We start from the raw sequence: 57671 nt of genomic DNA, 5'->3' as shown, positions 1-57671 counted from the left end.
CGTGTCATCGACCACGATGGCGCCGGCTCAATGGAAGATAAAAAACGTCAAGGCTATTTCTAAGGGGCTGTCATGTCGCATCAATCTGATTTGATCAGCGAGGACATCCTCGCCTACCTGGGCCAGCACGAGCGCAAGGAAATGTTGCGCTTCCTGACCTGCGGCAACGTCGACGACGGCAAGAGCACCCTGATCGGGCGCCTGCTGCACGACTCCAAGATGATCTACGAAGATCACCTGGAAGCCATCACCCGCGATTCGAAAAAATCCGGTACCACCGGTGACGATATCGACCTGGCCTTGCTGGTCGACGGGCTTCAGGCCGAGCGTGAGCAAGGCATCACCATCGATGTCGCCTACCGCTACTTCTCCACCGCCAAGCGCAAATTCATCATCGCCGACACCCCCGGCCATGAGCAGTACACCCGCAACATGGCCACCGGTGCGTCCACCTGTGACCTGGCGATCATCCTGATCGACGCGCGCTACGGCGTGCAGACCCAGACCCGTCGCCACAGCTTTATCGCCTCGTTGCTGGGCATCAAACACATCGTGGTGGCCGTCAACAAGATGGACATCAATGGCTTCGACCAAAGCGTATTCGAGCAGATCAAGGCCGATTACCTGAAGTTCGCCGACGGCATCGCCTTCAAGCCGAGCACCCTGGCGTTCGTGCCGATGTCGGCGCTCAAGGGCGACAACGTGGTGAACAAGAGCGAGCGTTCGCCTTGGTACACCGGGCAGTCGCTGATGGAAATTCTTGAAACCGTCGAGATCGCCAACGACCGCAATTACACCGACCTGCGTTTCCCGGTGCAGTACGTCAACCGTCCGAACCTGAACTTCCGTGGTTTTGCCGGCACCCTGGCCAGCGGCATCGTGCACAAGGGCGACGAAGTCGTGGTGCTGCCGTCGGGCAAGAGCAGCCGCGTCAAATCCATCGTCACCTTTGAAGGTGAGTTGGAGCACGCAGGCCCAGGCCAGGCCGTGACCCTGACCATGGAAGACGAGATCGACATCTCCCGTGGCGACCTGCTGGTGCATGCCGACAATGTGCCGCAAGTGACCGACGCCTTCGACGCCATGCTGGTGTGGATGGCCGAAGAACCGATGCTGCCGGGCAAGAAATACGACATCAAACGCGCCACCAGCTACGTGCCGGGTTCCATCACCAGCATCGTGCACCGTGTGGATGTGAACACCCTGGCCGAAGGTCCGGCGAGTTCGCTGCAGTTGAACGAGATCGGCCGGGTCAAGGTCAGCCTCGACGCGGCCATCGCCCTCGACGGTTATGACAGTAACCGCACCACGGGCGCGTTCATTGTCATCGACCGTCTGACCAATGGCACTGTGGCTGCGGGCATGATCATCGCGCCGCCGGTCACTCACGGCAGCTCGGCGCAGCACGGCAAGTTGGCCCACGTGGCCACCGAAGAGCGCGCCCTGCGCTTCGGTCAGCAACCGGCCACCGTGTTGTTCAGCGGCCTGTCCGGCGCGGGCAAGAGCACCTTGGCCTACGCGGTCGAGCGTAAGCTGTTCGACATGGGCCGCGCGGTGTTCGTGCTGGATGGCCAGAACCTGCGTCATGACCTGAACAAGGGCTTGCCGCAGGACCGTGCCGGGCGTACCGAGAACTGGCGTCGTGCCGCTCACGTGGCGCGTCAGTTCAACGAAGCGGGCCTGCTGACCCTGGCTGCGTTTGTGGCACCGGATGCCGAAGGCCGTGAACAGGCCAAGGCGCTGATCGGCGGCGACCGTCTGCTGACGGTCTACGTGCAAGCATCGCCGCTGGTGTGCGCCGAGCGTGACCCGCAAGGCTTGTACGCCGCTGGTGGGGATAACATCCCTGGCGAATCCTTCCCGTACGACGTGCCGTTGAATGCCGACCTGGTGATCGACACCCAGGCCCTGTCGTTGGAAGAGAGTGTCAAGCAAGTGCTGGAGCTGTTGCGTCAGCGCGGCGCGATCTAAACCTCGCGGCCACAAAAAAGCCCGCCACCGAGTGATCGGTGGCGGGCTTTTTACATGCTGGAGATCGGGCTCGGTCAAGTGTGGGAGGGGGCTTGCTCCCGATAGCGGTGTATCAGTAACAGCTGTACTGGCTGACACGCCGCCATCGGGAGCAAGCCCCCTCCCACAGGGTGATCATCGTTTGCCTGGGAATTCTGTGTGCAGTTTCTCCAGCAACTGATCCTTGTCTTCCCACAACCGATTGATCCAGCCTTGGAACGCCAACCGATACTCCCCATCCTGCTCATAATTCTTGCCGATAAACTCGGCCGGAATCTGCACCTCTTCGAACTGCACCACCACGTCCTTCACATTGCCACACAGCAAATCCCAATACCCTGGACGCCCGGCCGGGTAGTGGATGGTCACGTTCACCAGTGACTTCAATTGCTCACCCATGGCATCCAGCACAAACGCGATACCGCCAGCCTTAGGCTTGAGCAGGTAGCGAAACGGCGAACTCTGCTGGGCGTGTTTGCCCGGTGTAAACCGGGTGCCTTCAGCAAAGTTGAAGATACCCACAGGGTTGTCGCGAAACTTCGCACAGGTCTTGCGGGTAGTTTCCAGGTCTTTGCCTTTCTTCTCCGGGTGCTTTTCCAGGTAAGCCTTGGTGTAGCGCTTCATGAAAGGGAAACCCAACGCCCACCACGCCAGGCCAATCACCGGCACCCAGATCAGCTCCTGCTTGAGGAAAAACTTCAACGGGCGAATCCGGCGGTTCAGCACGTATTGCAGCACCATGATGTCGACCCAGCTCTGGTGGTTGCTGGTCACCAGGTACGAGTGCTGATAGTCCAGTCCTTCAAGCCCGGTCAGGTGCCAGCGGGTGCGGCGTACCAGGTTCATCCAGCCCTTGTTGTTGGTCACCCACGCCTCATGGGTGTGGTTCATCAGCCATTCGCTGAAGCGCTTGGCGAACGGCAGCGCCTTGAACAGCGCCACGATAAACAGGAACGAACAGAGCAGGATCGTATTCAGCGCCAGCAACAGCGAAGCAATCACCCCGCGCACGGCGGCAGGTAGAAAATCCAGCATTTAGATATCCATAGGTCGGTTGGCGGCTTGGATCGCAGTCAGTGCGATGGTGTACACGATGTCATCCACCTGGGCGCCACGCGGCAGGTCGTTGACCGGTTTGCGTAGGCCCTGGAGCATTGGCCCCAGGCTCACGCAATCGGCGCTGCGCTGCACGGCCTTGTGGGTGGTGTTGCCAGTGTTCAGGTCGGGGAACACAAACACCGTGGCCTTGCCCGCCACCAGGCTGTTGGGCGCCAGTTGCCGGGCGACCGTCTCGTTGGCGGCGGCGTCGTATTGCAGCGGGCCGTCGATCAGCAGCGAGCTTTGTTGTTCGTGGGCGAGCAGGGTGGCTTCGCGGACTTTTTCCACTTCCTCGCCGCTGGCCGAATCGCCGCTGGAGTAGCTGATCATCGCCACGCGCGGAGTGATGCCGAACGCGGCTGCCGAATCAGCGCTTTGCAGGGCGATTTCCGCCAGTTCGGCAGCGCTCGGGTGTGGGTTCATCACGCAATCGCCGTACACCAGTACCTGCTCGGGGAACAGCATGAAGAACACCGACGATACCAGCGTGCAGCCGGGAGCGGTCTTGATCAACTGCAGGGCAGGGCGGATGGTGTTGGCAGTGGAGTGAATGACGCCGGAGACCAGGCCATCCACTTCATCCAGTGCGAGCATCATGGTGGCAATCACCACGGTGTCTTCCAATTGCTGCTCGGCCATCGGCGCGTTGAGGCTCTTGCTCTTGCGCAAGGCGACCATCGGCTCGACGTAACGCTGGCGAATCAGGTCCGGGTCGAGGATCTCCAGGCCTTCGGGCAGTTCGATACCCTGGGCGCGGGCGACCGCTTCCACGTCCGCAGGCTTGGCCAGCAGCACGCAACGGGCAATGCCCCGCGCCTGGCAGATGGCGGCGGCTTGCACGGTCAGCGGCTCGCTGCCTTCGGGCAATACGATGCGCTTGTTGGCCGCCTGGGCGCGTTGGATCAGCTGGTAACGGAACACCGCCGGTGACAGGCGCATTTCCCGTGGCGTGCCGCAGCGTTGGTGCAGCCAGCGGGCATCGAGGTGGCTGGCGACGAAGTCAGTGATGATCTCCGCGCGCTCGCGGTCATCAATCGGGATTTCTTTGTTGAGGCTGTTGAGCTGGTTGGCGGTGTCGTAGGAGCCGGTGCTCACCGACAGCACCGGCAGCCCGGCCTGGAACGCGCCGCGGCACAGGTCCATGATGCGCGGGTCGGGCAGGGTGTCGCTGGTCAGTAGCAAGCCGGCCAGGGGCACGCCGTTGATCGCGGCCAGGCTGACGGCGAGGATGATGTCGTCGCGGTCGCCGGGCGTCACCACCAGCACGCCAGGCTTTAGCAGCTCCACGGTATTGCGCATGGTGCGGGCGCAGATGATGATTTTGGTCATGCGCCGGGTTTCGTAGTCGCCGGCGTTGAGAATCTGGGCGCCCATCAGGTCGGCCACATCGCGGGTGCGCGGTGCATTGAGTTCCGGCTGGTAGGGAATGCAGCCGAGCAAGCGGAAGTCGCCGCTGCGCAACAGCGGCGAATGCTCTTTGAGGCGTGCCGAGAAGGCTTCCATGCTTTCTTCGGTGCGCACCTTGTTAAGAATCACACCGAGTACTTTCGGGTCCTTTGGGCCGCCGAACAGTTGCGCCTGCAATTCCACGCGGCCGGACAGTTCGGTGAGCACTTCGTTTTCCGGGGCGGACACCAGGATCACTTCCGCATCCAGGCTCTTGGCCAAGTGCAGGTTGACCCGCGCCGCATAGCTGGCGTTGCGCGTGGGCACCATGCCTTCGACGATCAGCACGTCCTTGCCCACCGCGGCTTGCTGGTACAGCGTGATGATTTCTTCGAGCAGTTCGTCGAGTTGGCCGTCGCCGAGCATGCGCTCTACGTGAGCCAGGCCCAGGGGCTGAGGCGGCTTGAGGCCGTGGGTGCGCGCCACCAGTTCGGTGGAACGCTCAGGGCCGGTATCGCCGGGATGCGGCTGGGCAATCGGCTTGAAGAAACCGACTTTCAGCCCGGCCCGTTCAAGGGTGCGCACCAGCCCAAGGCTGATGGAGGTCAGACCCACACCAAAATCGGTGGGCGCGATAAAAAAAGTTTGCATGCGAATTCTCTGAAGGTGCATGGCTTCGGTGAGGTTCTATGTTTGAACATCTACCGGGAATCAGGCGCCAAGGTTATCGTTATTCGCGCGCTTGCGCACACCAGCCGCAGGCAAAGGGCTGGCCTATTTTTTCAAGGCGTTGCACGGGGTCGAGCACCCAGGCGCGTGCCTGCCAGGGTGGCTGGTGGCGTAGATGCTGGGTGTGGCCGCAGGACAGCTCGGCGACCCAGTGCTGGTCGGCGTCCTGGCGGAATCCGAGGATGAAGGAGGCCGTTGATCTGTCCCGTCCGTCCGGGTTCTGTTCGCTTTCGGGCAAATCCTTGTTTAGACTTGTCCGTTCTTCATTCTTATGCAAAAGGTCTCGCCCCATGACGATCGCCGCTAACAAGGCTGTCTCCATCGACTATACCCTGACCAACGACGCTGGTGAGGTCATCGACAGCTCCGCCGGCGGCGCGCCGCTGGTCTACCTGCAAGGCGCAGGTAACATCATTCCAGGCCTGGAGAAGGCGCTGGAAGGCAAACAAGTGGGTGATGAGCTGACTGTGGCCGTAGAACCTGAAGATGCCTATGGCGAGTACTCGGCCGAACTGGTCAGCACCCTGAGCCGCAGCATGTTTGAAGGCGTTGACGAGCTGGAAGTCGGCATGCAGTTCCACGCCTCCGCGCCGGACGGCCAAATGCAGATCGTCACCATCCGCGACCTGGACGGCGATGACGTGACCGTTGACGGCAACCACCCGCTGGCTGGCCAGCGCCTGAACTTCCAAGTGAAGATCGTTGCCATCCGCGACGCTTCCCAGGAAGAAGTGGCTCACGGCCACGTGCACGGCGAAGGCGGTCATCACCATTGATCGCGGTTTGATCAATAGGTAACAAAAACGCCCCGACTGGTTCGGGGCGTTTTTTTTTTGCCTGTGTTTTTTGGTTGACTGGTTTCCAGTGGTGAGCGGGCTTTTTGTGGTGAGCGGGCTTGCCCCGCGCTGGGGCGCGAAGCGGCCCTAAAACCTGAGATTGGGTTCTGTCTGGAGGAACGCGTTGAATGTATTGGGACTGCTGCGCAGCCCAGCGCGGGGCAAGCCCGCTCACCACAAAAAAGCCGCCGATCCAGGAAGGGGGGTATTTTCAGGCACAAACAAAAATGCCCCGGACCTTTCGGTACGGGGCATTTCTTAACTGTTGCACAACCTGGGCTGCGCGGCAGTTGTTACCACTTAGGCTGCAGCAGGAACGCTCAGAGCCTTGATGTGGCCATTCAGGCGGCTCTTATGGCGAGCGGCCTTGTTCTTGTGGATGATGCCTTTATCGGCCATACGGTCGATAACCGGCACTGCCAGAACGTAAGCAGCTTGGGCTTTTTCAGCGTCTTTGGTGTCGATGGCTTTAACTACATTCTTGATGTAGGTACGAACCATGGAACGCAGGCTGGCGTTGTGGCTGCGACGCTTCTCAGCCTGTTTTGCACGTTTTTTGGCGGAAGGTGTGTTGGCCACCGTCGAGCTCCTCGAAAGACTTTTTAGGAAATAGCAAACAAAATAGGCCGCGAATCATGCCGATGACTTGATGGGTTGTCAAGAGCGGCTGATGCGAACTGCTGAGTGGTCGATCTGAAGAGGCGGGTGATTTATTTCCGGCGCTTGACCTGTAAACTCGCGAGCTTTGGCTCTGTGCTGTTGCAGGCGCGCAGTATCGCATAAGTAGGCGCTTAGTTCGCCTGCTCTTTATCTATAGGCGCAAACTCTTTCAATGAATCTGCTCAAATCGTTGGCTGCCGTCAGCTCTATCACGATGATCTCCCGGGTTTTGGGGTTTGTGCGTGACACCCTGCTGGCGCGCATTTTTGGCGCCAGCATGGCCACGGATGCCTTCTTTATTGCATTTAAATTGCCCAACCTGCTGCGGCGGATCTTCGCCGAAGGCGCGTTTTCCCAGGCATTCGTGCCGATCCTGGCCGAATACAAGACCCAGCAGGGCGAGGAGGCGACCCGCACGTTTATTGCCTACGTCTCGGGCCTGCTGACCCTGGTGCTGATGCTGGTGACCGTCCTCGGCATGCTCGCCGCGCCCTGGGTGATCTGGGCCACGGCCCCCGGTTTTGCCAATACGCCGGAAAAATTCGCACTGACCACTGATCTGTTGCGCGTGACCTTTCCTTATATATTGCTGATCTCCCTGTCATCCCTGGCCGGGGCGATCCTCAATACCTGGAACCGTTTCTCGGTGCCGGCGTTTGTGCCGACGCTGCTTAACGTCAGCATGATCATCTTCGCGCTGTTCCTTACGCCGTATTTCGATCCGCCGGTAATGGCGCTGGGCTGGGCCGTGCTGGCTGGCGGCCTGGCGCAATTGCTCTACCAACTGCCACATCTAAAAAAGATCGGCATGCTTGTACTGCCGCGCCTGAATCTCAAGGACACCGGCGTGTGGCGTGTCATGCGCAATATGCTGCCGGCGATCCTCGGCGTGTCGGTCAGCCAGATTTCGCTGATCATTAACACGGCGTTCGCTTCGCTGCTGGTGTCAGGCTCGGTGTCATGGATGTACTACGCCGACCGCCTGATGGAGTTGCCGTCCGGCGTGCTTGGCGTGGCACTGGGCACGATCCTGCTGCCGACCCTGGCGCGCACCTATGCCAGCAAAGACCGTCAGGAATACTCACGCATCCTCGATTGGGGCCTGCGCCTATGTTTTGTACTGGTGCTGCCGTGTGCGCTGGCGCTTGGGATCCTAGCCGAGCCGTTGACCGTGTCGCTGTTCCAATACGGCCAATTCGATGCCCATGACGCCTTGATGACGCAGCACGCGCTGGTCGCTTATTCCGTCGGTCTGCTCGGCATTATCGTGATCAAAGTGCTGGCCCCCGGCTTCTATGCCCAGCAAAACATCCGTACGCCGGTCAAAATCGCGATTTTCACGCTGATCGTCACGCAACTGCTCAACTTGGTGTTTATCGGGCCTTTGGCCCACGCCGGCCTGGCCCTGGCCATCAGTGCCGGTGCGTGCATCAACGCCGGGCTGTTGTTCTACCAACTGCGCAAACAGCAAATGTTCCAGCCTCAGCCAGGCTGGGGGATGTTCGCCCTCAAGCTGTTGGTGGCGGTGGGCGCGATGTCGGCAGTGTTGCTTGGCCTGATGCATTTCATGCCCGCCTGGGACGAAGGCCATATGCTGGAGCGCTTCCTGCGCCTTGGCGTGCTGGTAGTCGCCGGTGTGGTGGTGTACTTCGGGATGTTGCTGCTGCAAGGCTTCCGCCTGCGCGATTTCAATCGCAAGTCACTGAGCTAGAGAGTTTGCCGCGATAAAACCGTTGTTTTATCGATTCGATCCATTTGGCCTGTGCTGTTGCCTGTCGTCCGAGGCCGGGTGTGGTTATAATCGACCACTTTATGAGCAAGAAGCGCGTTATGCAGCTGGTTCGAGGTCTCCACAACCTGCGCCCCGAGCATCGGGGCTGCGTCGCCACTATTGGCAACTTTGACGGTGTTCACCGTGGCCACCAGGCTATCCTGGCCAGGCTGCGCGAGCGTGCGGTCGAGTTGGGCGTGCCCAGCTGCGTGGTGATTTTCGAACCGCAGCCGCGGGAATACTTCACGCCCGAGACAGCGCCGGCCCGGCTCGCACGTCTCAGAGACAAGCTGCAACTGCTGGCTGAAGAGGGTGTAGACCGCGTTCTCTGCCTGGCTTTTAACCAGCGTTTGCAAAGCCTGAGCGCTGCCGAGTTCGTCGACCGCATCCTCGTCGATGGCCTGGGTGTACAGCATTTGGAGGTCGGTGACGACTTCCGCTTTGGTTGCGACCGCGTCGGGGATTTCGATTTCCTGCAGCATGCCGGCGTCAACCAGGGGTTTACCGTCGAAGCCGCGCAAACCGTCGAACTGGACGGCCTGCGCGTGAGCAGTACCCAGGTGCGTAACGCCCTGGCCGCTGCCGACTTCGCCTTGGCCGAGCGGTTGCTCGGCCGCCCGTTCCGCATTGCCGGACGGGTCCTGCACGGCCAGAAGCTGGCGCGCCAATTGGGCACGCCAACCGCCAACGTGCAACTCAAGCGCCGCCGTGTGCCGCTGACCGGGGTTTACCTGGTGAGCGTCGACATCGACGGCCAATCGTGGCCGGGAGTCGCCAATATAGGCGTCAGGCCCACGGTTGCAGGTGATGGCAAGGCCCACCTGGAAGTGCATCTGTTGGATTTTGCCGGTGATCTGTATGACCGGCGTTTGACGGTGGTTTTCCACCAGAAGCTGCGTGAAGAGCAGCGTTTCGCCTCCCTTGAGGCGTTGAAAACGGCGATCAATGCGGATGTCGCCGCCGCCCGTGCACTAGCCGCACCTAGCGCCCATCGCTAACCGAAGAGCCTTAAATGACCGACTATAAAGCCACGCTAAACCTTCCGGACACCGCCTTCCCAATGAAGGCCGGCCTGCCACAGCGCGAACCGCAGATCCTGCAGCGCTGGGACAGTATTGGCCTGTACGGAAAGTTGCGCGAGATTGGCAAGGATCGTCCGAAATTCGTCCTGCACGACGGCCCTCCTTATGCCAACGGCACGATTCACATCGGTCATGCGCTGAACAAGATTCTCAAGGACATGATCCTGCGCTCGAAGACCCTGTCGGGCTTCGACGCGCCGTATGTTCCGGGTTGGGACTGCCACGGCCTGCCGATCGAACACAAAGTCGAAGTGACCTACGGCAAGAACCTGGGCGCGGATAAAACCCGCGAGCTGTGCCGCGCCTACGCCACCGAGCAGATCGAAGGGCAGAAGTCTGAATTCATCCGCCTCGGCGTGCTGGGCGAGTGGGATAACCCCTACAAGACCATGAACTTCAAGAACGAGGCCGGTGAAATCCGTGCCTTGGCCGAAATCGTCAAAGGCGGTTTTGTGTTCAAGGGCCTAAAGCCCGTGAACTGGTGCTTTGACTGCGGTTCGGCCCTGGCCGAAGCGGAAGTCGAGTACGAAGACAAGAAGTCCTCGACCATTGACGTGGCCTTCCCGGTTGCCGACGACGCCAAGCTGGCCGAGGCCTTTGGCCTGGCAAGCCTGAGCAAGCCGGCGGCCATCGTGATCTGGACCACCACCCCGTGGACCATCCCGGCCAACCAAGCGCTGAACGTGCACCCGGAATTCACCTACGCCCTGGTGGACGTCGGTGATCGCCTGCTGGTGCTGGCCGAGGAAATGGTCGAGGCCTGCCTGGCTCGCTATGAATTGCAAGGTTCGGTGATTGCGACCACCACCGGCTCCGCGCTGGAACTGATCAACTTCCGTCACCCGTTCTATGACCGTCTGTCGCCGGTGTACCTGGCGGACTACGTTGAACTGGGCGCCGGCACCGGTATCGTTCACTCCGCGCCAGCTTATGGCGTGGACGACTTCGTGACCTGCAAAGCCTACGGCATGGTCAACGATGACATCCTGAACCCGGTGCAGAGCAATGGTGTGTACGCACCGTCGCTGGAGTTCTTCGGTGGCCAATTCATCTTCAAGGCCAATGATTCGATCATCGACAAGTTGTCGGAAGTCGGTTCGCTGTTGCACACCGAAACCATCAAGCACAGCTACATGCACTGCTGGCGTCACAAGACCCCGCTGATCTATCGCGCCACCGCGCAGTGGTTTATCGGCATGGACAAAGAACCGACCAGTGGCGACACCCTGCGTGTACGCTCGCTCAAGGCCATCGAAGACACCCAGTTCGTCCCGGCCTGGGGCCAGGCGCGCCTGCACTCGATGATCGCCAACCGTCCGGACTGGTGCATCTCCCGCCAGCGTAACTGGGGCGTGCCGATCCCGTTCTTCCTGAACAAGGAAAGCGGCGAGTTGCATCCACGTACCGTTGAGCTGATGGAAGAAGTGGCCCAGCGCGTTGAACTGGAAGGTATCGAAGCCTGGTTCAAAATGGACGCTGCCGAGCTGCTGGGCGATGAAGCGCCGCAGTACGACAAGATCAGCGACACCCTCGACGTATGGTTCGACTCGGGTACCACTCATTGGCACGTGCTGCGCGGCTCGCACCCGATGGGTCACGAAACCGGCCCGCGTGCCGACCTGTACCTGGAAGGCTCCGACCAACACCGTGGCTGGTTCCACTCGTCGCTGCTGACCGGTTGCGCCATCGACAACCACGCGCCGTACCGCGAACTGCTGACCCACGGCTTCACCGTCGACGAGACGGGCCGCAAGATGTCCAAGTCGCTGAAGAACGTGATCGAGCCGAAAAAGATCAACGACACCCTGGGCGCCGACATCATGCGTCTGTGGGTCGCCTCGACCGATTACTCGGGCGAAATCGCCGTGTCCGACCAGATCCTGGCTCGTAGCGCCGATGCCTACCGTCGTATCCGTAATACCGCACGCTTCCTGCTGTCGAACCTGACCGGTTTCAACCCGGCCACCGACATCCTGCCGGCCGAGGACATGCTCGCCCTGGACCGTTGGGCCGTGGACCGTACCCTGTTGCTGCAGCGTGAGTTGCAGGAAAACTACGGCGAATACCGTTTCTGGAACGTGTACTCGAAGATCCACAACTTCTGCGTGCAGGAGCTGGGTGGCTTCTACCTCGACATCATCAAGGACCGCCAGTACACCACCGGCGCCAACAGCAAGGCGCGCCGTTCGGCGCAGACCGCGCTGTACCACATCTCCGAAGCGCTGGTGCGCTGGATCGCGCCGATCCTGGCCTTCACCGCCGACGAACTGTGGGAATACCTGCCGGGCGAGCGTAACGAGTCGGTGATGCTCAACACCTGGTACGAAGGCCTGACCGAACTGCCGGCCGACTTCGAGCTGGGCCGCGAGTACTGGGAAGGCGTGATGGCTGTCAAAGTCGCGGTGAACAAGGAGCTGGAAGTACAGCGTGCGGCCAAGGCCGTCGGTGGCAACCTGCAAGCCGAAGTCACCCTGTTCGCCGAGGCAGGCCTGACCGCCGACCTGGCCAAGCTGAGCAACGAGCTGCGCTTCGTGCTGATCACCTCCACCGCGAGCCTGGCACCCTTTGCCCAGGCCCCGGCGGATGCGGTGGCGACCGAAGTGCCGGGCCTCAAGCTCAAAGTGGTCAAGTCGGCCTTCCCTAAGTGCGCCCGTTGCTGGCACTGCCGCGAAGATGTCGGCGTGAACCCTGAGCATCCGGAAATCTGTGGTCGTTGTGTCGACAACATCTCGGGTGCTGGTGAGGTTCGTCACTATGCCTAACGCTTCCAGCCGTTTCGGACGTTTGGGCCTGCTCGTACTGAGCGTGCTGGTCCTGGTCATCGACCAGGTCAGCAAGGCTCATTTCGAGGGTTCCCTGGAGATGTTCCAGCAAATCGTGGTGATCCCGGATTACTTCAGCTGGACCCTGGCCTACAACACCGGCGCCGCTTTCAGCTTTTTGGCTGACGGCGGTGGCTGGCAGCGCTGGTTGTTCGCTGTGATTGCCTTGGTGGTCAGTGCGGTGCTGGTGGTATGGCTCAAGCGCCTTGGTCGCGATGACACTTGGCTGGCCGTTGCCCTGGCACTGGTGCTCGGCGGCGCGCTGGGCAACCTGTACGACCGCATTGCCTTGGGCCATGTGATCGACTTCATTCTGGTGCATTGGCAGAACCGCCATTACTTCCCGGCGTTCAACTTTGCCGACAGCGCCATCACCGTCGGTGCAATCATGCTGGCGTTGGATATGTTCAAAAGCAAGAAAACCGGAGAGACCGTCAATGACTGATCAGGTATTGGCTGAGCAACGTATCGGCCAGAACACGGAAGTCACTTTGCATTTTGCATTGCGCCTTGAGAATGGCGACACGGTCGACAGCACGTTCGACAAAGCCCCGGCGACCTTCAAGGTCGGTGATGGCAACCTGCTGCCGGGTTTCGAAGCGGCCCTGTTCGGCTTCAAGGCGGGCGACAAGCGCACCTTGCAGATCCTGCCGGAAAACGCCTTTGGCCAGCCCAACCCGCAAAACGTGCAGATCATCCCGCGTTCGCAGTTCCAGGACATGGACTTGTCGGAAGGCCTGCTGGTGATCTTCAACGATGCGGCGAATACCGAGCTGCCCGGTGTGGTGAAAACCTTCGATGACGCGCAAGTGACCATCGACTTCAACCACCCGTTGGCCGGTAAAACCTTGACGTTCGACGTTGAAATCATCGACGTTAAAGCGATCTGATCAACGACGCAGTTCAGAAAATGTGGGAGGGGGCTTGCCCCCCGATAGCTGGGTGTCAGTCAGTGCATCTGTGACTGACCCACCGCCATCGGGGGTAAGCCCCCTCCCACCTTTGATCTTCATTGTCAGTTGGGTTAGCGTCACGCCTGACCCAAAACGGCTGCAAGACACGAGGCACAGCATGCAAATCAAACTCGCCAACCCCCGTGGCTTCTGCGCTGGCGTGGACCGGGCGATTGAAATCGTCAACCGCGCCCTGGAAGTCTTCGGGCCGCCGATTTATGTGCGCCATGAAGTCGTCCACAATAAATTCGTGGTCGAAGACCTGCGCGCCCGCGGCGCCATCTTTGTCGAAGAGCTGGACCAGGTGCCGGATGACGTTATCGTCATTTTCAGCGCCCACGGTGTGTCCCAGGCAGTGCGTACCGAAGCGGCAGGCCGTGGCCTGAAAGTCTTCGATGCCACCTGCCCACTGGTCACCAAGGTCCATATCGAGGTCGCACGCTACAGCCGTGACGGTCGCGAGTGCATCCTGATCGGCCACGCCGGCCACCCGGAAGTCGAAGGCACCATGGGCCAGTACGACGCCAGCAATGGCGGCGCCATTTACTTGGTGGAAGACGAAAAAGACGTCGCCAACCTGCAGGTGCAGAACCCCGAGCGCCTGGCATTCGTGACCCAGACCACCCTGTCCATGGACGACACCAGCCGCGTGATCGACGCGCTGCGCAGTCGCTTCCCGGCCATCGGCGGGCCGCGCAAGGACGATATTTGCTACGCCACCCAGAACCGACAGGACGCGGTCAAGCAACTGGCCGATGAATGCGATGTGGTCCTGGTTGTCGGCAGCCCCAACAGCTCCAACTCCAACCGCCTGCGTGAGTTGGCTGAGCGCATGGCAACGCCTGCGTACCTGATCGACGGCGCTGAAGACATGCAACGCAGCTGGTTCGATGGGGTCGAGCGTATCGGCATCACGGCAGGCGCTTCGGCCCCCGAAGTGCTGGTGCGCGGTGTTATCCAGCAATTGCACGCCTGGGGGGCGACCGGTGCTGATGAACTGGCCGGCCGCGAGGAGAACATCACGTTCTCCATGCCCAAGGAACTGCGGGTTCGCTCATTGCTCTGAGTGCCCGGCTGCCGGATTGATTCCGGCACAGCGCCTGCTCGGCACTGTCGCTGCGCAGGCTGATCCGTCCGCTGGGCGCCAGCACGATCTGATGCAGGCTCTGCGCCTGCTCCTTGGCGCACACATGCACAGTGCCGGCACGGAATCCGCCGCCTGAAAATATCGGCTCGCCCAGGCCGCTGAAGCGAACCTGGCTCTTGAGCGGTCCATTGCCCACGATCGGACCCCGCCCACTGTCTTGGCGCTCCAGCAGCACCGGGTTGTCATCGTCCAAGTGGCCGCGTCCGCTGACATCCACGATTACCCGCCAACCCAGGCTCCAATCATCTTCCAATGCGTGAATGACCACCGGGCGGTTGCGTGCGACGGCCTCGGCGCGTGCGTAGCGTAGCCCGCCGGCCAAGGATTGCGCCGCACTGTATCGCTGCTGTGATTCCAACAGGCTCTTGAAGCTCGGCACTGCCAGGTTGGCCAGGATGCCACTCACGATCAGTCCGAGCAGCAGTTCGATCAGGGTGAAGCCTCGTTGCTGCATGTGTCATCCCTCCGTGGATGTGGGTGCAGCCCTAGGTATAGCGCTCAAGCGATAGCGTTGAATGATGGCCTTTACGTCCAAAGTATTTCCCTTTGTTCCTGGAGCAGCGCAGGCGAAAAACCGGCGCTAGTCTTGGGCCGCACAGCAGGTTTCACCTGCTCTTTTTCGGACCTCGACACGGATGACGACGGTAATGCTTGTCTGCACGAACACCTGTTTGCCCCACGCCTTAACCCGGCAACAAACCGGCATGACGCTGATCGAGGTGCTGGTCTCGGTACTGATTCTGGCCATCGGCCTGCTGGGCGCGGCGGTGATCCAGCTCAATGCGCTCAAATACACGGACAGTTCCAGAATGACCAGCCAGGCCAGTTTCATTGCCTACGACATGCTCGACCGAATCCGCGCCAATGCCGCCGCCGATTACACGTGGGGTCGAGCTGAGCGTGCGCTGGCCAATACCGCTACCGCCAACGTGCGCGACCTGGACCTGCACGATTTCGAGGCCAATATTCTCGGATTTGCCGGGGAGAGCGCCAAAGGCTCGGTGTCGGTCAGTGGGCGTGAGGTGGTCGTCAGTATCAGCTGGGACGACAGTCGAGGCACAAACAGGCCGGGTGCCCGGGAAACCTTCACCCTGACCAGCCGCATAGGCGATGAGCCGGCGGTGGCGCAGTGAGGCGGCGAGCTCGAGGTTTCAGCCTGGTGGAGTTGCTGCTGGCTCTGGCCTTGGGGTTGGTGCTGGTCCTCGGTGTCAGCCAGGTGGCGATCAACTCCAGCACCACCCAAGCCAGCCAGCAGGCCGCTCTGTTGCTGCAGGATGATGCGCGGTTTGTGCTGGGTAAGTTGCTCCAGGATATCCGTCAGGCGGGCATGTTTGGCTGTTTGGCCACCGGGTTTATCGAGAATGCTCCACCGGCTTTTGATCGGCCGGTCAGCTGGAGTGTCGGGGGGGATTCACAATCGCTGACGCTGGTGACCACGGATGTCGGCGATGGCAATGGTAAGCCGGACTGGACGGTGTTGTCCGATTGCACCGGGACCGCCCAGGCCTATACCGGAAACGCCCCCGCGCCTGCCCCCGGACAGATCCGTTTTGCACTGCGTCAGCTGACCTACACCTTCGAAGCGGGCCAATTGAAGGTCAGCACGCCTGCCTCGCCCGCCAAGGCGGTACTGGTGGATAACGTGCAGGCGTTCGATCTCAGTTTTGGCGTGGCCGCCAAGCCCACCTCGATGGAGGTGGAGCGCTACGACGCCAGGCCGGCCGACGCGTCGCTGATACGCAGTGTCCGCATCCTGATGACCCTGCAAGACCCGGGCGGCCGGGTCAAAGATCAAACCTACAGCGTCGTGGCGGCGCTGCGTAACCGTGTGAAGTAGGGCGGCCATGGTGCTCACAAAGGCGATTCGTTTCCGCCAGGCCGGCATGGTGCTGCTGATCAGCCTGGTGTTCCTGTTGCTGTTGTCGATGATCGGTTTGTCATCGATGCAGGGCGCGGTCATTCAGCAAAAGATCACGGGCAGCCTCTGGCACCGTAATCAGTCGCTGCAAAGTGCCGAGACTGGCTTGAGGCGCGGAGAGTCAGCGATACAACAGTCATTTTCGACACTGCCCTTGTGCCGGTCGATTGTCACCTGTGCGCCACCGCAGGCGGCCTTTTCGGTGCTTGCGCCCGGAGTGGACTCTGGTTCGGGCGTCACCTGGGTTGCGCTGACAGGCGGTCTGTACGGCATTCAATTCCTGGGGCCGGCTGTAGGGCTGGCGCACCTGCCACCGCAAACGCCGGCGGCGGTGTATCGAGTGACGGCAGTCGGGCTAAGCGGCCAATTGCGCACAGTATTGGAGAGCGTCTACGCGCGGACAGAACAGGAGGGCAATTCGCGTTTTCGGCGAGTGGCATGGCGACAACTTCAATAGACGCACATAAGGAGCAATTGGAATGGGCATGGACAGCCAAGGCTTTACCCTGATCGAGCTACTCATCGCCGTGGCGATCACCGCGGTCGTGGCCGGGATTGCTTACCCTGGGTATACCGGCCATCTCAAAAAGGTGTATCGCGCTGAGATCGTCGCTCTATTGACCGAGCAGGCTCACTACCTGGAGCGATTTTATGCGAGGAACGGCACTTTTATTGACGCAAGCAGCGTCAGTGGGGGCAATGATCGCTATAGAATCACCGCTGCATTGAACCCCCAGGATTTTCAGCTGCTGGCCACGCCGGTCGTCGATTCGGTGATGGCCGGTGACCCTTGCGGCGACTACGGTCTGACCGGCACGGGCGCGCGGACGAATCCGGGCGCGGCACCTGACATGTCCCGCAAGCTGTGCTGGGGGCAATGATGAGGGTTCTGGATGATTGGGCGCCGGGCGCGCTTGTTCCTATTTATCGGCTGGATCAAATGATGGCTAAGCAACAGCAAGTGGTGATTGTCGGTGGCGGAGTCATCGGCTTGTTGACGGCGTTCAACCTGGCCACCCAAGGGCAGGCGGTTGTGCTGCTGGAGCGCGCGGGATTGGGGCAGGAGTCATCCTGGGCCGGTGGTGGCATCGTCTCGCCCTTGTATCCGTGGCGCTATAGCCCGGCGGTCACGGCGCTGGCCCATTGGTCACAGGATTTTTATCCACAGCTGGCGGAGCACTTGTTTGCTGCGACGGGTGTCGACCCAGAGGTGCACACCACAGGGCTGTACTGGCTGGACCTGGACGACGAAGCCGAAGCCCTGGCCTGGGCGGCACGGGAAGGCCGTCCACTGAGTAAAGTGGACATCTCGGCCGCCCATGACGCCGTTCCGGTGCTGGGTGGCGGGTATTCCCAGGCGATCTATATGGCCAACGTCGCCAATGTGCGCAACCCGCGCTTGGTCAAATCCCTCAAGGCAGCGCTGCTGGCGTTACCCGGCGTGACCCTTCATGAGCAGTGCGAAGTGACCGGGTTTGTCGTGGACGCCGGTAGCGTGGTGGGTGTGAACACGGCGCAGGGCCCGGTTCTTGGCGACCAGGTGGTACTGGCGGCGGGAGCCTGGAGCGGTGAGTTGCTTGGCACCCTGGGTTTGTCGCTTCCGGTGGAGCCAGTTAAAGGCCAGATGATTCTGTACAAATGCGCCTCGGATTTCTTGTCGAGCATGGTGCTGGCCAAGGGGCGTTATGCAATCCCTCGGCGTGACGGGCATATCCTGATCGGCAGTACTCTGGAGCACGAAGGTTTCGATAAGACGCCCACCGACAAGGCGCTTGAAAGCCTCAAGGCGTCAGCGGTGGAGTTGATTCCCGCGCTGGCGGACGCCGAAGTCGTCGGGCATTGGGCCGGATTGCGCCCCGGTTCGCCGGAGGGCATTCCTTACATCGGCCCGGTGCCGGGCTTCAAGGGGTTGTGGCTCAACTGCGGGCATTACCGCAACGGCCTGGTGCTCGCGCCGGCGTCCTGCCAGTTGTTTGCCGATTTGCTGCTGATGCGTGCGCCGATCATCGACCCGGCGCCTTATGCACCCGAAGGTCGGATCAACGCTGGATAGACTTCGGCCCTTGCTCCAGGTGCGCCTGGGTGCAATACCACTCCTGGCGTGAGCTCAAGGCGCGATCCTGCGGCAAGTGCACGCCGCAGTGGGCGCAGCGCACCATCAGGGCAGCGCCGGGTTCACTGGCGCGTTGCTGTCTAGCGGCCGGGCTTTTGAATTTGCGCCAGAACCATACTGCGGCGGCAATGACGGCAATCCAGAACAATAAACGAAGCATGATGGGCAGTTTCTCGACGAGGAATGCGCCAGTTTAGCCAAGGACGTGTCAGGCGCACAGCGCAATAATACCGCCCACAAAAAAGGAGCCTCGAAAGGCTCCTTTTGATGACGCAGGGTGCAATCAGTCGAACACACCGAAGGTCATGTAGCTGAACCACGAGCGATCCTGGTTGTTGCCCTGGGCTTGTGGCTCTTCCTCTTCGATTACGTCGCCGTTCTCGTCGTGGGGCTTGAGCTCCGAAGGAATGGCTTCCTTGGCGTCCTGGAACTGCTTGATCACGTCCTGGTTGGCGCGGGTTTCGCCCGGCGGCAGCGGTGGACGGGACTCGATCAGGCCCAGGGTGTACTTGCTCAGCCACGAACGGTTGTCGGCTTCAGCAACCTGAGGCACGAACTGGCCGTCTTTCAGGCTTGGGTGGTCCGGGTAGTTGAGCTTGAGGGTTTCCAGGCTGGTGCTGGCCAGCTCGTCCAGGTGCAGACGCTGGTAAGCCTCGGTCATCACGGCCAGGCCATCACCCACGGAAGGGGTTTCCTGGAAGTTTTCGACAACATAACGGCCACGGTTGGCGGCTGCTACGTAGGCCTGACGCGTCAGGTAGTAGTGGGCCACGTGGATCTCGTAGGACGCCAGCAGGTTGCGCAGGTAGATCATGCGCTGCTTGGCGTCCGGCGCGTAGCGGCTGTTGGGGTAGCGGCTGGTCAGCTGGGCGAACTCGTTGTAGGAGTCGCGGGCAGCGCCCGGGTCACGCTTGGTCATGTCCAGCGGCAGGAAGCGCGCCAGCAGGCCGACGTCCTGGTCGAACGAAGTCAGGCCCTTCATGTAGTAGGCGTAGTCGACGTTCGGGTGCTGCGGATGCAGGCGGATGAAACGCTCGGCGGCGGACTTGGCGGCTTCCGGCTCGGCGTTCTTGTAGTTGGCGTAGATCAGTTCGAGCTGGGCCTGGTCGGCATAACGCCCGAACGGATAGCGCGACTCCAGTGCCTTCAGCTTCGCTGTGGCGCTGGTGTAGCTATTGTTGTCCAGGTCTTTCTGAGCCAGTTGGTACAACTCGACTTCGCTCAGGTTTTCGTCGACGACGTCCTTTGTTGACGAGCAAGCAGCAGTCATGGCGAGGATGGCGATCAGCAGCAGGTGTTTCACTTGCATGGCGGCTTGCGTCCCTATGACGGCCGCTGTCTTGGGCGGGGCCGTCCTGTTATGATGAGCGCCCCGTTGAAAGCCTCGGGGCAAAAGACGCCGTATTTAACCACAAGCGCGCAGCCGAAACCAAAGGCTACGCCACGCCTAGTCTGAGCATGTCCGATAAAATTGAACTTCGCGCAGAGGTGCCGTCCGAATTGGGCGGCCAACGCCTCGATCAAGTCGCCGCACAATTATTCGCTGAGCACTCGCGCTCGCGCCTTTCCGCCTGGATCAAAGACGGCCGCCTGACTGTGGATGGAGCGGTTATCCGCCCGCGAGACATAGTCCATGGCGGTGCGATTCTTGAGCTGACTGCCGAGCAGGAAGCCCAGGGAGAATGGGTCGCCCAAGACATCGAGCTGGATATCGTCTATGAAGACGACGACATCCTGGTCATCAACAAACCCGCAGGCCTGGTGGTTCACCCGGCGGCCGGGCACGCTGATGGCACCTTGCTCAATGCCCTGTTGCACCATGTGCCGGACATCATCAACGTCCCGCGCTGCGGCATCGTGCACCGTCTGGACAAGGACACCACCGGCTTGATGGTGGTGGCCAAGACCATTCAGGCTCAGACGCAGTTGGTCACACAATTGCAGAGCCGCAGCGTCAGCCGGATCTATGAATGCATCGTGATCGGCGTGGTGGTGGCGGGTGGCAAGATCAACGCGCCAATCGGTCGTCACGGCCAGCAGCGCCAGCGTATGGCGGTGATGGAGGGCGGCAAGCAGGCCGTGAGCCACTACCGTGTGCTCGAGCGTTTCCGCTCCCACACCCATGTGCGGGTCAAGCTGGAGACCGGGCGTACCCACCAGATTCGCGTCCATATGGCGCATATCAACTTCCCGTTGGTCGGTGATCCGGCCTATGGCGGGCGCTTCCGTATTCCACCGGCGGCCAGCGCAACTATGGTCGAGTCGTTGAAAACCTTCCCGCGCCAGGCACTGCACGCACGCTTCCTGGAGCTGGACCATCCGACGAGCGGTAAGCGGATGAGCTGGGAATCGCCTCTGCCGGACGATCTGGTCTGGTTGTTGTCGTTGCTCAAGCAGGATCGCGAGGCGTTTGTCGGGTGAGTGACTGGCTGATACCTGACTGGCCCGCGCCGGCCCAGGTCAAAGCCTGCGTCACTACGCGTGCGGGCGGCGTCAGCCTGGCGCCGTTCGACAGCCTCAACCTGGGCGATCATGTCGAGGACAGCCTGGAGGCCGTCCTTGAAAATCGCCGTCGTCTGACCGATGTATTCGACATACAGCCTGCCTGGTTGCGCCAAGTCCACGGAATCACCGTGGTTGAGGCCGATCCGTCGCGCACCCCCGAAGCGGATGGCAGTTGGACCAGCACCCCCGGCATCGCCTGCACCTCCATGACCGCCGATTGCCTGCCTGCGTTGTTCTGCAACCGTGCTGGTACCCGTGTGGCTGCTGCTCATGCCGGTTGGCGTGGGCTGGCGGCGGGCGTCCTGGAAGCGGCGTTCGAAAGCCTCGATGCCCAGCCTGATGACGTATTGGTCTGGCTCGGCCCGGCGATTGGTCCGCAAGCTTTTGAAGTCGGCCCGGAAGTGCGTGAAGCCTTCATGCAGCAACTGCCGGCCACTGCCGAAGCCTTTGTGCCCAGCCGCAACCCCGGCAAGTTCATGGCCGACATCTATAAGCTCGCCCGTTTGCGCCTCGCCGCGCGCGGTGTCACAGCTGTTTATGGTGGTGGGTTCTGCACGGTGACCGACCCGCGCTTCTTTTCCTACCGGCGCAGCCCCCGCACCGGACGTTTTGCCTCGCTTATCTGGCTTGAACGCTAGACTCTCTTGACCTGGGTCAAGCCCGGTCCATATCGACCATCGCTCGCTTGAATCTTGCAGAATCCTCCCCATCTATAGGGGTATCTGGCAGGTTTCTTCATTCAGGATGTTTTATAGCTCCGGCCTGCTCAAAAGGAAGGTGACTAATGCGTATTGATCGTTTAACCAGCAAATTGCAGTTGGCACTGTCTGACTCTCAATCCTTGGCGGTGGGCCTCGACCACCCGGCCATTGAGCCTGCGCACTTGATGCAGGCGCTTCTGGAGCAGCAAGGTGGTTCTATCAAACCCTTGCTGATGCAGGTGGGCTTTGACGTCAACAGCCTGCGCAAGGAGTTGAGCAAAGAGCTCGACCAACTGCCGAAAATCCAAAATCCTACTGGCGACGTGAATATGTCGCAGGATCTGGCGCGCCTGCTTAACCAGGCAGACCGCCTGGCCCAGCAGAAAGGTGACCAGTTCATTTCCAGTGAACTGGTGCTGCTCGCCGCCATGGACGAGAACAGCAAGCTCGGCAAGTTGTTGCTGGGTCAGGGCGTGAGCAAGAAAGCCCTGGAAAACGCCATCAACAACCTGCGTGGCGGCGATGCGGTGAACGACCCCAACCACGAGGAGTCGCGCCAGGCCCTGGATAAATACACCGTTGACCTGACCAAGCGCGCCGAAGAGGGCAAGCTTGACCCGGTGATCGGCCGTGACGATGAAATCCGTCGCACCATCCAAGTGCTGCAACGTCGTACCAAGAACAACCCGGTATTGATCGGTGAGCCTGGCGTGGGTAAAACCGCGATTGCCGAAGGTCTGGCCCAGCGCATCATCAACGGTGAAGTGCCGGACGGCCTCAAAGGCAAGCGCCTGCTGTCCCTGGACATGGGGTCGTTGATCGCCGGTGCCAAGTTCCGTGGCGAGTTCGAAGAACGCCTGAAATCCCTGCTCAATGAGCTGTCGAAGCAGGAAGGGCAGATCATTCTGTTTATCGACGAACTGCACACCATGGTCGGTGCCGGTAAAGGCGAAGGCTCGATGGACGCCGGCAACATGCTCAAACCCGCTTTGGCGCGCGGTGAGTTGCACTGCGTCGGTGCGACCACGCTCAACGAATACCGCCAGTACATTGAAAAGGACGCGGCCCTTGAGCGTCGCTTCCAGAAAGTGCTTGTGGAAGAGCCGAGCGAAGAAGACACCATTGCCATCCTGCGTGGCCTGAAAGAGCGTTATGAGGTCCACCACAAGGTGGCGATCACCGATGGCGCGATCATTGCGGCGGCCAAATTGAGCCATCGCTATATCACTGACCGTCAGTTGCCAGACAAGGCCATCGACTTGATCGACGAAGCGGCCAGCCGTATCCGCATGGAAATCGACTCCAAGCCGGAAGTGCTCGACCGTCTGGACCGGCGCCTGATTCAACTTAAAGTTGAGTCCCAGGCCCTGAAGAAAGAAGAAGACGACGCGGCGAAGAAACGCCTGGAAAAACTCCAGGAAGAAATCGTCCGCCTGGAACGTGAGTATTCGGACCTGGAAGAAATCTGGACCTCGGAAAAAGCCGAAGTACAGGGCTCTGCCCAGATCCAGCAAAAGATCGAGCAGTCGCGGCAGGAACTCGAAGCTGCCCGCCGTAAAGGCGACCTGAACCGCATGGCCGAATTGCAGTACGGGGTGATCCCGGACCTGGAGCGCAGCCTGCAGATGGTCGACCAGCACGGCAAAAGCGAGAACCAATTGCTGCGCAGCAAGGTGACCGAGGAAGAAATTGCCGAAGTCGTCTCCAAGTGGACCGGTATCCCGGTGTCGAAGATGCTCGAAGGCGAGCGCGACAAGCTGCTGAAAATGGAAAGCCTGTTGCACCAGCGTGTCATCGGTCAGGAAGAGGCCGTGGTGGCGGTGTCCAATGCGGTGCGGCGCTCCCGGGCCGGCTTGTCCGACCCGAATCGTCCGAGCGGCTCGTTCATGTTCCTCGGCCCGACCGGTGTGGGTAAGACCGAGCTGTGCAAGGCCTTGGCCGAGTTCCTCTTTGATACTGAAGAGGCCATGGTGCGAATCGACATGTCTGAGTTCATGGAGAAGCACTCGGTGGCTCGCCTGATTGGCGCTCCACCAGGCTATGTGGGCTACGAGGAGGGCGGTTACCTGACCGAAGCCGTGCGGCGTAAGCCTTACTCGGTGATCCTGCTGGATGAGGTCGAGAAGGCGCACCCGGATGTGTTCAACATCCTCTTGCAAGTGCTGGAGGATGGCCGCCTGACCGACAGCCACGGGCGTACGGTGGACTTCCGCAACACGGTGATCGTGATGACCTCCAACCTGGGCTCGGCGCAGATCCAGGAACTGGTGGGCGACCGTGAAGCCCAGCGTGCGGCGGTGATGGATGCGTTGACCACGCACTTCCGCCCGGAATTCATTAACCGGGTCGATGAAGTGGTGATCTTTGAGCCTTTGGCACGGGATCAGATTGCGGGCATCACCGAGATCCAACTGGGTCGTCTGCGTGGGCGTCTGACCGAGCGCGAGTTGTCGCTGGACCTGAGCCAGGAGGCGTTGGACAAGCTGATCGCGGTGGGTTACGACCCGGTGTATGGCGCACGGCCGTTGAAACGTGCGATCCAGCGCTGGATCGAGAACCCGTTGGCCCAGCTGATCCTGTCGGGCAGCTTTATGCCAGGGACCAGCGTTACGGCAACGGTGGAAAACGACGAAATCGTCTTCCACTGAGCCCCAACTGCTGGGTAATAAGAGAAGGCCTCGCTTTGCGAGGCCTTTTTTTTCGATAGGGCGTTGAACTGTAAGGCAAAGGCTTGTAAAGTGCGCCCCGCAGCAACGTCAGCCCACGGGTTTCTTCTCCCCAAGAAGAAATCAGAAACAAGCGCAAATCATTGTCTTAAAAGCAATTTAAAGGGTTGACAGGGTTTTTTAAGATTGTAGAATAGCGCGCCTCAGAGACACGAACGTAGCGATACGGAAAGGTCGAAGAGAAGGTTACACCGCAGTAAAAATGCTTTGAAATAAGTAACACTTTGAAATATGTAGTTCCGTGATAGCTCAGTCGGTAGAGCAAATGACTGTTAATCATTGGGTCCCAGGTTCGAGTCCTGGTCACGGAGCCAATTTCAAACCGGGGTATAGCGCAGTCCGGTAGCGCGCCTGCTTTGGGAGCAGGATGTCAGGAGTTCGAATCCCCTTACCCCGACCATATTTGGGTCGTTAGCTCAGTTGGTAGAGCAGTTGGCTTTTAACCAATTGGTCGTAGGTTCGAATCCCACACGACCCACCATTTTTGAGACCAGTTAACGCTGGAATCGAATCTTAAGATCAGAGGCCAAAAGCGCTGATCGAAGAAGGCGACTGAGAGGTCGCCTTTTTTTTACCGGGGTATAGCGCAGTCCGGTAGCGCGCCTGCTTTGGGAGCAGGATGTCAGGAGTTCGAATCCCCTTACCCCGACCATATTAAAAATCCTCGTATCGAAAGATACGGGGATTTTTTTTGTGCGCGTAAATCCTGAACTCACCGCAAAGCAAATGTGGGAGGGGGCAAACCCCCTCCCACCTTTACAAGGTCCCATCCGAGACCGAGTTATCAGTGCAATTTAAGACGTGGTTCAGTCCCGCGCCCAATCTTGCTGCCCAGCATCAGCATCGCTGTGCGGAAGACCCCATACAGCGCCATCTGGTGCATGCGGTACAGCGACACGTAGAACATCCGCGCCAACCAGCCCTCCAGCATTACGCTGCCGGTGAGGTTGCCCATCAAGTTGCCCACCGCCGAGAACCGCGACAGCGAGATCAGCGACCCATAGTCGGTGTACTTGTACGACGGCAGGTCCTTGCCCTCGATGCGCAATTTCAGCGACTTGGCCAACAGTGAAGCTTGCTGGTGAGCTGCTTGGGCCCGTGGTGGCACGTTACGGTCGGTGCCCGCTTGCGGGCAGGCGGCGCAATCACCGAAGGCGAAGATGTTTTCGTCGCGGGTAGTTTGCAGCGTCGGCAGCACTTGCAATTGGTTGATGCGGTTGGTTTCCAAGCCATCGATGTCCTTGAGGAAACCTGGCGCGCGAATACCGGCCGCCCATACCTTGAGGCTCGCAGGGATGACCTGGCCGCTGCTGGTGATCAGCGCATCGGCAGTCACTTCGCTGACCGCGGAGTTGGTCAGCACCGTCACCCCAAGCTTCTCCAGGGTTTTATGCACCGGCACGCCGATCCGCTCCGGCAGCGCAGGCAGTACCCGCGGGCCGGCTTCGATCAGGGTGATGTGCATGTTTTCCGGTTTGATGCGGTCCAGGCCGTAGGCGGCCAGCTCATGGGCGGCGTTATGCAGTTCGGCGGCCAGTTCGACCCCCGTAGCCCCTGCGCCGACGATGGCGACGCTGATCTTTTCCACCACATCCGTCTGCCCGGCATGGGCGCGCAGGTAGTGGTTGAGCAATTGCTGGTGGAAGCGCTCGGCCTGTTTGCGGGTGTCGAGGAACAGGCAATGTTGCGCTGCGCCTTCGGTACCGAAATCGTTGGTAGTGCTGCCGACTGCGATCACCAGGCTGTCATAGCCCAGTACCCGCGCGGGCACCAGCTCACGGCCTTCTTCGTCGAGGGTGGCGGCCAGCTGGATCTTCTTCTGTTCGCGGTCGAGCCCGCTCATGCGCCCCAGTTGGAACTCGAAGTGGTTCCATTTGGCCTGGGCGACATAATTGAGTTCGTCTTCCGAAGAGTTCAGCGAACCGGCTGCCACTTCGTGCAGCAAGGGCTTCCAGATATGGGTCAGGTTGGCGTCCACCAGCGTGATACTGGCGGTGCCGCGCTTGCCCAGAGTCTTACCCAGGCGGGTAGCCAACTCCAGGCCGCCGGCGCCGCCGCCGACGATAATAATACGATGGGTCATGGGGATATCTCGCAAGGCTAAAAGAAATCGGAGCAGTTACCCCCGCGAGCGCCAGGCAGCTCATAGCGTCAGGTAACTCAAAAGGCGACTCAGCAAGCCGAGGCCGATCACCACTGCCAACACCACACCAAGGAGCAGCCACGGCCGGAAAGGCTTACGCTCGACTTGGTTCTGGGAGAGTTGCAGGTACTCTTCGACATGCTGTTGGTCATCGGGGTTCAGGCGGCTGGTCATAAAGGCCTCGTCAGGTAGACGTTGCAAAAGGGCGCCACGTTACAGTCCGGGGGCTCAGAGGCTGATACCCACGTCGAACACTATGCTGCGGCCCAGGTTGTTGCGCAAGAAATCCGGCGCATCCGGATGGGCGAACAACACCCGTGCGAAAGTCGGCCCCACCAGCGACAGTGAGCGCCAGCCCTGGCGCAGGTATTCCGTCGGTGGCGGGAAGTGGCTATTGAGGTCGAGCACTTCGCGCTTGAGGCTGGTGAAGGCGACGATATCCAGCTCCCCCAGGTCCATGCCGCGCTCTTTGTAGTTATGAGCCTTCTTGCGCAGCGTTGGCGCCAGGCGCAGTAAGAACTCATGGGCCGGGATGCGTCGCGGCTTGGCTTCGCGCCGCACCAACTGGCTCAGGGAGAACGCGCTGCGTCGGCGCAGCAACTCGTCGCGCCATTCGTCATTCAAGCGTCGGCCCTCGTCCAGCACGAAAAACACCTCGAAGCTGGCATCGCGAAACAGCACATCCGGGGGCTCTTGCCCGGCGGCGTGGAATTCTTCGGCCCGGTAGGGCACGTTCAAGCCTTGCAGCAGGCGCTGGCAGACCCAACGCTCACGCTCCCATTTGCGGGCATTGGACAAGAACGCATTGGCTTGTTCGGCCGCTACGGTGAGCAGGCGCAAGTAATCAGAGTCATCCATAGCTAGCAGCTTAGCGCCCAAATGATGACCGCAGGAAGTACCCTTGTGAAACGTCGGTGTAGACTGATCATCCGACTAATGTCCGACGCAGGGGGAGTACTGCCGTGATCAGTGCCGCCATGTTGGCGCCGACAACAATGGGCATCGGCTGGCTGTTGTACGCACCTGTGGTGGCGTGGGCCATCTTGCGTTCACCTTGGGTCGAACTGTTTGCCGACCGACGGCGCCAGCATCTGCTGTTCGGCACCGTGTTCGCGTTGTTCATGCTGTGGCTGGTACGGCGGGATTTTGATACGGGGGTGTCCTACCACTTTATCGGCATGACTGCCGTGACGCTGCTGCTGGATTGGCCCCTGGCCATCGTCGGCGGCTTTGCCGCCCAGTTGGGTCTGATGGCGCTGGGGCGCCAGGACCTTGCAGCACTTGGCGTCAACGGCCTGCTGCTGATCGTGCTGCCGGTGCTGGTCACCGAAGCCTGCGCGCTGCTGGTCGAGCGTGCGCAGCCACGCAATCCCTTTGTGTATATCTTCTGTTCCGGTTTTTTCGCGGCCGCGCTGTCGGCGCTGCTGTGCCTGCTACTAGGGTTGGGGCTTTTGTGGCTCGACGGCCGTTTTGCCATGCCGGAATGGCTGGAGGATTTCGTCGGTTATCTGTGGCTGATCATCTTTCCCGAAGCCTTCATCAACGGCATGGTCATCAGCGCCTTGGTGGTGTTTTGCCCGGAATGGCTGGAGACTTTCAACCGCACGCGCTACCTCTCGGCACCCTGGAAGGACGGCGATTCAGAGCGTTGACCCAGATCAAATCCCGCCCGGCCGAGCAGGCCCATGCTCTGCGAAATTTTCCTAGGCAAGGCGGGAGCACAGATCATGAGTGTGTATGAGTGGGCACGGCAGGAGTTGCGCAGAAGCCAGGATGCGGCGCTGGAAATCGGTTTTGACCCAGGCTTGACCCTGCGCGCCATGCTCAGCGCGGTGGTGCAGCAGAGCAAGGGCGTGCGCAGCTTTGAAGACCTGGCCGACGAGCTGCAATACCTTGCAGAAAACCTCGACGACCAGCAGGAATATGCCTTTATGCGCCCTTAGTGACGCGGCGGAAGGTCTTCGGAAAACAGCTCGTCTTCGGCATCCGGGGCCACCGGAATCTTATGTTCCTCAGCGGCCCAGGCGCCCAGGTCGATGAGTTTGCAGCGGTCCGAGCAGAACGGCCGGTTGAGGTTGGCCGCTGTCCATTCCACGGGGGCGCCGCAGGTTGGGCAGTCGACGGTCAAGGGTTGGCTCATGATCGGCCTCCACGCAAAGTAAGGTAAAAGTGGTGCAGTCGCTCGACCTCGCTGTGCAGCCAGGCAAGGTCCTGGTCGTTGACCAGCACGTCATCGGCATGGTTCAAGCGGTCTTCGCGGCTGGATTGCGCCTTGAGGATCGCCTGCACCTGTTGTTCGCTGATGCCGTCGCGCTGCAGGGTACGCTGAATCTGCAGCGATTGCGGCACGTCGATCACCAGGATGCGCTGGGTCATGCTGTACTGGCCGGACTCGATCAGCAGCGGCGACACCAGTATCGCGTAAGGCGACTTCGCGCGCGCCAGATGGCTACGAATCTCATCGCCAATCAGCGGGTGCAGCAAGGCTTCGAGCCAGCGGCGCTCTTCGGGTACTTCAAAGATCAGCTTGCGCAATGCCCCTCGGTCCAACTGGCCGTCCGGCTGCAGCACGCCGGCACCAAAATGCTCGGCGATGCGCGCCAGTGCCGGCCGGCCAGGTTCGACCACCCAGCGCGCCGCGTGGTCGGCGTCCACCAGGTCGATCCCCAGGTCGATAAAGTGCTGGGCCGCTGCGCTTTTACCGCTGCCGATGCCGCCGGTGAGGCCTAGAATCCAGGGTGTTGCAACAGAAGTGGTCATCTGAAACCGACAGACTGCAAATAGAAGTCGGTTATTTGACCACCCCAGAGCAATGCAATCCAGCCGGCAATTGCCAGATACGGACCAAACGGCATCGGTGTCGACGCCCGGGCCTTGCGCAGGCGCATCAGGATCAAGCCCACGAACACCCCGACCAGCGACGATATCAGCAGTGTCATCGGCAGGATCTGCCAGCCACCCCAGGCACCGAGCAGTGCCAGCAGCTTGAAGTCGCCGTGGCCCATGCCGTCCTTGCCGGTGGCCAGCTTGAACAGCCAGAATACGCTCCACAGGCTCATGTACCCGATAACCGCGCCCCAGAGGGCATCGGGTAGCGTCGTCAGCAGGCCAAGCGCGTTGACGATCAGTCCCAGCCAGAGCAGCGGCATCACCAGCGCATCCGGCAACAGTTGATGGTCGGCATCGATCAGGCTCATCGCCAACAAGCCCCAACTCAGCACCAGCATCGCGCCCGCCTGCCAGCCAAAGCCGAAATGCCAGGCCACCCAGGCCGAGATCAACCCGCACGCCAGTTCAGTGAGTGGATAGCGGGCGCTGATCGGGCCTTGGCAATGGGCGCAGCGGCCGCGCAGAAACAGGTAACTGAGCAACGGGATATTTTCCCATGGGCGTATCGGATGGTTGCAGTGCGGGCAGCAGGAGTTGGGGTGCATCAGGTTGTAGGTCGGCCCGGCAGGCTCAGCGGGCAAGCCGAGCACTTCGTGGGCCTGGGCGCGCCATTCCCGTTCGAGCATTTTCGGCAGGCGCCACACCAGCACGTTGAGAAAACTGCCGACGATCAGCCCCAGCACCCCGGCCATCGCCACAAAAGCCCAGGGCTGCTCAACCAATAGCAGGTTCAAAACGCGCTCCCCAACTGAAAGACCGGCAGGTACATGGCGATCACCAGCGCGCCGACGATGCCCCCCAATACCACCATGATCAGCGGTTCCATCAGGCTGGTGAGGTTATCGACCAGGTTGTCCACATCAGCCTCGTAATGGTTGGCGACTTTTTCCAGCATGCGGTCCAACGTGCCCGACTCTTCGCCGATGGCCGTCATCTGGATCGCCATGCCGGGAAACAGGCCGCTGGCGGCCATGGATTGATTCAATTGCATACCGGTGGATACATCATGTCGCATGTGCTCGATTGCCTGTCTGAATGGCCCCGACCCTGCGGCGCCGGCCACTGAATCCAGCGCCTGCACCAATGGAACACCGGCGGCGAAGGTGGTGGAAAGCGTACGGGCGTAGCGGGCCACTGCGGATTTTTTCAGCAGTTTGCCTGCCAGGGGCGCTTTCAACAAACCGGCGTCTACCCGCAGACGAAAATCAGGGAAGGTGCGATACGCTTGGCGCCACCCCAAGCCTCCGGCAAGCATGCCCAGGGCCACGACCCACCAGGCTTTTTGCGTGAACTCGGAGAGGGCGATGACCTGCAAGGTAAACTCGGGCAGCTTGCCGTCGACCCCGGCGAACAAACTCTGGAACTGTGGCACTACCTGTATCAGCAGCACGCCGGTGACCAGGCTGGCGACCACCAGGACTGCGATCGGATAGGTCATGGCCTTTTTGATCCTGGCCCGTAGCTGCTCGCTCTTTTCGCGGTGGATCGCCACGCGCTCCAGCAGCGTTTCAAGTGCGCCAGCCTGTTCGCCGGCGGCCACCAGGTTGCAGTACAGCTCATCGAAATAGCGCGGTTGTTTGCGCAGCGCCTCGGCCAGGCTGGTGCCGGCGGCGATTGCCTGTTTCAACCCCTGCACCAGCTCGCGCACAGGGCGGCTTTCGAAGCCTTCACCGATAATGTCGAAGGCTTGTAGAAGTGGGATTCCAGCCTTCAGCAGCGTGGCCAGCTGTCGAGTTAGCAGGGTGATGTCCGCCGATTTGATCGACGGCGCGAGGCTCGGTAGCAAGGCGGATTTCTTGTGCACAGCCCCTGGGCTGATGCCTTGCCGGCGCAACTGAGCCTTGACCAGGGCAAGGTTGTGCCCCGTGGTTTGCCCGGACACCCTGCGTCCTTTGCGGTTGATGCCTTCCCAGGCGTAGATCGTTGCAGCGTTGTCCATGTCACGGTTCCGCACAGAGGTCGTCGAAGATTTATAGCGTAGTCAGGTGACGACTTCGGACACGCTGGCAGTGCAGGATAAAATGTCAGAATGTGCGTCTTGCAGGCGCTTGACCGCCTGCGGATGAGTACACTGGCGCCGCTGCAAAATACGGGGCGCAGGACGCGCCTTGTCATGAGTTCTATCCTGGAGAGTGAATGTGATACGTCAAAAAGGTTTTACCCTGATCGAGCTGTTGATCGTCGTGGCAATCATTGGCATTTTGGCCACCATTGGCCTGCCCATGTACACCACCCACCAGGCCAAGGCCAAGTTCACCGCAGGCCTGGCTGAAATCACTGCGTTGAAACCCGGGTACGAAGACACCCTCAACCAGGGCACCGTACCGACCCTCGCATTGATCGGCGGCACCAGCCCGACAGCCAACTGCAAGATCGACGTGGCAGGCGATGTAGGCACGGGTGCGGGCTCTATCAGCTGCGAAATACTCGACGCTCCAGCGCCGGTGCTGGGCAAGACCATCAGCCTGACGCGCAATGCCACCACCGGTTGGAAATGCACCACCACCGCCGACGCAAAATATGTCGCCAAGGGCTGCGGCGCCGACGGGGCATAAGTGCTGAACCGACAACATGGACGTAAGAGGTGGCCGATGTCGTTATCCGTACAGCAGCGCGGCAGTATTTTTCTGGTCACAGTGGTGTGTCTGCTGGTTGTCGGGATTTGTGCACCGTTCAGTGGGCATGATTTGCAACGGGCGATGCAGATCGCCGTCGGGTTCTGCGCGGTGCTGTACGGGCTGTCGGTCGTCCGGGTTGAACGGTTGACGGACCGGCCCACCGCACTGGGCCTGACGCTCATTATCGTGCTGGGCCTGGTGTCATCAGCGCTGGCCCATCAGTCCCTCTGGGCGTTTGCCGAAGTGGCGTTGTTTGTCAGTTGCGGGGCGATTGCCGTGGCGTTTGCCTTGCTGCGTCGTCACGGGGGCGAGTCTTTGGATCGCGTCTTGATCATGGTGGTGGTGCTGCTGTGCCTGATCAAGTCGGTTCAATACGTGTATGCGGGCGTGCTTGCGTTCGCCGGTGCCGAGCGGACGCTGGATCCTGACCTGTTGCTGTCGGGCTTTTCCAACAAACGCTTCTACGGCCAATTCCAGACGTTCACTCTGCCGCTGCTGGCGCTGCCCTTGTTGATCCCCACGCTCTCCCGCTCGCTCAAAGCTGCAGTGTTTGCGTTGCTGTGCGTGTGGTGGATGATCGCGATCGGCGGCGGCACGCGTGGCACCTGGCTCGGCATGGGCGCGGCGGGTGGGGTGTTGGCAGTGCTGGGGCCATGGGGCCGACGCTGGTTGGGTTGGCAACTCGCCGCAGTGCTTGGCGGGTTGTTGCTGTATTGGCTGGTGTTTGCGGTGTTGGCGGATTACCTCGGGATCGAGATTGCCAATGCTGCCGGCGATCGCCTCACCACCTCGCTGTCGGGGCGCGGCCCGATCTGGTGGCAGGCCTGGCACATGCTCGTCGAGAGGCCATGGCTGGGGTTCGGGCCGATGCATTTTGCCGATGTTGCCAACAAGATTGCCGCTCACCCCCACCAGGCCATCCTGCAGTGGGCCAGTGAATGGGGGGCGCCATCGGCGCTGTGCGTTACGGTTTTGGCGTGGCGAGGCGGGTGGGCCACGCTCGGGGTACTGCGTGAGCGTGCGCAGTGCGCCGAACGTGCAGACCTGCTGCGGCTGTGTCTGTTTGCCGCGCTGATCGGTGCGTTGGTGCAATCGATGGTCGACGGTGTGATGGTGATGCCCAACTCTCAAGTCTGGTTGGCGCTGGTGGTGGGCTGGTTGATGGCGCTGCATGTGTGGCGAACCGCTGTCGGTGTCGAGCGGTCATTCGCCTGGGGTATATGGAAAACACTGAGCGTGTTGGCCGTTGGTCTGTTGATCGTGATCGCTGTGCGTGACGTACCTCACATCAAGCAAGCCCAGCAGCAGTACCTGGACGCCCATGGCACTTACCTTCAGCCACGCTTCTGGGCCCAAGGGGTGATTGCTCGCTGACGGCGGCAAGTTGCCGGACTTCCGATGCGGTGCTAGCTTTAGCCCACCGCCCGTGTAGCTCAGTCGGTAGAGCAGCGCACTCGTAACGCGAAGGTCGCAGGTTCGATTCCTGTCTCGGGCAAAAAGGCAACAAAGGTTCCACCGTTTCAAAGGCAATGTTTTCAGATGATCCCAGAATGGTTCTGAAGGCCAGACGAGCCGGCATTTGCGCCCGCTCTTTTGTATCTGCGCAACCTTGATGACCCAGATGCATCCCCATTCCTCGATCTAAGAGAACGACATGACCACGACTGAAATGACCCAGGAAGTTCGGCATCAAGCAGCCCTCGAGAAATACCTTGAGGAATCGCCGCAGCTTAAAGAAGAGATCAAGGACCTGAGCGCCGATGACCAGCGCGACCAGATTCAGTGGGCATTCGAGGACGAGGCCGAAAGCCAGGGCTACCAGCCCTGGGAGCTGACCCTCAAGTACACATCGACACCGGAAGAGTTCGAATCGGCACGGCTGGCCTTGCATAGAGAGGCGGCCGAGGTGCTGGGTGTCGAGTGGGAAGAGTATTGCGAGATGAATGACCTAGTCGTTTAAACGCCGTTGTAGTGAGCGGGCTTGCCCCGCGCTGGGCTGCGAAGCGGCCCCAACACCTACCACCCCGTTCTACCTGACAAAACGCGGCGGCCTTCTTGGGGCTGCTACGCACCCCAGCGCGGGGCAAGCCCGCTCACCACGCACGCATTTCGAGCGCCCTGGATACTAAGGTGCATAGTATTGCGAGATGAATGACCTGGTCATTCAAACGCCGTTGTAGTGAGCGGGCTTGCCCCGCGCTGGGCTGCGAAGCAGCCCCAACACCTGCCACCCCGTTCTGCCTGACAAAACGCGGCGGCCTTATTGGGGCTGCTACGCAGCCCAGCGCGGGGCAAGCCCGCTCACCACACATGCACTTCGAACGCGCTGGATACTAAGGTGCATAGCATTGCAAGATGAATGACCTGGTCACTCAAACGCCGTTGTAGTGAGCGGGCTTGCCCCGCGCTGGGGTGCGAAGCGGCCCCAACACCTGCCACCCCGTTCTACCTGACAAAACGCGGCGGCCTCGTTAGGGCTGCTACGCACCCCAGCGCGGGGCAAGCCCGCTCACCACACTCGCATTTCGAAGGTGCTAGATACTGAGGCGCATCGACAAGTCCACTGCCTTCACATCCTTGGTCATCGCGCCGATCGAGATGTAGTCCACCCCGGTCTCTGCAATCGGCAGCAGGGTGCTTTCATTGATCCCGCCGCTGGCCTCCAGCTTGGCCTTGCCGCCGTTCAGGCGCACGGCTTCACGCATATCGTCCAGGCTCAACTCATCGAGCATGATGATGTCGGCGCCTGCCGCCAGGGCTTCGCGCAGTTCCTCCAGGCTTTCCACTTCGATTTCCACCGGCTTGCCGGGTGCGATCTTGTGGGCGGCCGTGATCGCCTGGGCAATGCCGCCGCAGGCTGCGATATGGTTTTCCTTGATCAGGAACGCGTCATATAAACCGATACGGTGGTTGTGGCAGCCCCCGCAGGTGACTGCGTACTTCTGCGCCAGACGCAGGCCCGGCAAAGTCTTGCGGGTATCCAGCAGCTTGACCTGGGTGCTGGCGACAAAATCCGCCAGGAATTGGGCGCGTGTGGCGACGCCGGACAGCAGTTGCAGGAAATTCAGTGCACAACGTTCGCCGCTCAGCAGCGAGCGCGCCGGGCCTTCAAGGTGGAACAGCGCCTGGTTGGGGCTGACGCGTTCACCGTCGGCCACCTGCCAATGCACGGCGACCCGCGGGTCCAGTTGGCGGAAGACCGCATCCACCCAGGCTGTACCGGCGATAACCGCCGCGTCACGGGTAATGATGGTGGCCGTGGCCAGCCGTTCGGCCGGGATCAACTGCGCAGTGATGTCGCCGCTGCCGATGTCTTCCAGCAGTGCGCGGCGCACGTTGGCTTCGATTTCGGCGGTGAGGTCGGCAAGACGGAGATTCGGCATAACAGGCTCCACAGACAAAGTGCCCCGATTATAGGGGCAGTGTGCGTTCGAACCCAGGCTCACCACTCATTTACCGCGTAATGGCAGAGTTTGCTGGCGCAACCCCCCTCATTTGCAAGATAATCTCGCGCCTTGCAATTGGCGTCATAGCTTTGACGTCTTGAGGATAAGCGGTTATTTCTGGTTCCCGACGGGGCCCGTACCCGATGTTTCCCCACCCCAATACCGCCGTTTCAGGAGGCCAGGATGCACAATGACGGAAAGGTGGTGCCAATCAACAAGGCACACGCTACGCCATCGCCGCTCGCCCGCCTGCCGGTGGTGTTGCAGCAGCTGCGCGACAAGGCCGCGCAACAGCTTCAACAAGGTCTGCAGGACCTGTTCGATAACGCTGACGACACGTTGTTCGAAATGGCCGACAAGGCACGCAACAACCTCGATCACCATATTTTCTTTGAAGCCATGCGCGACCTGCGCCTCAAGCGCAAGAATTTCGAACGCGTGTTCATGGAGCAACTGTTCGGAGCTTTTGCCAGCCTGGGCCAGGCGGGGCGAGGGGAATTGCAACTGGTGCCCGTGGTTTCCTATGACGCGGTGCCGGGGTCTTCCAAGGATGACCTGGAGAAAGCCGTAGCGCTTGAAGCCATGCTGGGGCGGGTGCGGCACCGTGACGGCCTGGCCCTCGGGCAACTCACGGCGCGCTTGAGCGCTTTGCTGGGCAACCGCCTGGATGAGCGTGAGAACCCTTTGGGTCCGGCACTGCTGTGTGAGTTTTTCCTGCGCGCGGGGCGCAGCCTGGGCGTGGAGATCCGCGTCAAACTGATCATGCTCAAGTTGTTTGAAAAATACGTGCTCAGCGATGCCGACCAGCTCTACGGCGAAGCCAACCAATTGCTGGTCGCGACGGGTGTATTGCCTGAACTCAAGGCCGTACCTTGCCGCCGCATCGAGGGGCGTGCGGGGCGTGAACTCCCGCCTGAAGAAACCTCGTCGGCCGCCGACCCGCTCGTCGACGAAAATGGCCAGCAAGCCTTCGCCGCGCTCCAGCCATTGCTGACAGTGGTACGCGGCAGTGTGGCGCCGACGCTTGAAGCCAGCGCCGAACCGCTGCCCATTGCCACCCGTGACCTGTTGCGCCTGCTCTCCCACTTGCAGCAGTACGTGCCGGAGCCTGAGGCCGAGGACGATTTCGACCTGCGTAACCAGCTTGAGCAGTTGCTCACCCGAGTCAGCGTCAAGAGTGGTAAGTCGCGGGTGGTGGAGGCGGCTGACGAAGACGTGATCAACCTGATTGCGCTGCTGTTCGAATTCATCCTCAACGACCGCGCCATACCCCATGCCTTCAAGGCCCTGATCGGCCGCCTGCAGATCCCGATGCTGAAAGTAGCGGTGGTGGACAAAAGCTTTTTCAGCCACCCCAGCCACCCGGCGCGGCGCCTGCTCAATGAAATCGCGGCGGCCGCCATGGGCAGCAGCCCGCGTGATGACTACCAGCGTGACCACCTCTACCTGCGCATTGAGCAGGTGGTGCAGCGCTTGCTCAATGAGTTCGTCGAAGATCCGGCGATTTTTTCCCAATTGCTCGCGGAGTTCAGCGCGTTTACCGCCGATGAACGGCGGCGCAGCGACTTGCTTGAACAGCACACCCGCGATGCCGAAGCCGGGCGCGTGCGCACCGAAGCCGCCCGCCAGCGCGTGGCCGATGTGCTGAATAAACGGCTGTTAGGCAAGGTCCTGCCGCGTCCGGTCGTGCAGTTCCTGCAGCAGGCCTGGAGCCAGGTGCTGTTGCTGGCCAGCCTCAAACACGGCGAGCAGTCAGTGCAATGGCAAGCGGGCCTGCGCACCATGGACGAGCTGATCTGGAGCGTCAGCTTGCAACAAGACACCGAAGCCGGGCGCCATTTACTCGAGCAACTGCCCGGTTTGCTCAAGGCGTTGCGCGACGGTCTGACCAGCGCGGCGTTCGACCCCTTCAGCACGCGAGAGTTTTTTGTGCGCTTGCAGGCCCTGCATGTCCAGGCGCCTGAAGGCGTTGATGAGTTGATCGAAGTGCGCGAGCCGTTTGTACTCAGCGCAACGTCCTCCGATCAGGTCATCGACTTGCCGGACAACGACCCCGACCTGCTCAGGGCCCATCAACTCAAGGTGGGAGGCTGGGTGGTGTTCCAGGAAGACGGCGCCAACGCGCTGCGGTGCAAGTTGACGGCGATTATGGCGCCAGCCCATACGTATATTTTTACCAGTCGCACGGGGCTCAAGGTCTTGGAGAAAAGCGCCGGCCAGTTGGCCTTGGCGTTCAAGCGTGGCGTGCTGCATACCCTGGATGACGGACCGCTGTTCGAGCGCGCGTTGGCCGCGGTAGTGGGCAAGTTGCGGCAACTCAATCACGGCAAGTGATCGCAACCGGAGGGGCGAACGCGGCATACTGGTCAGACTTTGTCTCATTCAAGGAACCTGTATGCAGTTGGACCCCACCAGCGGTTGGTGCGAGGGCATCCGTCATTGCCCTTCACCCAACTTCAACGAGCGCCCCACAGGCGAAATCTCACTGTTGGTGGTGCATAACATCAGCCTGCCACCGGCGCAGTTCGCCACTGGCAAAGTGCAGGAATTTTTCCAGAATCGCCTGGATGTCACGGAACATCCCTACTTTGAAGGGATTGCCGCCCTACGGGTGTCCGCGCATTTTCTGATTGAGCGCGACGGTACGGTGACGCAGTTTGTATCCTGCCTCGATCGGGCCTGGCATGCCGGGGTCTCGCAGTTCGAGGGGCGAGAAACCTGCAATGACTTTTCTTTGGGGATTGAGCTGGAAGGTACGGATGATCTGCCGTTCACCGATGCCCAATACGCATCGCTGATCGATCTGAGCCGCCAGTTGCTGGCGGCTTACCCCGACATTACTCCCCAGCGCGTGTGTGGTCACAGCGATATCGCCCCGGGGCGCAAGACCGATCCCGGCCCCGCTTTTGATTGGACGCGCTTTCGCAGCGCCCTGCAGGATGGAGGACACGCACGATGAGTTTCCTGGTGTTGGTACTGGCCGTATGGATCGAGAAGTTCTCGGCGCTGCGCCAGCGATTGCAACGTGATGGCGGTTGGTTGCGCGAACTGGCCAAGCTGGAATCGAGCCCCCGCATGGGCAAGCAACCCTGGCTGATTCTGGCGTTACTGGTGTTGTTCCCCGTCGCGCTACTGGCCTTGTTGCTGCTGGTACTGGAACCGGTGGCCTACGGACTGCTGGCACTGCCGGTGCACCTGCTGGTTGTGATCTACAGCCTGGGCCGCGGTGATCTGCTCGCCGGGCTCGGACCCTTCCGCGATGCCTGGCGACGTGGCGACCTGCAAGCGGCCGAGCATGTCGCTGAGCGTGACCTGAACCTGAGCGCCGACAGTGGCGAGCAATTGCTCGAACGCGTCCAGGGCCATCTGTTGTGGCAGGCCTACCAGAGCTTTTTCGCGGTGATTTTCTGGTATTTCCTGCTGGGCCCGGTTGCCGCGTTGGCGTACCGCCTGCTCGCATTGGCCAGTGAACACAGCAAGAACCCCCTGGTGGCTGAGCGTGCCGGGCAACTGCGTCATGCATTTGACTGGTTGCCGGTACGCCTGCTGGCGGCCAGTTTTGCCCTGGTGGGCAACTTCGTCGCAGTCGGTCGCGTGATGCTGCACGAACTGCTGAGTTGGGACATCAGCGCCGCTGAACTGGTGGAAAAAGTCGGCTTGGTCGCTGCCGAAATCCCGCCGCCGGCGGTAGGTCCCGATGGCATCAACAGCCTGGACCGGATATGGGAGCTGCTGCTGCGTGCGGCGGTGCTGTGGTATGCCGGGTTTGCGATCTGGACCGTGTTGCCCTGACTGCGAACGCACTCAAAAAATGTGGGGCCGGGCTTGCTGTAGTGAGCAGGCTTGCCCTGCGCTGGGTTGCGAAGCAGCCCCACCGGATCCTGAGTGAACCCGCATTGTTTCCGTGGTGCCCCTCCTTTCGTTAACCTTAAGTTACAAAACTCCCTTTCAAATTGAGCTATACAGATGCTGGCTAACTGCCGCCCTGCGCCTCAATAAAAATAAAAGAAGGGGAGTTCACAGTGAAGAGCTTGCTCTATCCCGCCGTCGCGTTGATGAACCGCCTGAGCTTCGGCATGAAGTTCAGTTTGATCAGTGTGTTGTTCCTGCTGCCGATGCTGGCGACCAACTACTACCTGGTGCGTGATTCGTGGCGTGAATTCCAGGGGACCCGTGTGGAACTGCAAAGCCTCGACTTGCTCGGCAGCAGCCTGGCCCTGCGCCGCGACCTGGAAACCCTCAACAACCAAGTACAGATCAACGCGACCCTTGGTCAATCCGGCAAGGCCGGTGACCTTGAGGGCAAGATCAGCGCCTTGGAACACAGCGTGCTGACCCGCCTGCAAGGCCTCAATGCCATGACCACCGAGCCTGAGCAAATCACCGCGTTTGACGCCAAGCGCGACGAGTTGATTGCGGCCTTCAAGGCCCAGCAACAGGAAACGTCGCTGCTGAGCAAAAGTGCACTGATCGGCAAGTTGCTCAACAAGGCCCAGATGCTCAGCCAGATCATCGCCAGTCAATCCGGCTTGAGCCGCGATTCCCAGAGTGATCTGCGCCAGCTCAGCGCACTGATCACCAGCGTCACCCCGCAGGTCACCCAGACCCTCGGCGAAGGTCGGGCGATGGGCGCTTACTCCCTGGGCCAGGGGTTTCTCAATTCGGCGTCCAGTACGCGCTTTGACGAACTGCTGCAGCAATTGGAAAAACTCCAAGCCGAATATGGCCTGAAGTTGCAGGATGCCCTGGGCTCCAGCAACGCCGCCCACGCGACGCTAGACAGCCTGGCCCAGGCCAGCAGTGCCAGCCTCAAGCAAGGCAGCGAGTTGTTTGAGGAACAGGTGGTGATGGCCGAAACCCTCGACGCGCCCTGGCAGGGATTCTACGACAGCGTCAGCCAACTGATGGCCCGGACCTACCAGCTTGACGACGCCACGTTGACGTTCCTGGAGCAGCAGTTGGAGCAGCGCCTGGCGCAGAATCGCACGCATATGGTGGTGCTGGTCTCTGCCCTGACGGCGGTGTTCTTGCTGATCTTCTATCTGTACGCAGGCTTCTATGCCTCCACCCGCACCACGCTGCGCCGGCTGGGCGCGATGATGGACAAGGTGGCGGCCGGCGACATGACCGTCACGTTTGTCGCCCAGAGCCGCGATGAACTGGGCGACCTGGGTCAGCTGTTCAACGGCACTGTGGCGAAGATCCATGACTTGATCGAGCGCGTCGGGCACACCGTCAGCCAGGTTGAACGCCAGGCCGGCCAGGTGGAAACGGTCTCGGCCCGGAGCAATCAGGCGGTTGCCGGGCAGCGTACCCGGATCGAGCAGGTGGCGACGGCCATGAACCAGATGTCGTCCACTGCCCAGGAGGTCGCGCGCAGCGCGGCGACGGCGGTCAGCAGCGCTCACAGCGTCAACGACGAAACCGTCAGCGGCCGTGGCTTGGTGCAATCCCAGCAGGGCAGCATTGCGCGGCTGGCCTCGGAGATCGATCAGTCGGTGCGGGTGATCAACCAATTGGCCACCGACAGCCAGTCCATCAGTAGCGTATTGGAAGTGATCAAAAGCATCGCCGAGCAAACCAACCTTCTGGCACTCAATGCCGCCATCGAGGCGGCGCGGGCCGGTGAGCAGGGGCGTGGTTTTGCGGTGGTGGCCGACGAGGTGCGCACCCTGGCCCGGCGCACCCAGCACTCCACTGAGGAAATCGAACAGATGATCAGCCGCTTGCAAGACGGTGTGGCGGCGGCAGTAAGGGCCATGGGCAGCAGCCATGAGATGGCCAACGGCACCGTGGGTCAGTCGGAAAAAGTCCAGCAGGCTTTGGAAAATATCCTCGGCGCCGTAGGGATGATCGTTGATCAGAATCAGCAGATCGCCGCCGCCGTGGAACAACAGACCGCCGTTGCCCACGACATTGACCAGAACATCGTGGCCATCAATCGGGCTGGCGAATACGCCGCCGAAGGAGCGCACCAGACCGAGGCGGCGAGCCGGCAACTGTCGATGCAGGTGATTGAGTTGAAGCACTTGATCGGTGCGTTTCGCGTGTAAGGCCGTGGTGTGGGAATTAGCTCTTGTTGGTGTAGTGCCTGTCCTGATTTCACGGAGTCCCTTTTCTGGCCGCGTGAAGGGGGGAGAATTTGTTTCAATCAAATTCAGGTTCAACGGAGCGCGACGACGATGACCACTGCGATCGGCATCAAAGGGCATTGTGCCCATTGTGATATCAGGTTTGAACTCAAGCCGTGGCAACTGAATGCCATCGCGATCCAAGAGCCTTTCGACTGCCCGTACTGCCAACGGATCGTGCAGTTGAACTGCCCCCGCCAATTGCGCCAGTTCAAGGCGCTGGACCATTGGGCGCTGGTGCAACCGAGCATGGTGGTGTTCACCTGCATGGTGCTGATTGTGGCGCTGGTGGCGGAGTGGGTGGGGCTGATCAGCGTGATCGGTCAGTTCAACGTCTCGCTGGTGATGCTGCTGATGCATTTCCTGGTGCTGCGCTACGCCCGCTACCGGCAGCGAATGACGCTGGACCTGCAAGTGGTCACGCCGGTGCTACCAATTGAACAGCTCGCACGCATTGCGTGTGCTCGCCTCAGCCAGTAACAACGGGCTGATGCCCATGCGCTCGGCCAGGGCGGTGCAGATGTCCGGCAGGTGCTCGGGGCTGTTGCGTTGACCGGGAAACATGGCGGGCGCCATATCAGGGGAGTCGGTTTCCAGCACCACCGCGTCCAGCGGCAGTTGCGCCAACACCTTGTGCATACGCAGGGCCTGGGGCCAGGTGGCGGCACCGCCCAAACCCAGCTTGAAGCCGAGCTTGATGTACTCGCGGGCTTCTTCGCGGCTCCCGGCGAACGCATGGATGATGCCGCCGCGGTGCAGGCGGATGCGCTTGAGGGTAGCGATCACCGCGGCATGGCTGCGACGTACATGCAGCAACGCCGGTAATCGGAAGTCCGCCGCCAGCTTGAGCTGGGCTTCAAACAGGCGTTGCTGGCGTTCGCGGTCCAGCTGTTCGAGGAAGTAATCCAGGCCGATCTCGCCCACCGCGCACAGCTGCCGGTGGCCGTGCAGGCGCGTCAACCAGTCGCCCAATTGCACAAGGTCGGCGGGTTGATGCTCATCGAGGTACACCGGGTGTAAACCAAAGGCAGCGAATATTCCTTCATCCGCTTGCGCCAAGTCCCACAGGCGCTGCCAATTCTGCTGATACACCCCCAACACCACCATGCGCCGCACGCCCAACGTCCGGCTGTGGGCGAGGACGTCCCGGCGGTCGCTGTCGAACGCCGGGAAATCCAGGTGGGTGTGGGTGTCGATCAGCTCCACGCTCAAGCCTCGTGAATACGCTGCTTGAACGTCCGGCCGATGGCGTGTACGCCTGGTTGGTAGTGCTCTTCTTCGATAGCGGCCAGCGCCAGGCGCAGGGCGGTGTCGGCGATCAGTTGATGTTGCTGGGCCATGGCGTTGACCGGCAACGGCAGGAAGTCCAGCAACTGCGTATCACCAAAGGTGCCCAGGCGCAGCGGGCGCGACTTGAGCGGGAAGTCATGCAGGGCGTCGAACACACCTTGCAGCAGCACATAGGAGGTGGTCACCAGCGCGTCAGGCAAATGCCCCAGTTGCTGTAGAAGTTGCTCCATCAGCTGTCGGCCGCAGTCGCGACTGAAGGCTTCACCGTGTTCGACAATCACCTCGCCGGTGAACCCTTCGAGGGCCTCACGGAAACCCGCGGCACGTTCCTGGCTGATGCTCAGTTCGGGCCGTGCGCCGATCAACGCAATCTGTTTGGGCAACGGTTGCAGCAGGCTGCTGGTCAATTGTTTGCAAGCCTGGCGGTCGTCGCTGACCACCGAGCAGAATTGATCCGCGCCCATCACCCGGTCGATGGCAATCACCGGCAGCCCCTTGGCTTGCAACTCGCGGTAACTGTCATCGCTGGCCGGCAGGCAACTGGCGACGAACAACGCATCACAGCGCCGGGCGCGGAACAGTTGCAGCAATTGGCGCTCGCTGTCGGCCTCATCGTCGGAGCTGGCGATCAGCAACTGATAGCCACGCGCCCGAGCGCCTTGCTCCAGGAGTTTGGCGATGCGTGCGTAGCTGGGGTTTTCCAGGTCGGGCAGGATAAAACCCAAGGTGCGCGTGTGCCGACTGCGCAGCCCGGCGGCCTGGGGGTTGGGCGTAAAGCCATGGGCTTCGACCACGGCGCGCACCCGCTCGACGGTTGCGTTGCTGATGCGTTGCTGTTCAGCCTTGCCATTGATGACGTAGCTGGCGGTGGTCACGGACACACCGGCGAGACGTGCGATATCACTGAGTTTCAAACCGGGATTTCCTTGTTTTTTGGAGCTTGCCCCGACATTTTGTCCAATCGTAACCGATTCCAGCACTGGACCTATGTCTCAGCTCAAGTGCCGAGTGGTTGTTCAAGGATGCGCAATTAACGCGTAGTCTTCCATAAACTCTAGATTAAACGTTTCAGCCAGCGTATTTTTACGACGTTCGCGACTGAGTAGCCACTGCCAATTGACTGCTCAGTCAGTTATTTATGAGCACCCCTTACACTGTTTGTTTAAAACAATACCTAGTGCGCCACTGCACTAACTAGGAGAACGGCATGCTTGAGCTCACTGTAGAGCAGATTTCCATGGGCCAGGTGGCTGTGGATAAGTCTGCTGCCTTGCACCTGCTCGCTGAAAAACTGGTGGCCGATGGCCTGGTCGCCGAGGGTTACCTCAGCGGTTTGCAAGCCCGTGAAGCTCAGGGCTCGACGTTCCTGGGCCAAGGTATTGCCATCCCCCACGGCACCCCTGAAACCCGCGACCAGGTGTTCTCTACCGGCGTGCGCCTGCTGCAGTTCCCCGAAGGGGTGGACTGGGGCGACGGCCAGATCGTATACCTGGCCATCGGCATTGCCGCCAAATCCGACGAACACCTGCGCCTGTTGCAACTGCTCACCCGTGCCCTCGGCGAAACCGACCTGGGCCAGGCGTTGCGCCGTGCCGGCACCGCCGAAGCGTTGCTGAAACTGTTGCAAGGCGCGCCGCAGGAACTGGCGCTGGATGCACAGATGATCAGCCTGGGCGTGTCCGCCGATGACTTCGAAGAGCTGGTTTGGCGCGGTGCACGCCTGCTGCGTCAGGCCGATTGTGTGAGCAATGGTTTCGCCGCGGTGTTGCAGCAGGTGGATGCGCTGCCCCTGGGCGATGGCCTGTGGTGGTTGCACAGCGAGCAGACGGTCAAGCGCCCGGGCCTGGCGTTTGTCACCCCGGACAAACCCATGCGCTACCTCGGTCAGCCGCTCAATGGCCTGTTCTGCCTGGCCAGCCTCGGTGAAGCCCACCAGGCCTTGCTTGAACGCTTGTGCGCCTTGCTGATCGAAGGGCGTGGCCAAGAGCTTGGCCGCGCCACCAGCAGCCGCGCGGTCCTCGAAGTGCTCGGCGGTGAACTGCCTCCGGACTGGCCCAGCGCACGCATCACCCTGGCCAACGCCCACGGTTTGCACGCGCGGCCGGCGAAGATCCTCGCCCAGTTGGCGAAAAATTTTGACGGTGATGTGCGTGTGCGCATCGTCGATGGCCCAGTGGGCGCCGTGTCGGTGAAAAGCCTGAGCAAACTGTTGAGCCTCGGCGCTCGACGTGGCCAGGTGCTGGAGTTTGTCGCCGAGCCGACCATTGCCGGCGACGCACTGCCCGCGCTGCTGGCGGCGGTGGAGGAGGGCTTGGGCGAAGACGTCGAGCCACTGCCGACCCTGAGCGCCCAGCCCGAAGCCCTCGATATCGAACCGGTGATCAGCGCGCCATTGGCCGGGAGCCAGATCCAGGCCATCGCCGCCGCGCCGGGCATCGCCATCGGCCCTGCGCATATCCAGGTTCAGCAAACGTTCGACTACCCACTGCGCGGAGAATCCTGCGCCATCGAGCGCCAGCGCCTGCACAGCGCCTTGAGTGAGGTGCGCACCGATATCCAGGGCCTGATCGAACGCAACCCCTCCAAGGCGATCCGCGAGATTTTCATCACCCACCAGGAAATGCTCGACGACCCGGAACTCACCGACGAAGTCGACACCCGCCTCAAGCAAGGCGAAAGCGCTGAAGCGGCGTGGATGAGTGTGATTGAAGCCGCCGCCAAGCAGCAGGAGTCGTTGCAGGACGCCCTGCTCGCCGAGCGCGCGGCCGACCTGCGGGATGTCGGCCGTCGTGTGCTGGCGCAACTGTGCGGTGTTGAAACCGCCCAGGAGCCGAGCGAGCCCTACATCCTGGTGATGGACGAAGTCGGTCCGTCCGACGTTGCACGGCTTGATCCGGCGCGCGTCGCCGGCATTCTCACCGCCCGTGGCGGCGCGACGGCGCACAGCGCTATCGTCGCCCGTGCCCTCGGTATTCCAGCCTTGGTCGGCGCCGGCCCGGCGGTGTTGCTGCTGGCTTCCGGCACGCCGCTGTTGCTCGACGGCCAGCGCGGTCGCCTGCATGTGGACGCCGACAGCGCCACCCTGCAACGCGCCACGGTCGAACGCGACACCCGCGAACAGCGCCTGCAAGCCGCTTCGGCGCAACGCCATGAACCGGCGCTGACCCGTGACGGCCACGCCGTGGAAGTGTTCGCCAACATCGGCGAAAGCGCCGGTGTTGCCAGCGCGGTGGAGCAGGGCGCCGAAGGCATCGGCTTGCTGCGCACCGAACTGATTTTCATGGCCCACCCGCAAGCGCCGGACGAAGCCACCCAGGAAGCCGAATACCGTCGTGTGCTAGAAGGCCTCGGCGGTCGCCCGCTGGTGGTGCGCACCCTTGATGTGGGAGGCGACAAACCGCTGCCGTATTGGCCGATTGCCCAGGAAGAAAACCCCTTCCTCGGCGTGCGCGGCATTCGTCTCACCTTGCAACGCCCGCAGATCATGGAAGCGCAATTGCGTGCGCTGCTGCGTTCTGCGGATAACCGTCCGCTGCGCATCATGTTCCCCATGGTCGGCAGCGTCGATGAATGGCGTGCGGCCCGTGACATGACCGAACGCCTGCGCCTGGAAATCCCGGTGGCGGACCTGCAACTGGGCATCATGATCGAAGTGCCGTCGGCGGCATTGCTCGCCCCGGTGCTGGCCAAGGAAGTCGACTTTTTCAGCGTCGGCACCAACGACCTGACCCAGTACACCCTGGCCATCGACCGTGGTCACCCGACGCTGTCCGCCCAGGCCGACGGCCTGCACCCGGCGGTGCTGCAGCTGATCGACATCACCGTGCGCGCCGCCCATGCCCATGGCAAATGGGTCGGCGTGTGTGGTGAGTTGGCGGCAGACCCGCTGGCGGTGCCGGTGTTGATCGGCCTGGGGGTGGATGAGTTGAGCGTGTCGGCCCGCAGCATTCCCGAAGTGAAGGCGCGCGTGCGCGAATTCAGTCTGAGCGAGGCCCAGGGCCTGGCGCAAAAAGCACTGGCGGTGGGCTCGCCCGCCGAAGTGCGTGCCCTAGTGGAGGCCGTGTAGATGGCAAGGATTCTGACCCTGACGCTGAACCCGGCGTTGGACCTGACGGTGCGTTTGGCGCGCCTGGAGCCGGGTGAAGTCAACCGCAGCGACACCCTGCTGACCCATGCCGCCGGCAAGGGCGTGAACGTGGCGCAGGTGTTGGCCGATCTGGGCCATGACGTGAGCGTGGGCGGTTTTCTCGGCGCCGCAAACCCCGAGGCGTTCGATGCACTGATCGCCAGCCGTGGGTTTGGCGATGCGTTCGTCCGTGTGCCGGGAGAGACGCGCAGCAATATCAAGATTGCCGAGCAGGATGGCCGGGTCACTGACATCAATGCGCCGGGGCCGCAGGTGACGGAGCAGGCGCAGAACGCCTTGCTGGAGAAACTGGCGCAGATTGCTCCCGGTTTTGATGCGGTGGTGGTGGCCGGCAGCTTGCCACGCGGCGTCAGTGCGCAGTGGTTTCAACGCCTGGTGACGGAACTGAAAAGCCTCGGTTTGAAAGTCGCCCTGGACACCAGCGGCGAAGCGCTGCGCGCCGGTCTGAAAGCTGGCCCGTGGCTGGTCAAACCCAATACCGAAGAGCTGGCCGATGCCCTGGGTCATGCCCCGGATGCAATCAGCCAGCTTCACCTGCAGGGCGTGGAACATGTGGTGGTCTCCGACGGCGCCGCGGGCGTGAGCTGGTACAGCTCGAATGCGACGCTGCACGCCACACCGCCTAAGGTGACGGTGGCCAGTACCGTCGGCGCCGGCGACTCGCTGCTGGCCGGGATGCTGCACGGCTTGCTCAGCGGCGATACGCCGGAGCAGACCCTGCGCCGCGCCACGGCGATTGCCGCAATGGCGGTGACGCAAATCGGTTTTGGCATCAGCGATGACGCGCAGTTGGCGCGCCTCGAAAGCGGCGTTGTTGTGCGCACGCTGACAGAACAATAAGAGGGTTTGTGATGAAGTTAGCCATTGTTACCGCCTGCCCAAACGGCATGGTCACCAGTGTGCTGTGCGCCCGCTTGTTGGACGCCGCCGCGCAGCGCCAAGGCTGGAGTACCAGCGTGGAAGTGGTGGATGTGCAACGTCCGGAACGCCAGCTGTCCCAGGCCACCCTCGACGATGCCGAATGGGTGTTGCTGGTCAGCAGCACCCCTGTGGATATGCAGCGGTTTGTCGGCAAGCGCGTGTTCCAGAGCACGCCGGCCCAGGCGCTGGCGGATGTCGACGCCGTACTGCGTCGCGGCGCGCAAGAGGCGCAGGTGTATGTCGCCACGGAACAAGCGGCCAAGCAGGCGCCGCGCATCGTTGCGATCACGGCCTGCCCGACCGGCGTCGCCCACACCTTCATGGCGGCCGAAGCTTTGCAGCAGACGGCCAAGCGTTTGGGCTATGACCTGCAGGTCGAGACCCAAGGTTCGGTCGGTGCCCGTACACCGTTGAGCCCGCAAGCCATTGCCGAGGCTGATGTGGTGCTGTTGGCCGCCGATATTGAAGTCGCCACCGAGCGCTTCGCGGGTAAGAAAATCTACCGTTGCGGCACCGGCATCGCCCTCAAGCAATCCGAAGCCACCCTCAACAAGGCCCTCGCGGAAGGCGCGGTGGAAAGCGCAGCCAGCGGTGCGGTGGCCAAGAAGGAAAAAACCGGCGTCTATAAACACCTGCTGACTGGGGTGTCGTTCATGTTGCCGATGGTCGTGGCGGGCGGGTTGTTGATTGCCTTGTCATTCGTGTTCGGCATCCACGCCTTTGAACAGGAAGGCACCCTGGCGGCGGCACTGAAAACTGTCGGCGACCGTGCCTTCATGCTGATGGTGCCGTTGCTGGCGGGCTACATCGCCTACTCGATTGCCGACCGTCCCGGCATTGCGCCCGGCATGATCGGCGGCTTGTTGGCGGGTACCTTGGGCGCGGGGTTCATCGGCGGTATCTTTGCCGGTTTCCTGGCCGGCTACTGCGTCAAGCTGATCACCCGTGCGGTGAAGTTGCCGCAGAGCCTGGAGGCACTCAAGCCGATCCTGATCATTCCGTTGCTGGCGAGCCTGTTTACCGGCCTGGCGATGATCTACCTGGTCGGCCCCCCGGTGGCGCGCCTGCTCACCGGCCTCACCGACTTCCTCAGCACCATGGGCACCACCAATGCGGTGCTACTGGGCATCCTGTTGGGCGGCATGATGTGTGTCGACCTCGGCGGGCCGATCAACAAGGCCGCGTATGCGTTTTCTGTCGGTTTACTGGCGGCGTCCAGTGGTGCGCCGATGGCGGCGACCATGGCCGCGGGTATGGTGCCGCCGATTGGCATGGGCATCGCCACGTTCCTGGCGCGCCGCAAGTTCGCCCAGACCGAACGCGAGGCCGGCAAGGCGGCGATGATTCTCGGCATGTGCTTTATCTCTGAGGGCGCGATTCCCTTCGCCGCCAAAGACCCGTTGCGTGTGATCCCGGCCAGCATTGCCGGCGGCGCCTTGACCGGTGCACTGTCGATGTACTTCGGCTGCAAACTGGCAGCGCCCCACGGTGGCTTATTTGTGCTGGTGATTCCGAATGCGATGAACCATGCGTTGCTGTATCTGCTGGCGATTGTCGCCGGTAGCGTGCTGACCGGTGTGGTGTATGCGCTGATCAAGCGTCCGGATGTGGTAGAGCTGGCCGTCGCCCCCGCCAAGGCCTGACACCGCTCAAACCGGTAGGAGGGGGCTTGCTCCCGATAGCAGTGGATCAGTCAAATGTTTATTGCCTGGCACACCGTCATCGGGAGCAAGCCCCCTTCCACATTTGATCTCCACTGATCACACGATCAGTGTCATAACCGCTTCATCCGCTCGTGGTTAAGTTGCCCTTTTGATACTCAAGAGGGCACCTGCATGAGCCACTTCGATCTCGGCCGTCGCCGTGTGATGCAAGCCGTCGGCGCCGGTCTGTTGTTGCCGGGTTTGGCCCCGGCAGTGATCGCTTCGGTAAAGGATCGCCCGCAACTCACCGACGGCGTACAGTCCGGCGACCTGCTCGGCGATCGCGCCATGATCTGGAGCCGCAGCGATCGCCCGGCCCGCATGGTAGTGGAGTGGGACACCCGCAGCGTCTTCAGCAACCCGCGTCGATTCGTCTCGCCCCTGGCCGACAATCGCACCGACTTCACCGCCCGTGTTGAACTCACCGGATTGCCCGCCGACCAGGCGATTTTCTACCGCGTGCATTTTGAAGACGCCCAGACCGGCGTCGCCAGCGAACCCTGGTTCGGCCACCTGCGCAGCGTGCCGCAACAACGCCGCGACATCCGTTTTGTGTGGAGCGGCGACACCGTTGGCCAGGGCTTCGGTATCAATCCGGAGATTGGCGGCATGCGCATCTACGAAGCCATGCGCCTGCGCCTGCCGGACTTCTTTATCCACAGCGGCGACACCATCTACGCCGACGGCCCGGTGCCGGCGCAGCTGACCACCGAAGGCGGTCGCATCTGGCGCAATATCACCACCGAGGCCAAGAGCAAAGTCGCTGAAACCCTGGATGAATATCGCGGCAATTACCGCTACAACCTGATGGATGAAAACGTGCGCCGCTTCAACGCCGAGGTGCCGCAGATCTGGCAGTGGGACGACCACGAAGTGGTGAACAACTGGTCGCCAAGCAAGCAGTTGGATGAGCGTTACCAGACCAAGGACATCAACACCTTGGTGGGGCGTGCGCGCCAGGCCTGGCTGGAGTATTCACCGATGCGCCGGCAGAGCGCGGATGCGGGCGGGCGGATTTATCGCAAGCTCAGCTATGGCCCGCTGCTGGAGGTGTTCGTGCTGGATATGCGCAGTTATCGCGGACCCAACGATGACAACCTGGGCGCTGAAAAGCCCTTCCTCGGCCGCGAACAACTGGACTGGCTCAAGCGCGAACTCAAGGCGTCCCAGGCGCAGTGGAAAGTGATCGCCGCCGACATGCCCATCGGCCTCGGTGTGCCTGATGGTGAGGTCAGCCCCGGTGTGGCGCGTTGGGAGGCCATCGCCAACAACGACCCCGGTGCGCCGCAAGGTCGCGAAGTGGAAATCGCCGAGTTGCTGGGCTTTTTAAGGGCGCAACAGGTGCGCAACCATGTGTGGCTGACGGCCGATGTGCATTACTGCGCCGCGCATCACTATCACCCGGACCGTGCGGCGTTCCAGGATTTCGAACCGTTCTGGGAGTTTGTCGCCGGGCCGTTGAATGCTGGGAGCTTCGGGCCCAATCCGCTGGATAAGACCTTTGGCCCCGAGGTGGTGTTCGAGAAGGCACCGCCGGCGCAGAACACCTCGCCGTTCGCGGGTTTTCAGTTTTTTGGCGAGGTGCAGATTGATGGGCAGACGGCGGAGTTGACGGTGATCCTGCGGGATTTGGATGGCGTCTCGGTATTCGAACAAAAACTCCAACCGGCCTGATTGGAAGGCAATCAAGACTGTGGGAGGGGGCTTGCCCTTCCCACAGTTTGATTGTGGTTACGTCAGGGATTCAGTAGACGTCCCGGCGATAGCGACCTTGCTCGATCAGCCGTTCCACGGCTTCATTGCCGAGAATGTCCACCAGCGCCTGATCCACCCCAGCCGCCATCCCCTGCAAACTCCCGCACACATAAATCGCCGCGCCCTCCGCCAGCCACTTACGCAGCACCTCGGCCGATTCACGCAGGCGATCCTGCACATAGATTTTCTCTTCCTGATCGCGGGAAAACGCCAAGTCCAGCAACGCCAGATCACCACTGGCCAGCCAGCCTTGCAGTTCGTCCTGGCACAGGTAGTCGTGGGCGATATTGCGCTCGCCAAAGAGTAGCCAGTTGCGCTGCTGGCCGTCGGCAATGCGCGCCTTGAGCAAGCTGCGCAGGCCTGCCAGGCCGGTGCCGTTGCCCAGCAGGATCAGGGGCACCGGCATCTCCGGCAGGTGAAAACCGCTGTTACGGCGCAGGCGCAGGCTGATGCTTGAGCCGATGGCGGCGTGCTCGGTGAGCCAGCCACTCGCCAGGCCCAGGCTGCCGTCGGGGTGGCGCTCCTGGCGCACGATCAACTCCAGCACGCCCTCGCTGGCAATCGAGGCGATGGAGTATTCGCGCATGCCCAGGGGCACCAGCGCGTTCACCAGCGCCTGGGCATGCAGGCCCACCAGATGAGCGCGGTTATCCGGCAGTTGGCGGGTGGCCAGGGCTTGGTTGAGGGACTGCGCCAAGCCTTCGAACACTACGGCATCGCTGCCGGCCAGGCCCAGGCCTTCGAGAAAGTGTTCGATGGCCCAAGGACCATTGCGGGGCAGCACTTCAACCAGGTCACCGGCTTGCCAGGTGTGTGGCGCAGGCGAGGTGAGGCCCAGCAAATAGACCTGCGAGCCGCTGCTGTCGGGGTTGAGCAGGGTGCGTTGGCTGAGCGTCCAGTTTTCGTACTGGGCCGTCGGCCAAGCGGCTGCCGGGGCGTGGCCGGTGAGCTGGCCAAGTTGTTGTTGCCAGTGCAGCAGGGCGGTGGTGTCACCGCTGTCCACTTCGACCGGGGCGAACAAGGGATTGCCGCCCTGATTGGTCAGCCAGAAGTGCAGGCGCCGCGCAAAGCCGCAGAAGTGCTCGTATTGACGATCACCCAGGGCCAGCACCGAGTAGTTCAGGCCACTCAGGGAGAGGTCCTGGCCGAGCACGCTGCGCTCGAAGCCGCGGGCGCTGTCGGGGGCTTCGCCGTCGCCGAAGGTGCTGACCACAAACAGCGCATTTTCCGACTGGCGCAGGTCGTCCTGGCTGACGCTGCCCAGCGGCTGCACCTTCACCGGCAAACCGGCCGCCTGCAATTGCCCTGCCGTTTGCCATGCAAGCTGTTCGGCAAAACCGCTCTGGCTGGCAAAGCCGATCAGCCAGGCCGGGGCGTCGCTGTGGTTGGCGCTCAGACCTTTGCGGGCATCACGCACCTGGCGCTTTTTGCGGCGACGGTCGAGGTACAGCAGCCAGCCGGTGATGAAGAACAACGGCATCAGCAGTGAGCTGACGGTCAGGACAATCCGCCCGGCCAGGCCGAAGTAACTGCCGGTGTGCAAGGCGTAGACGCTGGTCAGCAGTCTGGAGCCGAGGCTTTTGCTCGCGTACCGGTCGTGGGATTTGACCTCGCCAGTGGCCGGGTCCAGATTGATCTGGTTCAGCGCGCGGTCATGGGGCGAGTCTTTCAGCAAGTAGAAGACGGTGGCCGGTTGCCCGGCGACCGCTGGCATACGGATGTTGTAAGCGCTCAGGCCGGGGCCGGCGTTGCTGTAGATGCTGCTCCACATAGCCGCGTAATTGGCCACCGGCGCGGCACCTTCGGGCGCCGGGCCGCGCTTGCGAACCCGTTCATGTTGCGGGGCGTCGGACAGCAGTTGGGTCAGGCCCTGGCTGTACCAGTCGTAGGACCAATACAAACCGGTCAGCGCCGAAAACAGATAGGCCAGCAGGCACCAGGTGCCGAATACCGAGTGCAGGTCCCAGTTGAAGGCGCGGCCTTTTTTGCGCCAGTCCAACGTCAGCCAGGCCCGCCAGTTCGCCGCCTGGCGCGGCCAGCGCAGGTACAAGCCGGAGAGGCAGAAGAACACCAGGATCAGCGTGCACGCGCCGGTGATGTTGCGCCCGGTGTCGCCCAGTACGAGGAAACGGTGGAATTGCAGCAGGAACCCGAAGACGTCCTGGCCGACCACGTCACCCATGTAGTCGCCGGTGTACGGATCGAAATAACGCAACTGACCACGGCGTTCGCCAGGCGGGGGGGTGAAGAACACGCGGGCAGCCTTGCCGCTTTCACTTTCCACGAACAGCATGGCCACCGTCTGGCCTTCAGTGGCCTCCAGCTTGCGCACCAGTTCGGCGGGCGGCAGTACGCCGGCGTCGCGTTTTTCCACGGTCAGTACGCTGGGGTTGAGCGCTTGCAGCATTTCATCCTGGAACGAGACCGCAGCCCCGCTGATCCCCATCAAGGCCAGCACCAGCCCGGCGGTAATGCCGAAGAACCAGTGCAACTGGAACAGGGTTTTCTTCAACACGTCTAACCGCCTCGTCTGTCTGAATGGGTAGGGCACGGCGCGCATTATGCCGTGGCTTGTCGAGAAACATTCTGTTTAACACGCAAAAGCCCCACGCATCCGATGCGTGGGGCTTTTTGCTGCGTGGCGCTGCTGCTTAGAAGTGGAACCGGGTGGACAGCAGTGCCTGTCCGAAGTCCACCCGCTGGCCAAGGAAATCGGCGCGGCGATGCTGGAGCGTTTGTGGCAGCCCCCCCTGTTCATGTCGACAGCGCCGTGCGCCCGTGGCGCGCGCTACGCCGCGTTCTTCTGGACGCAAAGCCTGGTGCGCGAAGACAGCCATCGCACTGTTCAGGTGGCTGAACAACCCCGCGAAGTGGTTTTTTCTTACGCATAAAGACTCAGGCTTCTTGCCCAGCGCGTTTACTTTTTCGTGGCTCTGTCAGGAGAAGACAGATTCTTTGCTGCAAGGCGGGATGACAACGTTCCTGTTTGTCGCTAGTCGATAAACAGGTGCCACAACTCGGGCACCGTCTTTAACAAAGCAAGGAGCAATGTCCATGACGTCTGTCACTCAACCCCCTGTTTCGCGCACGGGTTACGAATTGGTGCAACGGCAACTCAGCCGTAATGAGCGGGGTAAAGAGCCATCCTCTGCAGATGAGGAACTTTCGCTGACCGGCAAGGAGGTCGCCGATCGGCTTACTCGAACAGGTCACCGTTGGCACGATAGCAACCATAACGGCAGGACGGAGTTAACTTATGAGTTCTCGACCGTTGAGCCAGACAGCTTCAAAAAAGACCAAATCGATAGCCGCAACAAGGCCCGAAAATTTGTTCCGTTAAATGCTCGTCAAAAAGACTATGTCAGGACCGCGCAACAAGAGTATGCCGATATTGCCAATATATCGTTCACCGAAAAGGCCGGCGGCGGCGCTGAGGGGCATCTGATTTACAATGGTTATGACACTGGCAGTAACGTCAGCCCCATCCGGGGGTCCGGTTTTTTTCCAGATCCCCAGGGTCCTGAGCGCCCAGGGCATGTCTGGATGCGCAATACGGATCAGGCGAGCCGGTTCAACGAAAAAGAAGACGGCGGTTTTCTTGAAGGATTTGGAGATGACATCTGGCGTGAAAACTTGATTCACGAGATCGGGCATATTGTGGGTTTGAGTCATCCCCACGGCGACTCCGAGGAGGAAGGTCTTCCCGATTATCAGGAAAATTGGAAAAATTACTCAATCATGAGCTACAACACCCCGTTATTTTCCGAGGCGGAAGACAGTGGGGGGCCGGTCAGCCTGATGATCGATGACATAGCAGCCCTGCAAAAAACCTACGGTGCCAACCACGCCACGCGCGCGGGCGACACTACTTACGGTTTCAACTCTAACTCTGGCCGAGAACACTCCAGCCTTACTTCTTCCGACGACAAACCGCTGTTTGCCGTCTGGGATGGCGGCGGTTGGGACACGCTCGATTTCTCAGGGTTCAGCCAAAACCAAGTGATTAACCTCAATGCAGGCTCGCTGTCCTCGGTCGGAGGCTTGAGTCGTAATGTCGGCATCGCTGAGGGGGCCGTGATCGAAGAGGCCAGGGGCGGCAAAGGCAGGAATATCCTGATCGGCAATGAAGTCTTCAATGTGCTCCGAGGCGGACCTGGCGAGGATGTCATGTACGGGGGCAGTGGAGGAGCACAGATGTGGGGTGGTGCGGGGCCGAACACATTTGTCTTTGACGGCGCGTCCAGCGGAAAAGCGAACTGGGTGATGGATTTTGTCAGCGGCAAAGACAAGATTGATCTTTCAGGGCTGAGCAAGAAATTAGGGACTCTGACCTTCGTCTCCCAATTGCCACTTGATCACAGTAAACCGCAGGATCCAGTCAATCCGACGTTTCTTACCAAACCGGGTGATGTACTGGTGAGTTACGACCGTGCCTTTGGGCGAACGTTCTTCAGGCTGGATACCACCGGAGATGGCAGGATGGACATGTGCATTGACGTGCAAGGAAAAGTTGTTCGCAAGGATGTAGTGGTATAAAAAAAGGGCCCATGACCTGTCATGGGCCCTTTTTCGCGGCCTTACACGTAGAACGATTTCAGCGGCGGAAAGCCATTGAACTCAACCGCGCTGTAGCTGGTGGTGTACGCACCGGTGGACAGCCAGTACAAACGGTCACCGATCGCCAGGTTCAGCGGCAGGCCGTACTTGTAGTTCTCGTACATGATGTCGGCGCTGTCGCAGGTAGGACCGGCGATCACCACTTCTTCCATCTCGCCCTTTTTCTCGGTCCAGATCGGGAACTTGATGGCTTCGTCCATGGTTTCGATCAGGCCGGAGAACTTGCCCACATCCGTGTACACCCAACGCTCGACGGCGGTACGGGATTTACGCGCCACCAGCACCACTTCACTGACCAGGATGCCGGCGTTGGCGATCAACGAACGGCCCGGCTCCAGGATGATTTCCGGCAGGTCGTCGCCGAAATCTTCCTTGAGGAAGCGGATGATTTCTTCGGCATAGGTTTCCAGGCTGTTGGTGCGGGTGATGTAGTTGGCCGGGAAGCCGCCGCCCATGTTGATCAGCTTGAGGTGGATATTGTCTTCTTCTTTCAGGCGCTCGAAGATCACTTTGACCTTGGCGATCGCCGCGTCCCACACGCTGATGTCACGCTGTTGCGAGCCGACGTGGAACGAGATGCCGTACGGCACCAGGCCCAGGTCGCGGGCGAGGATCAGCAGGTCCATGGCCATGTCGGTCTGGCAGCCGAATTTGCGCGACAAAGGCCAGTCAGCCGTGGTCGAGCCTTCGGTGAGGATACGCACATACACTTTCGAACCCGGCGCGGCCTTGGCGATGTTGCGCAGGTCGGCTTCGGAGTCGGTGGAGAACAGGCGCACGCCCTTCTCGTAGAAGTAGCGGATGTCCTTGGATTTCTTGATGGTGTTGCCGTAGCTGATACGGTCGGGGCTGACGCCACGGTCCATCACTTTGTCCAGCTCGTAGATCGACGCGATGTCGAAGCTTGAGCCTTTATCCTTGAGCAGGTCGATGATCTCGACGGCCGGGTTGGCCTTGACGGCGTAATAGACCTTGGCGAATTCGAAACCGGCGCGCAGGTCATCGTAGGCCTGGCTGATCATCGCGGTGTCGATCACCACGAATGGGGTTTCTTGCTTGTCGGCGAACGCCTTCATTTTGTCAAACGTGGCGCGCGCGAAATAATCTTCGACATTGATCGACATGCTGGGAACTCCTAAGGGCAAACTGAAATTAGCAATGGGTGCAAATGAACGTCCTCCGTATCCCCACTTTGGTTCGCCTACTTCCCAAGGCATGTCGCCGAAAGCAAAAAGGCCATGGGATCACTTGCGTCCCTTGGCCTTGCTGTCTCGTCGTCAGTACTTGAGCCGGATGGATCGTTTCCAGCATGGACGTTCGGCGCGAACTTTAGGACGTGAGGGGCCATAGATCAACTAAAAATGTCGCGTTTTTGCACGCGTTCGTCGCGCGATGCCGTGCAGCTACTTATGTAACCGACCGGTGTGACGGAATGATGTTCCCCGCAGAAGGGAAATTGAGGGCATTTCCCTGACACACCGGAGGCTAAATGTGGGAGGGGGCTTGCCCCGATGGCGGTGGATCAGTGACTGATGAAGTGACTGAAACACCGCC

At 61.0% G+C, this 57671-nt stretch carries 51 protein-coding genes, 5 tRNA genes and 1 pseudogene (1 of these 57 running past the window's edge); 38 read left to right on the top strand and 19 right to left on the bottom strand.

The genetic code is table 11. The features are described 5' to 3' along the window. Together cysD and cysN are read left to right on the top strand one after the other, a co-directional pair. On the top strand, positions 1–63 hold the 3' portion of the coding sequence (gene cysD, locus K7431_RS16540) for a sulfate adenylyltransferase subunit CysD (protein ID WP_012722132.1). It extends 855 nt beyond the left edge of the window; 63 of the gene's 918 nt are visible here — the last part of the coding sequence; the start codon falls outside the window, past its left edge; the stop codon is at positions 61–63. Positions 64–72: 9 nt separating this feature from the next. Then, on the top strand, positions 73–1971 hold the full coding sequence (cysN, locus tag K7431_RS16535) for a sulfate adenylyltransferase subunit CysN (protein WP_012722133.1): 1899 nt from the start codon (positions 73–75) through the stop codon (positions 1969–1971). Between the two features lie 174 nt (positions 1972–2145). Here cysN and K7431_RS16530 read toward each other — a convergent pair whose 3' ends face one another. The 3 genes from K7431_RS16530 to K7431_RS16520 form a co-directional block, all read right to left on the bottom strand. Beyond that, positions 2146–3045: an acyltransferase gene (locus tag K7431_RS16530; protein ID WP_012722134.1), complete on the bottom strand. Its 900-nt coding sequence runs from the start codon at positions 3043–3045 to the stop codon at positions 2146–2148. Continuing rightward, positions 3046–5145, bottom strand: a complete 2100-nt coding sequence (gene pta, locus K7431_RS16525) for a phosphate acetyltransferase (protein WP_012722135.1) — start codon at positions 5143–5145, stop codon at positions 3046–3048. It abuts the gene before it with no gap. A gap of 79 nt (positions 5146–5224) precedes the next feature. Then, positions 5225–5515, bottom strand: a complete 291-nt coding sequence (locus tag K7431_RS16520) for a DUF3565 domain-containing protein (protein ID WP_012722136.1) — start codon at positions 5513–5515, stop codon at positions 5225–5227. Between K7431_RS16520 and K7431_RS16515 the strand changes: the two genes are divergently transcribed. Further along, entirely contained in the window at positions 5514–5999 is a 486-nt protein-coding gene (locus K7431_RS16515) for an FKBP-type peptidyl-prolyl cis-trans isomerase (protein WP_012722137.1), read from the top strand. The two genes, K7431_RS16520 and K7431_RS16515, sit on opposite strands and share 2 nt — an antisense overlap. 360 nt (positions 6000–6359) lie before the next feature. On the opposite strand, the gene rpsT is transcribed toward K7431_RS16515, so the two are convergent. Then, positions 6360–6638, bottom strand: coding sequence for a 30S ribosomal protein S20 (gene rpsT, locus K7431_RS16510; protein WP_003188401.1), 279 nt, complete (start codon positions 6636–6638; stop codon positions 6360–6362). Between the two features lie 253 nt (positions 6639–6891). Between rpsT and murJ the strand changes: the two genes are divergently transcribed. From murJ to ispH, 6 genes are all read left to right on the top strand, one after another. Next, entirely contained in the window at positions 6892–8430 is a 1539-nt protein-coding gene (gene murJ, locus K7431_RS16505) for a murein biosynthesis integral membrane protein MurJ (protein ID WP_012722138.1), read from the top strand. Positions 8431–8549: 119 nt separating this feature from the next. Then, positions 8550–9488, top strand: a complete 939-nt coding sequence (gene ribF / locus K7431_RS16500) for a bifunctional riboflavin kinase/FAD synthetase (RefSeq protein WP_010213269.1) — start codon at positions 8550–8552, stop codon at positions 9486–9488. A 14-nt stretch (positions 9489–9502) separates the two neighbouring features. After that, the gene (gene ileS / locus K7431_RS16495) at positions 9503–12334 is read left to right on the top strand and encodes an isoleucine--tRNA ligase (protein WP_012722139.1); all 2832 of its coding nucleotides are present in this window, start codon (positions 9503–9505) and stop codon (positions 12332–12334) included. Continuing rightward, on the top strand, positions 12327–12839 hold the full coding sequence (gene lspA / locus K7431_RS16490; RefSeq protein ID WP_012722140.1) for a signal peptidase II: 513 nt from the start codon (positions 12327–12329) through the stop codon (positions 12837–12839). The genes ileS and lspA overlap by 8 nt, the downstream gene beginning before the upstream one ends. A 7-nt stretch (positions 12840–12846) precedes the next feature. Next, the gene (gene fkpB / locus K7431_RS16485; protein WP_173390393.1) at positions 12847–13284 is read left to right on the top strand and encodes an FKBP-type peptidyl-prolyl cis-trans isomerase; all 438 of its coding nucleotides are present in this window, start codon (positions 12847–12849) and stop codon (positions 13282–13284) included. Between the two features lie 181 nt (positions 13285–13465). Beyond that, on the top strand, positions 13466–14413 hold the full coding sequence (gene ispH, locus K7431_RS16480; RefSeq protein WP_012722142.1) for a 4-hydroxy-3-methylbut-2-enyl diphosphate reductase: 948 nt from the start codon (positions 13466–13468) through the stop codon (positions 14411–14413). Here the strand turns inward: ispH and K7431_RS16475 are convergent. Beyond that, positions 14367–14948 carry a GspH/FimT family pseudopilin gene (locus tag K7431_RS16475; RefSeq protein ID WP_012722143.1) on the bottom strand — a complete coding sequence of 194 codons (582 nt, stop codon included), beginning with the start codon at positions 14946–14948 and terminating at the stop codon, positions 14367–14369. The two genes, ispH and K7431_RS16475, sit on opposite strands and share 47 nt — an antisense overlap. A gap of 193 nt (positions 14949–15141) precedes the next feature. Here K7431_RS16475 and pilV point away from each other — a divergent pair, with 193 nt between their 5' ends. From pilV to thiO, 5 genes are all read left to right on the top strand, one after another. Beyond that, entirely contained in the window at positions 15142–15627 is a 486-nt protein-coding gene (gene pilV, locus K7431_RS16470; protein WP_043204762.1) for a type IV pilus modification protein PilV, read from the top strand. Continuing rightward, on the top strand, positions 15624–16331 hold the full coding sequence (locus K7431_RS16465; protein WP_012722145.1) for a prepilin-type N-terminal cleavage/methylation domain-containing protein: 708 nt from the start codon (positions 15624–15626) through the stop codon (positions 16329–16331). The genes pilV and K7431_RS16465 overlap by 4 nt, the downstream gene beginning before the upstream one ends. Before the next feature lie 7 nt (positions 16332–16338). Then, positions 16339–16869, top strand: coding sequence for a pilus assembly PilX family protein (locus K7431_RS16460; protein ID WP_012722146.1), 531 nt, complete (start codon positions 16339–16341; stop codon positions 16867–16869). 22 nt (positions 16870–16891) lie between these two features. Next, entirely contained in the window at positions 16892–17293 is a 402-nt protein-coding gene (locus K7431_RS16455; protein ID WP_012722147.1) for a type IV pilin protein, read from the top strand. A gap of 62 nt (positions 17294–17355) precedes the next feature. Beyond that, positions 17356–18465, top strand: coding sequence for a glycine oxidase ThiO (gene thiO, locus K7431_RS16450; RefSeq protein WP_012722148.1), 1110 nt, complete (start codon positions 17356–17358; stop codon positions 18463–18465). On the opposite strand, the gene K7431_RS16445 is transcribed toward thiO, so the two are convergent. Continuing rightward, positions 18452–18685 carry a PP0621 family protein gene (locus K7431_RS16445; protein ID WP_012722149.1) on the bottom strand — a complete coding sequence of 78 codons (234 nt, stop codon included), beginning with the start codon at positions 18683–18685 and terminating at the stop codon, positions 18452–18454. The two genes, thiO and K7431_RS16445, sit on opposite strands and share 14 nt — an antisense overlap. A gap of 123 nt (positions 18686–18808) precedes the next feature. After that, a complete protein-coding gene (locus K7431_RS16440; RefSeq protein WP_012722150.1) occupies positions 18809–19834 on the bottom strand; it encodes an outer membrane protein assembly factor BamD in 1026 nt (341 codons plus the stop codon). Positions 19835–19983: 149 nt separating this feature from the next. Here K7431_RS16440 and rluD point away from each other — a divergent pair, with 149 nt between their 5' ends. The 7 genes from rluD (at position 19984) to K7431_RS16405 (ending at position 25109) form a co-directional block, all read left to right on the top strand. Then, positions 19984–20946: a 23S rRNA pseudouridine(1911/1915/1917) synthase RluD gene (gene rluD, locus K7431_RS16435; protein ID WP_010565584.1), complete on the top strand. Its 963-nt coding sequence runs from the start codon at positions 19984–19986 to the stop codon at positions 20944–20946. Next, complete coding sequence (gene pgeF / locus K7431_RS16430) at positions 20943–21668, top strand: peptidoglycan editing factor PgeF (protein WP_012722151.1); 726 nt, start codon at positions 20943–20945, stop codon at positions 21666–21668. Before rluD ends, pgeF begins: the two co-directional genes overlap by 4 nt. A gap of 146 nt (positions 21669–21814) precedes the next feature. Next, positions 21815–24379 carry an ATP-dependent chaperone ClpB gene (clpB, locus tag K7431_RS16425; protein WP_012722152.1) on the top strand — a complete coding sequence of 855 codons (2565 nt, stop codon included), beginning with the start codon at positions 21815–21817 and terminating at the stop codon, positions 24377–24379. Positions 24380–24695: 316 nt separating this feature from the next. After that, positions 24696–24771, top strand: a tRNA-Asn gene (locus K7431_RS16420). A gap of 9 nt (positions 24772–24780) precedes the next feature. Beyond that, a tRNA-Pro gene (locus K7431_RS16415) sits at positions 24781–24857 on the top strand. A gap of 5 nt (positions 24858–24862) precedes the next feature. Continuing rightward, positions 24863–24938: transfer RNA gene (locus K7431_RS16410), tRNA-Lys, on the top strand. 94 nt (positions 24939–25032) lie between these two features. Beyond that, positions 25033–25109 (top strand) — tRNA-Pro (locus tag K7431_RS16405). 132 nt (positions 25110–25241) lie between these two features. Here K7431_RS16405 and K7431_RS16400 read toward each other — a convergent pair. Genes K7431_RS16400 through K7431_RS16390 form a run of 3 tightly spaced genes read right to left on the bottom strand, consistent with a single transcriptional unit; the run spans position 25242 to position 27458 of the window. After that, positions 25242–26540: an NAD(P)/FAD-dependent oxidoreductase gene (locus K7431_RS16400; protein WP_012722153.1), complete on the bottom strand. Its 1299-nt coding sequence runs from the start codon at positions 26538–26540 to the stop codon at positions 25242–25244. Positions 26541–26600: 60 nt separating this feature from the next. Further along, positions 26601–26774: a DUF3094 family protein gene (locus K7431_RS16395; protein ID WP_012722154.1), complete on the bottom strand. Its 174-nt coding sequence runs from the start codon at positions 26772–26774 to the stop codon at positions 26601–26603. A 54-nt stretch (positions 26775–26828) separates the two neighbouring features. After that, a complete protein-coding gene (locus K7431_RS16390) occupies positions 26829–27458 on the bottom strand; it encodes a DUF1780 domain-containing protein (RefSeq protein ID WP_010213242.1) in 630 nt (209 codons plus the stop codon). Between the two features lie 104 nt (positions 27459–27562). On the opposite strand from K7431_RS16390, the gene K7431_RS16385 reads away from it, so the two are divergent. Together K7431_RS16385 and K7431_RS16380 are read left to right on the top strand one after the other, a co-directional pair. Beyond that, the gene (locus K7431_RS16385; protein ID WP_012722155.1) at positions 27563–28252 is read left to right on the top strand and encodes an energy-coupling factor ABC transporter permease; all 690 of its coding nucleotides are present in this window, start codon (positions 27563–27565) and stop codon (positions 28250–28252) included. 75 nt (positions 28253–28327) lie between these two features. Further along, complete coding sequence (locus K7431_RS16380) at positions 28328–28543, top strand: hypothetical protein (protein ID WP_012722156.1); 216 nt, start codon at positions 28328–28330, stop codon at positions 28541–28543. On the opposite strand, the gene yacG is transcribed toward K7431_RS16380, so the two are convergent. From yacG to K7431_RS16360, 4 genes are read right to left on the bottom strand one after another with little or no spacing between them, the layout of a single operon-like run. After that, complete coding sequence (yacG, locus tag K7431_RS16375; RefSeq protein WP_012722157.1) at positions 28540–28740, bottom strand: DNA gyrase inhibitor YacG; 201 nt, start codon at positions 28738–28740, stop codon at positions 28540–28542. The genes K7431_RS16380 and yacG overlap by 4 nt on opposite strands. Next, the gene (gene coaE / locus K7431_RS16370) at positions 28737–29360 is read right to left on the bottom strand and encodes a dephospho-CoA kinase (protein WP_012722158.1); all 624 of its coding nucleotides are present in this window, start codon (positions 29358–29360) and stop codon (positions 28737–28739) included. Before coaE ends, yacG begins: the two co-directional genes overlap by 4 nt. Further along, entirely contained in the window at positions 29357–30223 is an 867-nt protein-coding gene (locus tag K7431_RS16365) for a prepilin peptidase (protein ID WP_012722159.1), read from the bottom strand. Before K7431_RS16365 ends, coaE begins: the two co-directional genes overlap by 4 nt. Then, positions 30220–31428, bottom strand: coding sequence for a type II secretion system F family protein (locus tag K7431_RS16360; RefSeq protein WP_043204767.1), 1209 nt, complete (start codon positions 31426–31428; stop codon positions 30220–30222). The genes K7431_RS16365 and K7431_RS16360 overlap by 4 nt, the downstream gene beginning before the upstream one ends. Positions 31429–31630: 202 nt before the next feature. Between K7431_RS16360 and K7431_RS16355 the strand changes: the two genes are divergently transcribed. The 4 genes from K7431_RS16355 (at position 31631) to K7431_RS16340 (ending at position 34067) form a co-directional block, all read left to right on the top strand. Then, positions 31631–32044: a pilin gene (locus tag K7431_RS16355; RefSeq protein WP_043206123.1), complete on the top strand. Its 414-nt coding sequence runs from the start codon at positions 31631–31633 to the stop codon at positions 32042–32044. Between the two features lie 36 nt (positions 32045–32080). After that, positions 32081–33481 (top strand): O-antigen ligase family protein, encoded by a 1401-nt coding sequence (locus K7431_RS16350; RefSeq protein WP_012722162.1) that lies wholly within the window; start codon positions 32081–32083, stop codon positions 33479–33481. Between the two features lie 48 nt (positions 33482–33529). After that, positions 33530–33602: transfer RNA gene (locus tag K7431_RS16345), tRNA-Thr, on the top strand. 159 nt (positions 33603–33761) lie between these two features. After that, on the top strand, positions 33762–34067 hold the full coding sequence (locus K7431_RS16340; RefSeq protein WP_012722163.1) for a DUF6388 family protein: 306 nt from the start codon (positions 33762–33764) through the stop codon (positions 34065–34067). Positions 34068–34641: 574 nt separating this feature from the next. Here K7431_RS16340 and nadC read toward each other — a convergent pair. Beyond that, positions 34642–35490 carry a carboxylating nicotinate-nucleotide diphosphorylase gene (gene nadC, locus K7431_RS16335; RefSeq protein ID WP_012722164.1) on the bottom strand — a complete coding sequence of 283 codons (849 nt, stop codon included), beginning with the start codon at positions 35488–35490 and terminating at the stop codon, positions 34642–34644. A 246-nt stretch (positions 35491–35736) separates the two neighbouring features. Here nadC and K7431_RS16330 point away from each other — a divergent pair, with 246 nt between their 5' ends. From K7431_RS16330 to K7431_RS16310, 5 genes are all read left to right on the top strand, one after another. Continuing rightward, the gene (locus tag K7431_RS16330; protein ID WP_012722165.1) at positions 35737–37887 is read left to right on the top strand and encodes a DUF1631 domain-containing protein; all 2151 of its coding nucleotides are present in this window, start codon (positions 35737–35739) and stop codon (positions 37885–37887) included. Between the two features lie 61 nt (positions 37888–37948). Beyond that, positions 37949–38512, top strand: a complete 564-nt coding sequence (gene ampD / locus K7431_RS16325; RefSeq protein WP_012722166.1) for a 1,6-anhydro-N-acetylmuramyl-L-alanine amidase AmpD — start codon at positions 37949–37951, stop codon at positions 38510–38512. Then, positions 38509–39345 (top strand): regulatory signaling modulator protein AmpE, encoded by an 837-nt coding sequence (gene ampE / locus K7431_RS16320; RefSeq protein WP_012722167.1) that lies wholly within the window; start codon positions 38509–38511, stop codon positions 39343–39345. Before ampD ends, ampE begins: the two co-directional genes overlap by 4 nt. 230 nt (positions 39346–39575) lie before the next feature. After that, on the top strand, positions 39576–41606 hold the full coding sequence (locus tag K7431_RS31435; protein WP_012722168.1) for a methyl-accepting chemotaxis protein: 2031 nt from the start codon (positions 39576–39578) through the stop codon (positions 41604–41606). 129 nt (positions 41607–41735) lie between these two features. Continuing rightward, complete coding sequence (locus K7431_RS16310; protein ID WP_012722169.1) at positions 41736–42164, top strand: hypothetical protein; 429 nt, start codon at positions 41736–41738, stop codon at positions 42162–42164. Here K7431_RS16310 and K7431_RS16305 read toward each other — a convergent pair. Further along, complete coding sequence (locus tag K7431_RS16305) at positions 42114–42890, bottom strand: TatD family hydrolase (RefSeq protein WP_012722170.1); 777 nt, start codon at positions 42888–42890, stop codon at positions 42114–42116. The two genes, K7431_RS16310 and K7431_RS16305, sit on opposite strands and share 51 nt — an antisense overlap. Positions 42891–42892: 2 nt before the next feature. After that, positions 42893–43888, bottom strand: a complete 996-nt coding sequence (cra, locus tag K7431_RS16300; RefSeq protein WP_012722171.1) for a catabolite repressor/activator — start codon at positions 43886–43888, stop codon at positions 42893–42895. A gap of 293 nt (positions 43889–44181) precedes the next feature. On the opposite strand from cra, the gene ptsP reads away from it, so the two are divergent. The 4 genes from ptsP (at position 44182) to K7431_RS16280 (ending at position 51419) form a co-directional block, all read left to right on the top strand. Then, the gene (ptsP, locus tag K7431_RS16295; protein ID WP_012722172.1) at positions 44182–47040 is read left to right on the top strand and encodes a phosphoenolpyruvate--protein phosphotransferase; all 2859 of its coding nucleotides are present in this window, start codon (positions 44182–44184) and stop codon (positions 47038–47040) included. Continuing rightward, a complete protein-coding gene (gene pfkB / locus K7431_RS16290) occupies positions 47041–47961 on the top strand; it encodes a 1-phosphofructokinase (RefSeq protein WP_012722173.1) in 921 nt (306 codons plus the stop codon). Between the two features lie 11 nt (positions 47962–47972). Continuing rightward, positions 47973–49685 (top strand): PTS fructose-like transporter subunit IIB, encoded by a 1713-nt coding sequence (locus K7431_RS16285; protein WP_043204768.1) that lies wholly within the window; start codon positions 47973–47975, stop codon positions 49683–49685. Positions 49686–49877: 192 nt separating this feature from the next. Further along, a complete protein-coding gene (locus K7431_RS16280) occupies positions 49878–51419 on the top strand; it encodes an alkaline phosphatase D family protein (protein ID WP_012722175.1) in 1542 nt (513 codons plus the stop codon). A gap of 70 nt (positions 51420–51489) precedes the next feature. Here the strand turns inward: K7431_RS16280 and K7431_RS16275 are convergent, their stop codons facing one another. Further along, positions 51490–54015: a PepSY domain-containing protein gene (locus K7431_RS16275; RefSeq protein ID WP_012722176.1), complete on the bottom strand. Its 2526-nt coding sequence runs from the start codon at positions 54013–54015 to the stop codon at positions 51490–51492. A gap of 166 nt (positions 54016–54181) precedes the next feature. Here K7431_RS16275 and K7431_RS16270 point away from each other — a divergent pair. Further along, positions 54182–54346, top strand: a pseudogene (locus tag K7431_RS16270) (hypothetical protein); the annotation flags it as partial. Between the two features lie 208 nt (positions 54347–54554). Continuing rightward, complete coding sequence (locus tag K7431_RS16265; protein WP_052308616.1) at positions 54555–56036, top strand: M10 family metallopeptidase C-terminal domain-containing protein; 1482 nt, start codon at positions 54555–54557, stop codon at positions 56034–56036. 41 nt (positions 56037–56077) lie between these two features. Here K7431_RS16265 and K7431_RS16260 read toward each other — a convergent pair whose 3' ends face one another. After that, on the bottom strand, positions 56078–57241 hold the full coding sequence (locus K7431_RS16260; protein WP_012722179.1) for a type III PLP-dependent enzyme: 1164 nt from the start codon (positions 57239–57241) through the stop codon (positions 56078–56080). Positions 57242–57671: the final 430 nt, after the last annotated feature.

Source organism: Pseudomonas fluorescens group sp., assembly GCF_020093335.1.
Classification (GTDB): domain Bacteria; phylum Pseudomonadota; class Gammaproteobacteria; order Pseudomonadales; family Pseudomonadaceae; genus Aquipseudomonas; species Aquipseudomonas petroselini.
Note: the sequence above shows the minus strand (reverse complement) of the source record. Positions and strands in the feature narration are given on the sequence as shown.

Bases quoted from the DNA above. Each gene is read 5' to 3' on its own strand.
- cysN (WP_012722133.1), top strand. From the start codon at position 73: ATGTCGCATCAATCTGATTTGATCAGCGAGGACATCCTCGCCTACCTG.
- K7431_RS16530 (WP_012722134.1), bottom strand. From the start codon at position 3,045: ATGCTGGATTTTCTACCTGCCGCCGTGCGCGGGGTGATTGCTTCGCTG.
- pta (WP_012722135.1), bottom strand. From the start codon at position 5,145: ATGCAAACTTTTTTTATCGCGCCCACCGATTTTGGTGTGGGTCTGACC.
- K7431_RS16515 (WP_012722137.1), top strand. From the start codon at position 5,514: ATGACGATCGCCGCTAACAAGGCTGTCTCCATCGACTATACCCTGACC.
- K7431_RS16520 (WP_012722136.1), bottom strand. From the start codon at position 5,515: ATGGGGCGAGACCTTTTGCATAAGAATGAAGAACGGACAAGTCTAAAC.
- murJ (WP_012722138.1), top strand. From the start codon at position 6,892: ATGAATCTGCTCAAATCGTTGGCTGCCGTCAGCTCTATCACGATGATC.
- ribF (WP_010213269.1), top strand. From the start codon at position 8,550: ATGCAGCTGGTTCGAGGTCTCCACAACCTGCGCCCCGAGCATCGGGGC.
- ileS (WP_012722139.1), top strand. From the start codon at position 9,503: ATGACCGACTATAAAGCCACGCTAAACCTTCCGGACACCGCCTTCCCA.
- lspA (WP_012722140.1), top strand. From the start codon at position 12,327: ATGCCTAACGCTTCCAGCCGTTTCGGACGTTTGGGCCTGCTCGTACTG.
- ispH (WP_012722142.1), top strand. From the start codon at position 13,466: ATGCAAATCAAACTCGCCAACCCCCGTGGCTTCTGCGCTGGCGTGGAC.
- K7431_RS16475 (WP_012722143.1), bottom strand. From the start codon at position 14,948: ATGCAGCAACGAGGCTTCACCCTGATCGAACTGCTGCTCGGACTGATC.
- pilV (WP_043204762.1), top strand. From the start codon at position 15,142: ATGCTTGTCTGCACGAACACCTGTTTGCCCCACGCCTTAACCCGGCAA.
- K7431_RS16460 (WP_012722146.1), top strand. From the start codon at position 16,339: ATGGTGCTCACAAAGGCGATTCGTTTCCGCCAGGCCGGCATGGTGCTG.
- K7431_RS16455 (WP_012722147.1), top strand. From the start codon at position 16,892: ATGGGCATGGACAGCCAAGGCTTTACCCTGATCGAGCTACTCATCGCC.
- thiO (WP_012722148.1), top strand. From the start codon at position 17,356: ATGGCTAAGCAACAGCAAGTGGTGATTGTCGGTGGCGGAGTCATCGGC.
- K7431_RS16445 (WP_012722149.1), bottom strand. From the start codon at position 18,685: ATGCTTCGTTTATTGTTCTGGATTGCCGTCATTGCCGCCGCAGTATGG.
- K7431_RS16440 (WP_012722150.1), bottom strand. From the start codon at position 19,834: ATGCAAGTGAAACACCTGCTGCTGATCGCCATCCTCGCCATGACTGCT.
- rluD (WP_010565584.1), top strand. From the start codon at position 19,984: ATGTCCGATAAAATTGAACTTCGCGCAGAGGTGCCGTCCGAATTGGGC.
- clpB (WP_012722152.1), top strand. From the start codon at position 21,815: ATGCGTATTGATCGTTTAACCAGCAAATTGCAGTTGGCACTGTCTGAC.
- K7431_RS16400 (WP_012722153.1), bottom strand. From the start codon at position 26,540: ATGACCCATCGTATTATTATCGTCGGCGGCGGCGCCGGCGGCCTGGAG.
- K7431_RS16395 (WP_012722154.1), bottom strand. From the start codon at position 26,774: ATGACCAGCCGCCTGAACCCCGATGACCAACAGCATGTCGAAGAGTAC.
- K7431_RS16390 (WP_010213242.1), bottom strand. From the start codon at position 27,458: ATGGATGACTCTGATTACTTGCGCCTGCTCACCGTAGCGGCCGAACAA.
- K7431_RS16380 (WP_012722156.1), top strand. From the start codon at position 28,328: ATGAGTGTGTATGAGTGGGCACGGCAGGAGTTGCGCAGAAGCCAGGAT.
- yacG (WP_012722157.1), bottom strand. From the start codon at position 28,740: ATGAGCCAACCCTTGACCGTCGACTGCCCAACCTGCGGCGCCCCCGTG.
- coaE (WP_012722158.1), bottom strand. From the start codon at position 29,360: ATGACCACTTCTGTTGCAACACCCTGGATTCTAGGCCTCACCGGCGGC.
- K7431_RS16360 (WP_043204767.1), bottom strand. From the start codon at position 31,428: ATGGACAACGCTGCAACGATCTACGCCTGGGAAGGCATCAACCGCAAA.
- K7431_RS16350 (WP_012722162.1), top strand. From the start codon at position 32,081: ATGTCGTTATCCGTACAGCAGCGCGGCAGTATTTTTCTGGTCACAGTG.
- K7431_RS16340 (WP_012722163.1), top strand. From the start codon at position 33,762: ATGACCACGACTGAAATGACCCAGGAAGTTCGGCATCAAGCAGCCCTC.
- nadC (WP_012722164.1), bottom strand. From the start codon at position 35,490: ATGCCGAATCTCCGTCTTGCCGACCTCACCGCCGAAATCGAAGCCAAC.
- K7431_RS16330 (WP_012722165.1), top strand. From the start codon at position 35,737: ATGCACAATGACGGAAAGGTGGTGCCAATCAACAAGGCACACGCTACG.
- ampD (WP_012722166.1), top strand. From the start codon at position 37,949: ATGCAGTTGGACCCCACCAGCGGTTGGTGCGAGGGCATCCGTCATTGC.
- ampE (WP_012722167.1), top strand. From the start codon at position 38,509: ATGAGTTTCCTGGTGTTGGTACTGGCCGTATGGATCGAGAAGTTCTCG.
- K7431_RS16310 (WP_012722169.1), top strand. From the start codon at position 41,736: ATGACCACTGCGATCGGCATCAAAGGGCATTGTGCCCATTGTGATATC.
- ptsP (WP_012722172.1), top strand. From the start codon at position 44,182: ATGCTTGAGCTCACTGTAGAGCAGATTTCCATGGGCCAGGTGGCTGTG.
- pfkB (WP_012722173.1), top strand. From the start codon at position 47,041: ATGGCAAGGATTCTGACCCTGACGCTGAACCCGGCGTTGGACCTGACG.
- K7431_RS16285 (WP_043204768.1), top strand. From the start codon at position 47,973: ATGAAGTTAGCCATTGTTACCGCCTGCCCAAACGGCATGGTCACCAGT.
- K7431_RS16280 (WP_012722175.1), top strand. From the start codon at position 49,878: ATGAGCCACTTCGATCTCGGCCGTCGCCGTGTGATGCAAGCCGTCGGC.
- K7431_RS16265 (WP_052308616.1), top strand. From the start codon at position 54,555: ATGACGTCTGTCACTCAACCCCCTGTTTCGCGCACGGGTTACGAATTG.
- K7431_RS16260 (WP_012722179.1), bottom strand. From the start codon at position 57,241: ATGTCGATCAATGTCGAAGATTATTTCGCGCGCGCCACGTTTGACAAA.